Below are 57,671 nucleotides of genomic sequence, written 5' to 3' on the forward strand. Positions count from 1 at the left end.
CCATATATTGCTCAGTATTCGATTGCTATCTGGAAAGACCCGATTTTCTCAGTTACAATTGTTTGCGTCACAATCTTGTTATTTGATATACTATATGTAGAAACAGACAAAAAACAAAATATTATTAAGAAATATCTTATTACTAATTTCGGTATTGGCTATGATCTTTAGCCGGAATAATGGCTTTTATATTGCAATAGCGATAGTATGTTTGTCAGTGTTCTTGCTGTTTAGAAAAATGACCAGGCAAAAAGGCATACAGATATTGGTAATATGCTTGATAGTAATGATTGCTTCCAAGTTTATTACTGGACCGGTTTATGATGCATATGGTATTGTAAAGGATGATGAAAAAGCGGAAAGTTATGGAATCTTTCTGGCACAGATGGCACGCGTTGTTGTTGAGAACGGAGAACTTTCTGCAGAAGACAGTGATTATATGGGGCGTTTGTTACCTATGGAGGAATATCAGTCAGCTTATACACCATGTTTGGTAGATAATCTGAAGTGGAACCCCAATTTTCAAAAAGAAGTGCTGGAGGATGGATTTTTTCGTACATATCTATCCATTCTGAGAAAGAATCCGCGTATTTGTTTTGAAGCGTGGGAATTACAGACCTTTGGATTTTGGTCGGTGAATCAGAAGTGGGTCAATGGATTTACAGGAAATATCTTGAATGGTGTGCCAAGAAATATCTATCCTGAGTATGGAATGGGGGTAGAGGGAATTGAAACTAAATTGGTAGATAATAATTCATTCTTGACAAAAATGTTCCCATATACAGCACGATGTATACCAATTGGATATATTCATTGGTTATTGATTGGAGTGGCTCTTTTTGCCTTGTTGCGCTTGGATTTTCGCCGGCTTACTGTGCTTGCACCGGCGCTTGGACTTATGGCTACACTTATATTAGCTTCGCCAATATCTTACTGGCCGCGCTATGGACTTGCCCAACAATTACTGTTACCATTATTTATAGTAATGATATTTCTACGAGAAGGAGAACACCAAAATGGACAAAATTGCAGTTTTAATACCTTGCTACAATGAAAGCAAGACGATCGAAAAGGTTGTTACAGATTTTAAGAAAGCCTTACCGGAGGCAACCATTTATGTATTTGACAACAATTCCTCTGATGGTACGGATGAGATTGCCAGAAAGGCAGGGGCGGTTGTTAAGTATGAATACCAGCAGGGCAAAGGTAATGTTATCCGCCGTATGTTCCGCGAGATTGATGCAGAATGTTATGTGATGACCGATGGGGATGACACCTATCCGGCAGAGAGTGCCAGAGAGATGGTGGACTGTGTGTTAAATCATCATGCAGATATGGTGGTGGGAGACCGTCTTTCTTCCACATATTTTGAGGAAAATAAGAGACCTTTCCACAATTTTGGGAATTCCATTGTGCGATCTTCCATCAATAGCCTTTTCCACACCAATATCAAGGATATTATGACAGGCTATCGGGCATTCAGTTATCAATTTGTAAAGACCTTTCCGGTTCTCTCCCAGGGCTTTGAGATCGAGACGGAAATGAGCATTCATGCAGCAGATAAGAATATGTTTGTAGAGAATGTGATTATTGAATATCGAGACAGACCTGAAGGCAGTGAGTCAAAGCTAAATACATACAGTGACGGATTTAAAGTGCTTCGTACCATTGCAAGCCTGTTTCGTACGTATAAACCAATGGCATTCTTTGGCGTGATTGCATTGATTTTGGCGGTATTAGGCGTTGGGTTTATGATACCTGTTTTGGTTGAGTTCAATCATACAGGTCTGGTGGAACGTTTTCCGACTTTGATCGTATGCTGCTTTGTTATTTTAGCGGCGATGGTTTCCTTTTTTGCGGGACTGCAACTCCAGACGATCACGCGAAAGAACCGGCAGGATTTTGAGATGGAACTGCAACATGTGCATTATGAGTACGAACATTTGGAAAAGTAGACTAGACGAACGTTTTATGTGTCTGTATAATAGATAGCAGATAAGACTAAAATCACAGGAAGGTGTTAATCATGGGAAAAATAACAGTAACAGATGATTGCAATGGAATCAAAGGATTGAAGGTCATTGAACCGACCGTTTTCGGTGATGACAGAGGATATTTCATGGAGACTTACAACTACAATGATTTCGCAGCAGCAGGGATCGATTGTCAGTTTGTGCAGGATAATCAGTCAGCATCCAAAAAAGGCGTTCTTCGCGGACTTCATTTTCAGATCAATTATCCACAGGATAAGTTGGTGCGTGTGATCAGCGGAGAAGTATTTGATGTTGCAGTGGATCTCCGCGAGGGTTCCGAGACATTTGGCAAGTGGTTTGGCGTGACTTTGACAGCTGAGAACAAAAAGCAGTTCTTCATTCCCAAGGGATTTGCACATGGATTTATCGTTCTCTCCGATCACGCAGAGTTCTGCTACAAAGTAACCGATTTCTATCATCCAAATGATGAAGGTGGTCTGATGTGGAATGATCCGGATATTGGTGTAGAATGGCCGATGCCGGAAGGTATGACAGCAGATGATCTGATCCTGTCTGATAAGGATAAGGTAAATTCCTCATATAAGGATTATGTTGTAGGTAAATAAAAGCATCGTGAATATGATGAGATGATAAGCCAGCCCGATGGGGCTGGCTTTTTTGCGCGAAAAATTAAGGCATTGACGCGAAAAATCTGGGTAATGTAATAAGAAAAGTTATTGTCTTCTTGAATTTTTGAAAGGAGGACAGTGACTTATGGATTTTTTTGAGATGCTGGAACAGTGGATTAAAAATTTAGGACGTAAATAAAATAAGTACCCCTTTTTCCTAGTGCTTGGTATAATGAAAAAAAGGAAAAAGGGTGGAAGAATATGGGTATGTTTGTTTTATTGCTGAGTAATTTAGAATATATTGGTTTGATACTTGCTATTGTAACACTAATCTCCAGTGCAAAAATAAGTGTGCAAAGACGCAAATGGATTGAGGCATTTGGGCTTTTGGTTATACTGACAGTTCTACCAACCTATATATCAAATGTAAATCTTAGAATGATTCTGTTTATCATAGGGCTTCTGGCGTTGGTGAAAGTGGTATTAATCGGAGTGAACAGAAGAACCATCTTGGATGTCTTGATTGCGGTGATTCTGATTGGAATATCGACCCAGTTGGTCAAAATGCTGCTACAGATCATGTCACTTTCCCTGCAGATGAATCTGACCGATACGGCGGTTAAGTTACTCGCGCGCCTGATTTTGTGGATGTTTGTGCTTAGCGTTTATTTATATATAGCCTGTCATTATCCAGCAGAACTGAAAAACATACCTTTAAAATATATGATCATTTTCATGATTGTTCTGATGGCTGATTGTATCAGCATTACTTTCTTCGGAGAGTATGTTCTGGATGACATACGTTTAACGCATGGTTGGATAGCAGAACTCGCCTACGTCCTTATGGGACTTGGCGTCTTCGTCCAACTCGGACTTCTCATCGCTCTCTATTTTTCGCGCAATGCCTACCGTACCCAGCAGGCGCTGGCAACAAAGTATCTGGAAGAACAAGTGGCACACTACCAGTATCTGAGTGAGCGCGAGCAGAATACCAAGCGCTTCCGTCATGACTTCAAGTCGCATATGGCTATGGCGAAACAGTTATATGAGGAAGGCAAGCGGGAAGAGTTTGAAGCCTATTTCCACAAGATGACAGAGCAGATCGCCGCCATTGGCAATCGTGTGACCGTCAACAACGATATAGCGGACGCCATCATCAACCGCTACTATGATGAAGCGGCACTGGCAGGCATTACCATGGAGGTGGAAGGTCACTTCCCGGGAGAATGTTATGTGTCTGCTTACGATCTTTGTACCGTCTTATCCAATCTTTTGAGCAATGCTATAGATGCAGAGAAAGAAGCGGGCGGTAAGACCATATACTGCGGCGTACGTTATGATGAGACACAGATTTTAATTGTAGTGAAGAATGATTATGTCAATCCGATCAAAAGGACTGACAATCGGTTTGTATCAACGAAAGGAGATTTACGACATCAGGGGTTTGGGATTGCCAATATCAACGAGGTGGTCCGTAAGAATAACGGACACATCTTTTATGATACAGCAGATGCCCGATTCGTCGTTCGGTTAAGTTTATGCAATATGAAGCAGAATTCTTGAAGATTGCGGTAGTGGACGATGAACCACTATGGCAACAGAAGACAGTAGATGTGATCGAGAATAAATATGGTCTGGATGCACCACATATCGACCGCTATTCCAGCGGCAGGGAACTTTTAGACCGGAACACCTATTACGATATTCTGTTTATGGATATCGAAATGGAGGGGCTGGATGGTTTTGAGACAGCAAAACGTTATCAGAAGCAATACGAATATGCAAAGATAGCCATGCTGACCTCCCATACCGAGTTGAGCCGCAGAGGCTATGTGGTCAATGCTTTTCGATACATTGATAAAGCCTGCATGGAGGCGGAGATCACGGAGGCGCTGAGTGCAGTGCGCAAAGCCAAAGAAAAGGAGCGGTGTATTGAGGTTAATATCGTAGGACTCGGAACCATGCCGATTCTGATAAAGGACATTATCTATGTCAATATGAACCGCAGAAATATCCTGATCCACACGCGAAAGGGGGATTTCATCAGTTCTTGTACCATGCATGAGATGGAGGATCTGGTAAAGGGCTGCGGCTTTTACCGGAGTCACCGTTCCTATCTGATCAATTTAGATGAGACCATCAATTACGAGGGTATGAATATCATCATGAGTGATGGGACCAAGGCATATCTGAGCAAGGATAAACAATCCGAATTTAAAGAAAAACTGTTGGCACGCAAATTTGAAATGGCAAACGGATAAGATGTGATTGCAGAGATTGACGCAGAAAACGACAGGTTTCGCGCATGCAGACTGGAGGGAAACGAGAAAAAATGATAAGGTTTCCGTGGGTTATGAAGTTGATATAAGGAGACTGGGCGTTATGGACAAAATTACGATTGCTATCGCGGATGACCAAGAGATCACAGTGGAGATGCTATCCAATATCGTGGCATCGCAGGATGATTTCGTTTTGGCAGGAACTGCCGGAAATGGAGAGGAAGCATTGGACTTGGTGCGCCGGTGCAAACCGCAGATCTTATTGCTAGATATGATCATGCCGCTGGTGGACGGAAAAGAAGTAATGCGGCAATTGCAATCGGATGAAACTATATCACCAGACACCAAAGTGATCGTCGTTACCGCGGCAGACAGGCGGGCATTAGCAGAAGAAATGTTTGCGCTGGGGGCTCTTTATTATATTATCAAGCCTTTTGATTCGGAGACGATCATTCAAAGCATTCGTGCGGCATTGGGGCAGGAATCGATCTGGGAGAGTTCGGAAAATGCAGGCACGAAAGAAAACACACCGGGCAAGCCCTTGGAGCATCGCATTACGGAATTGATGCTCCTCTTGGGGGTGCCGGCGCATTTGCGTGGATACCAATATTTACGAGAGGCCATCTTTATGGTGGCGACCAGACCGGATACCAGGCATCAGATGGCAAAGATCGTCTATGGACAGATAGCAAAAAAGCATGACGTGTCGAACTACACAGTAGAACGGGCGATACGTCATGCTATTGAGATAGCCTGGAGCAGGGGGGATATGGATACCATGGATCGGATCTTCGGCTATACCGTACAGGCATCCAAAGGAAGACCGACCAATACGGAGTACATTGCTGCCGTTGCGGATTATCTGATCTTGGCAACCACATAACCGAATTTGACCCACTGGTACATATCATTGTAATCATAACTGTCGACTGTGATCGTCTCACCATACGCGGTGATCGGTTCCAGACGGCAGGGTTCTGTTTGACGAAATCGCCGGATATACAAACGGCGATTTTTCTTGTTGAGAAAAAGTCCGGTGTCACCATCTCTTGGAGGACGCTGGCAGACCAACAAAATATCGCCTGCATGATATGCAGGATGCAAATGGTTGGTCGTGACGCGCACACCACAGGTAATCTCATCCCCATAAAAGGCGCGGTAAGGTGCTACATTAAAATATTCCACATTGGAGGTATCGTAATACATGCCATCTTCCATATTGCCAAGGATGGTGTAAAGAGGCAGGAGTTCCTCCGGCGTGTCCTTTGCTTGGGCGATGGCCTCTGGTGACTGGGCAGCGATCGCGCGTTCCATTGCAATAGAGGTACGAATCGCCTGCTGACGCTCTTTGGACAGTTGACGGTAATCCATGAGAAGACTCATCTCGGGTACAATGTCGCCACAGAGTTCAAAGAAAAATTTCCCTGTCGTCTGATAGACCAGATAGGCAACATAAATAGGGATTTTGGCAGATTTGCCGGATATCATATACTTATAAGAAGAAAGGGACATCTGTAACTTTTCCGCCATCTGTGCTTGTGTCCATCCGAGTTCTTCTCTTGCTTTTTCCAGATTTTCGATAAAATTTTGTGTAATTTCAATATTTGTCATCGACTTTTATCTCCCCGAAGTCTAAAATTTCTACTTACGTTACCATTATAATTGAGTAAAGTACAAAAATCTAGGTGAGATTTTCGACTTTTGGGTCTGATATAATACACAGATGTGAAAAAGTCCATAGGGAAGATGGAATCATGGAATGTTACTTGAGTCAGTATGGATAGGGTGTTAAAATGGTAGCACGAAAAGACGAGGTGGCATAAATGATAAAAAATAATGCAAAAACGATTGCAATCTTAATGGCAACCTACAATGGTGAAAAATATGTAGAAGAGATGCTACGGTCGCTGGAAAAACAGACAGAAGACGATTTTTTCTGCTATATCCATGACGACGGTTCGACAGACCAGACGATGCATATTCTCAAAAAGTGGGTGGAAGATCATCCGTATCACTTTATGATCCTTGAGGGTCAAGCACAGGGATCTGCAAAGGATAATTTTTTTTGGATGCTTGCGCAGGTGGAATCCGACTACTATATGTTTGCTGATCAGGATGATGTATGGATGCCGGACAAGGTCGAGAAAAGTTTCAGAAAGATGAAACAGACGGAGACGCTTTGTCAGGATAAATACCAGGCATTTTGTGTTTTCACGGATATGCAGGTGGTCGATGAGAATTTGCAGGAGATTGCCCCGTCTTTCATCCGCTATATCGGACGGGATCCTTACCGTACGTCTATGGCAGAGATCATCATGGATAACCCGGCGGCAGGATGTACCATGCTGTTTAACCGCCCGCTGCGTGATGCGGCGCTAGAGTTGCGGGATCCGACCAAGATTGAGATGCATGATGTATGGATCTTGGCTTTGGCGGCGGCATATGGCACAGAACATGTCGGAGTAGTGGATGAGGCCTGTGCATATTACAGGCAGCATGCCAACAATGAGATGGGAGCCAGGACGGAGAGCAAGGCAGATAAGATTAAGCGCAATCTGATAGATTTATGCAGCGGTCGTTTTATGCAGCAGAAGCGGGCTTTTTTGCAAAAGGGAAGGAATCTGGCAGGGCAGATGTATTTGGTTGATGCCCTTCCGGAAAAACAAAAGAAAATATTGGAAGAATTTTCCGAGATCGGAAAATTGTCCAAATGGCAGCGTATAAAATTCTACAAAAAATATGGTTTTACGAGAAATCAGGGAACCGGATGGATGTATCTGTGGATATAGGTCTGCTTTTTCGTAAACGGTGGGAAAAAGGAGAACATGAAAAATGAAGAAGATCAGGGTTGGTATAGCAGATGATAACGAACTTTCGCGGCAGATGCTTCGTGCGATCGCAGAAATGGACACAGATCTGGAGATCGTTGGCGAAGCGATGAGCGGTGTGGAAGCCCTGGCTTTGGTAAAGAGCCAGAAGCCGGATGTCATGTTATTGGATGTTGTCATGCCCTTAGGGGATGGTTTAGAGGTTTTGAGTCAGGTAAAAGAGGAGGAAGATATTCCGACCAAGTTCATTATGGTCAGCGCACTTGGGGACGAGCGTGTGGCGGCTGATGCTTTTGCTAAAGGGGCAGAATATTATATTGTCAAACCCTTCCACGCGGATCTGATTCTGCGCGAGATCAAGCGGAGTGTCGAAGACCGGATGCAGGGGCAAAAACAGAATGTCTTAACGCGTGTCTACAGTAATCCGCAGACGGATGAGGCGGCATGTATCCGCAGGGAGATCACCAGACTCCTGCTGGCAGTCGGTGTTCCGGCACAGTTGAATGGTTATCAGTATCTGCGCGAAGCCATTTTTATGACTTTGCAGAGTGTTGAGTATATATCATCTGTCACAAAGCGCTTGTATCCGAGCCTGGCAGACCAGTTCGGTGTGACGGCTGCTAGCGTCGAGCGTGCGATCCGTCATGCGATCGAGACATCCTGGGCGCGCGGAAGTGTGGAGATGATCGATTACATTTTCGGTTATACGGTGGATGACTGCAAGGGGAAACCAACCAATTCGGAGTTTATTGCCATGCTGGCGGATCACATCCGCATGGGCTATTGCAAGTCGGCATAAGAGGTCAGGCAAGGTTTTTGACACTCTCTTACAAAAGTGGTAAAATGCATTCATTCTGTAGATAAATACTCCCTGTAGGAGGGAATGGATGAGAAAAGAAGATATATTTGATCGGGTTGTATCCGTATCATGGCTTGGCTGGTTTCGTCCGATTTATTACAAATATCGGGAGATGTGGCTTTATGCCTTATTTGGATTAGGTACAGTACTCATCAATTTATTTGTATATTCCTTATTTACTGAGACGATAGATCTTGGTGTATTAGTGGCAAATGCGATCGCTTGGATCTTTGCCACTTTGTTTGCGTTTTATACGAACCGCCGCTGGGTATTTATTTTTCACCCCAAGGGCGTGTATGCCTTTTTTGTGCAGTTGGGCGGATTTTGCTTAGGACGTCTGCTGACACTTGGCATCGAGGAGATGATGCTATATTTCTGCATCGAGGTTTATCATTTGCCAAACATGTTGATCAAGATGTTGGCGCAGATCATTGTGATCGCACTCAATTATGTGTTCAGCAAGTTGATCGTATTCCGTGGGAAAAAGTAGGAGAGTCAGATATGACATTGATACACAAAAAGGAGAACCGCTTTGTATGGGCGGTCTTTTGGATCAGCGTGATCGTTCGAACGGTGCTGGGATGTTACTATCCCCGTACCGTTAATTGTTATCCGGACGAGGCTTTATATTTGTCGGCAGCAGCCAGTCTGTGGAACCAGCACAAGGTTTTGGCATTCAATCTGCCGACAGACTTTGGAAAGATCGGTTATTCGCTTCTGATCGCACCGGCATTTGCCTTTTCAAATCTCAGGGTGCGGACTATGGTCATAGGCTTTATCAGTGCGCTGGTCATGTCCTTGGGACTTTTTCCGGTTAATGCTCTGGCAAAGAAACTTCTGAAAGAGGAAAGATTTCGCAGATGGAGTCTGCTTTTTTATGCCCTGTCTGCGACCATGACCTATTCTATGACCTATGCCAGTGAAGTCCTCTTTATACCGGTCATGGTACTTTTGATCTATTTGATCTATCAGTTGCTGACAGATGCCTGGCATGGGAAAAAGAAGATACTCATGCTGGTTGTGACGGTGCTGGTCTGGCTGCTGGCATATCTGGTCAAGGAACTGGTACTTGTGATACCGGTGGCATTGGTCTTATATTTTGTGACAGACCGCCTGCTGGGCTGGAGACAACGGAAAGGGATGGAAAAGGACGACGTGGCACCGGGCAAAAAGCAGACCTGGAAATTTCTTCTGGCACTGCTTTTGATGGCGGTCGCCTGTATCGGGATCTACCTGTTTTCCAATGCGGGAACACAGTATTATCAACTGGGATTTGATCTGACGCTTTTACAGGAACGATTCTGGTATCTTTTATACGGAACCCTCTTTTTTATCGTGAGCACACTGATCGCCTTTTTGTTCTTGCCGGTACTTTATCCGGTCATCTTTGGCAGAACGATGGAGAAAAATGCCAGAAAGTTATGTCTCTTTCTGGTCTATGTGATCGTGGTTACAGCGGCAGTTGTGTCCTATACGATCTATATCTATGAGGATTATCCAAGCCTGACCCCACGTGCGCATATCCGCTATGTGGAGTATCTTTTTGTGCCGTTTTTGATCCTTCTTTTTCATCTGCTGGAACAAAAAAGACCGGTCTTTGCTTTTCGCCATGTTTTGGCGTTAGCGGCAGCTCTTGGCCTATGCTTGGTCTTCTTTGTCGGCTTTAACGGACAGACGATCGACCATACCATGCTCTTTTTCGTTCAGGTATTTTCGCAGAACGGACATACTTTTTTGCCATACAAGGCAAGGCTTTGCGTGCTGCTTTTGATAGTAATAGTGGCAATTTTTACCTATCTGTTTTATAATAAGAGCAAGTTTTTTATCACATTATTATTGTCGGGAATTTTGATCGTATCACTTGGCAATAATATATTATCCACATATGTCCAATATAAAACACATACGCATACGCAGGCGGAAACGACCGAGGCGGAGCAGGTATGTGATTTTGTGCGGGAACATGCGGATGTCGGTATTGGGGTCATAGAGCCGGTTACCCATGAAGAATTGCTCGACACATTTCTGATCGATTGTGATAATGTGCGCAATATCGGTATTGCCGGGGGCTGGTATTTTGCCTTGACGCAGGGGAATATCAAAAAGTATGGTTTGTGGAGTGAGGGCGAAGTAGCAAAGTATGCCGGCTACGAGGCCCCGCAGACGCTGGACTATATTTTGGTGTCAAATGATGCCTATACCATAGAGGAAACCGATGCTATGACGCAGGTGGCAGAGTATCCGAATCTGGGCTATACGCTCTACAAGTTAAAGGACCCTACGCATTTGCCGGTCATGTATGACAGGTCGGTAGAATAGATACGATCTATACCAGATATGAGATAGGAGAGGTATCGTAATGACAAGAAATGAAGCAGAAGAGATTTTAAAAGAACATGGACAAGAACATGTCCTCAGACATTTTGATGACTTATCCGCGGAGGCACAGGAGGGACTTCTGACCCAGATCTCCGAGGTGAATTGGGACGATCTGGCACTGGCAGGTGTGCAGGAAAAGGTGCCGGTAGGAGAGATTTCTCCGCTCAGTGCCGTGGATATTGATGAGATCAATGCGCGCCGTGCAGAGTTCGAGGAAGCAGGTTATGAGGCAATCCGGGCAGGCAAGGTTGCAGCGCTTTTACTGGCAGGCGGTATGGGAACGCGTCTGGGGCTGGACAAGCCAAAGGGCGAGTTAAATGTGGGCATCAACCGTACTTTGTACTTATTTGAAAGCCTCATCCACAATCTGATGGATGTGACAAGTGTTGCCGGTAAGAGTATTCCGCTTTACATCATGACCAGTGAGAAGAACAATGACGAGACGATCCGCTTTTTCGAGGAACACGACTATTTCGGTTATCCGAAAGAGGATGTCGCCTTCTTCGTACAGGAGATGGCAGCGGCTGTCGACTATGATGGCAAGTTGTTATTAGAGGAGCCGGGACGTCTGGCAACATCACCAAACGGTAATGGCGGCTGGTTCTCATCTTTGAAAAAGGCTGGATTGCTGGAAGATGTACATAAGCGTGGGGTAGAATGGATCAACATTTTCGCGGTAGATAATGTCTTACAGCGCATCTGTGATCCTGCTTTTGTCGGAGCAACCATTCTCAGCGGCAAGGTCAGCGGCAGTAAGGTGGTGCGCAAGGTAGACGCTTATGAGAAGATGGGAGTTCTCTGTTTGGAGGATGGAAAGCCATCTGTTGTGGAATACTATGAAATGAGCAAGGAAATGGCAGAGAGCACCGATGAAAAGGGAGATCTGCTCTATGCTTTTGGAGTGATCTTAAATTACATTTTCCGTGTAGATAAGTTGGAAGAGATCGTGGGACGCCATCTTCCGGTACATGTGGTGGAGAAAAAGATCCCATATATTGACGAGGCGGGGAATCTGATCAAACCGGAGTCACCAAATGGTTACAAGTTTGAAACACTGGTTGTAGATATGATCCGTATGATGGATGATAATCTGCCTTATGAGGTCGTCAGAGAAAAGGAATTCGCACCGATCAAGAATTTACATGGTGTGGACTCCCTGGATTCAGCAAGAGAATTATTGGAGAGGAATGGAGTAGAGTTATGATGAAAGTTTTCATCTGTCCGGAATGTGGATGGATTCGCACAGTATCACGCAGAAAAGAAGTTGAATGTCACAAATGCAGTGGCGTGCAGATGCTGCCATCCCGTCTGACCTTTGTAGAATACTCACAGATGAGCGACGAACAGCGCGAAGATTACGCGCAGTCTTGGTTGTTTATCCACGGCAAGGCAAAGGCATAAGAGATTTTTACACGACAGAGAAAACACGCAGGGAGCATGAAAGCATCCTTGTAGGGAGTTATGGGCGTACAGGAGGCATGAATGTACCGAGACGAAAAACGTAGTTGGATGAAGCATCTGGATTTTACGATCTTAGATATGCTCATGATGGAGTTGGCGCTCATTTTGGCGTATGGCTGGCGCTTTGAGCATGCATGGCTTTTTAATCACGAATTATATGTGCGTATTGCGGTGATCGCGCTTTTGATCGATGTGTGTGTGGTCTTTTTTTCAGAGGCATACACGGGTATCCTGCGGCGAAACAAGTATCAGGAATTACGCTCGACTGTGACGCATTGCGCCGTGGTCTGGGGCGGTGTTCTGGTATATATGTATGCGACAAAGACCTCTGTGGAGTATTCCAGACAGATGCTCTTTGTCTTTTTGGGACTTTTTATCATCCTGTCCTATTTTAGCAGGGTGGTCTTAAAAAGAGTCATCCGCAAGCGCAAGTTGGAAGATCAGAATAAGGCATGGATGCTGGTTGTGGCAGATATGCATACGGTAGAACAGTGCTTAAATGAGATCGCACACGACAAGTACACGGATTTTAAGGTGTCAGGTGTCGTTGTTATTGATAAAGATATGCGGGGGCAGACGATACAGGGGATCCCGGTCGTTGCCAGTGCGGATACTTTTATGGAGTATCTGCGGACCAATGTGGTGGACGAGGTCTTTATCAACGGCAATACCAGATCTTCGTCTGAGGCACTTGCGGCAGAGATGGTGGAACTTGGCATCACGGCACACATCAGCCTGATCAATACCAAGCAGATGGTTCCAAACCGTCGTATTGAAAATTATGGAAGCTTCATTGTCCTGACATCCAGCATGCACATTGCCAATGCCAGACAATTATTTGTAAAACGCCTGATGGATATTGCAGGCGGTATTGTGGGTCTGGCACTGACGGCGATCGCTTTTGTTATCTTTGCACCTATTATCAAGATCCAGTCACCGGGACCGGTCTTTTTCAAACAGGTGAGGATCGGCAAGAATGGCAGACGCTTCAATTTCTACAAGTTCCGTTCCATGTATGTAGATGCAGAGGAGCGCAAGGCAGAATTGATGAAAGATAACGAGATGAGCGGCAATATGTTCAAGATGGAAAATGATCCGCGTATCATACCGATCGGTCATTTTATGCGAAAGTATTCCATTGACGAACTGCCGCAGTTCTGGAATGTCCTAAAAGGCGATATGAGTCTGGTGGGTACGCGTCCGCCGACAGAAGATGAATTTTTAAACTATGAATATCACCACAAGGCAAGACTGGGGATCAAACCGGGGCTGACTGGTATGTGGCAGGTCAGCGGACGAAGCGACATTACGGATTTTGAAGATGTGGTCGCATTAGACACCCAGTATATTTCCAACTGGTCCTTGGGACTGGATATCATGTTGTTATTTAAGACCATTGGTGTTGTACTTACGGGAAAGGGATCAAAATAATGGAGATGCCGGGAATTTCAGTCATTGTTTGGCTGCATGAAACGAAAGAAGCATATTTTCGTGATCTGCTGGAATCACTGGTTTCCCAGACTTATGACAGATGGGAACTTTATGTGTTGGATCAGAATCCGGCCTATGGTTTTTCTTCCATGGTAGCCGAATTTTTCCCAGAAGATGACCGGGCACATTACAGACAATTAAAGAATTCTAAGGGGAGAGCCTATGCGTATAACATAGGCTCTCATTATGTGATGGCAGACTTTGGCAAAAAAGGACGTGACCTGGAAGGTAACTACATTTTCTTTGTAGGACAGCACGATAGACTACAGCCGGATGCCCTTTTGCAGATCGCCGGCGCGTACAACCGCTTTATGCAAAAGCAGGAGAAAGCACCGGAGCTGATCTATATGGATCACGATATGCTGGTAGGACAGGATCGCATGGAACCGCATTTTAAACCGGAACTGAACATGGAACTTTTGCGGCATTGCAATTATATTGGGCAGCATTTCCTGGTTTCCTGTTCGGCGGCATATGCCTTGGGCGAGTTTCGCCAGCAATTGTCCTATGCCTGTGTCTACGAATATCTGCTCCGGCTGGTGGAAATGGGGGGAGCAAGTCTTCGGATTCCTATGCTTTTATATCATGAGAGAATGCGGGAAAAACTACTGCGGAAAGAGGAAAAAGTCTGGCAGAAACGTTTTGCGGCAGAACACATCCTTGCGGTAGAAGCATCTTTGCGACGGCAGGGTATCCTGCTGGACGGTTCGATCACGCCGGCAGCCGGTGGAGCATGGTGGCAGATTCCTTACGATGGCAAGGGTGTGGCGACACAGCAGCGGGACTATATGTTTTTGCATGAGCCATCGGTGCGTGCTCTGACACGGTCGAATTTGCAGAAAATGTACGGGCATTTGTGCCGGAAGGATGTTGCTGTTGTGGGAGTACGCTTTTTAAAAGGCGGATTTGCCATGGAAAACTGTGGCTTTTTATTTGATGCGCAGGGAGATATCTACCCGGCATTTTACGATATGAAGATCTATCAGACGACATACGATAATCTGGCAGGCATTCCGCGGGAGGTCAGTATGGTCGATTTCCGCTATTGCATGATCGATGCCAAGGTTTATCGAAAACTGGGAGGACTGGATCCAAAACTTTCCGGCAGAGACCAGATGCTGGATTTCTGCCTGCGTGCAAAAAAAGCAGGCTATCGTACGATCGTAGATCCGGGGATCATTGTCAAAAGTCCCGGCAAACAGGATGAGAGCAGTCGGGTTTCGCATGAAGCAATGCTGGAAAAATGGGCAGATCTGCTGGCAGAGGGAGATCCTTACTATAATCCAAATCTGCCGATGGGATTACTCAATTATCGCCTGGATGCGATCGGATCCGAAGAGGAGAGACTGGCATAGCATCTGTGAATAATGTGTGGTATTTCTTGACGACAAACTTGTTATGGTATAAAATTCTAGTTTGATATGTGCAATTTTGTAAAGAGGGTTCCACAAGGGAGAATAAAATGGCAAAAAAAGAGATATACAATATAGAAATGCCGCAGGAGACATCCGACAGAAGGCGCAGTAGTGGCAGCCGTGGTGGCTCACGCCGCGACCATGAGGAAGAGGTGCGTGGCAAAGGCAAGAAGGGTAAAAAAATGACCCGCAGCCAGAAACGGAGAAAGAGAAGAAAGACAATCCTCATCATTGAGGTAATTGTTTTACTTTTGCTCTTGGCAGGTCTTTTCCTTTGGTTAAAGGTCGGTCTGATCAACTGGGATGATCTGAAGAACTTAAAGACAAATAATCTGGATGAAGAAACACAGGATCTTTTGGATGACTATACGACGATTGCCCTGTTTGGTGTGGACAACCGTTCGACCGGTAATTATGATTCCGGTAACAGTGACAGCATCATGATCTGCAGCATTAACAACAACACCAAGGAAGTAAAACTGGTATCTGTTTACCGTGATACCTGTCTGGATGTGGATGGTGATGAGACATTCCGTAAATGTAATTATGCATACAATCATGGCGGACCGCAGGAAGCCATTGAGATGCTCAACCGCAACTTGGATCTGAACATTCAAAAATATGTATCCGTTGACTTCTATGCACTAGCTGAGGCGGTAGATGCCTTGGGCGGCATTGAATTGGACATCACGGATGAAGAAGCATCTTATATGAATGGTGTCGGCGGCTACATCGCAATGACCGCTGAGAGCACCGGACGAAAGGGCGGCAATGTATCCGTTGGTCATCAGACGGTCAATGGTGTGCAGGCAGTTGCCTATTGCCGTATCCGTTATACCGCAGGCGGTGACTTCGGTCGTGCGGAGAGACAGAGAACCGTCTTAGAGCAGATGGTGGCAAAATTAGATGGCGCAAGCCTGAGTGAACTGAACGATCTGGTAGATGCCGTATTTGATGATATCGGCACCAACTTTACCATGACACAGATCATTTCCATGGCAACATCCATGAAAGATTATCAGTTGGCAGGAACCGCAGGATTCCCATTTGCTAAGCGAACAGGTAACTTTGGTTCGCAGGGAAGTCTGGTCGTACCGTGTACACTGGAATCCAATGTAAAATATCTGCATGCATATCTGTTTGGAAATGAGGATGCACAGTTGTCTGATGAACTGGTCAAGATCAGTGATGATATCGTAAACTTCACCGGTTACACGCAGGATGATGCGTTGGATTACGGCTTCTAAATCTATAGAAAAAAATCCGAGGGAATTGCCCTCGGATTTTTGCGTTCCTAAAGAATGCGGATTGGATGGGCGCGTGTACAGTTGGGGCTGAACCAAGGGGGAGGCAGGGGAGGATGTATTTGAGTAAAAATTCGTCGTATCTCTGAAAGAGACTGTTTGTTTGAAAATGAACTGTCTCTTGCACAGCTTCGACAGGCGCTGGGATGTGTCCGCCAGTGACAGATATTCAGGGGGGCGCCGCGCATAAGAGATGCTAAGGACTTGCGATCCAACCTATAGAAAATTGTGGTAACCGGAGCAAACGAACGTCCTGTTCGGTTGCTCCTTTCGGGTACGTCCATGTACCCTCATTACCTAGTGATATCAAGTCCTAAGCATCTCTAATACGCTTTGCATTCATATCTGCCACTGGCGAACACTATCCCGAAGCCTGTCTAACTTTGCAAAGACAGTTCTAAAAGATAAAAACAAATAGTCTCTTTCTAGAGATACAGAATTTTATGACACATCCTCCCCTGCCTCTCCCTTGGTTCAGCCCCAGCCGTACACGTGCCCATCCAATCCGCCGCTTCACAAGACTTCAAAAAATGTCCTATCTTTCATCACAAAGTTATCACATTTAACCCCTACACTAAGTGACATAAGCAAGGAACCGAAAGGAGACGATACAAATGAGCGAGTTCGATCAGAATACACAAGGCGAGAACACGCAGAATAATAATGGAGAACAGGCGAGTTCCGTTTATTCTTATAGTTACTCTGACATCAATCAGGGAGAAAATGCTACAGCAGATCAGCAGAACCGGCAGACCTATACGAGCGGTGCAGGGACCGGCTATGAGCAGAATGCTTATCAAGACCAGAATACCTATAATTACAATCCCTATGGCGGACAGAATGCAGGTGGTCATGAGAAGCATCATAGAAGTGGCAATGGCAAGATCAAACAATTCTTTTCCAAGGGCAACTTTGGCAATAAGTTGCTGAAGGTCGTTGCAATAGCCCTTGTCTTTGGTTTGGTAGCAGGCGGCACCTTTAGCGGTGTGACCTATGCAGTCAGCAAGAAGACTGGTGTAGATCTGACAGCGGCAACAGCAAAGACACTGACGACCAATGACAGTGTGGACAGTACCGCAGTTTCTACGGCAACGACGGTATCCGATGTTTCCGACATTGTAGAAAATGTTATGCCGGCGATTGTGGCAGTTACCAATATTTCCTATACGGAATATCGCAGCATGTTTGGGCAGACCAAGACCTACGAGAGTGAATCCGCAGGATCCGGTATCATTGTCAGTCAGGATAATGATTATCTTTACATTGCAACCAACAATCATGTAGTATCCGGTGCAGAATCACTGACGATCACCTTCAACGATGGCAGTGCAGCCCCGGCAACCATAAAGGGAACAGATTCTTCTGTAGACCTTGCAGTCGTAGCAGTTGCGCTTTCTGATGTGGAAGACAGCACTATGGATGCGATCAAGGTGGCAACACTTGGCGATTCCGATCAGGCACAGGTTGGTGAATCCTCTGTTGTTATCGGTAATGCACTTGGCTATGGACAGTCTGTTACTACCGGTGTTATCAGTGCACTCAGCCGTGAAGTTCAGTTAGAGGATGAGTCCGGCAACACGGTCACCAGTACCCTGATGCAGACCGATGCAGCCGTAAACCCTGGTAACAGTGGTGGAGCACTTCTGAATATGAAAGGCGAGGTCATCGGCATTGTTTCTGCAAAATATTCAGATACCAAGGTCGAGGGCATGGGCTATGCCATCCCAATCTCTACTGCAAAGGATATCATCGAGACCATCATCAACCAGGAAGTAGTTTCCGATGATGAAGCATCTTACTTTGGCATTTCAGGTGTGGACGTTGCCAGCGATGTATCAAAGCAGTATGATATGCCGACCGGTGTGTATGTCACAAAGGTAGCGGCCAACAGCGCAGCAAGCAAGGCTGGCATCCAGAAAGGCGACATCATCGTATCTTTCAATGGCAGAGAAGTAAGTTCTATGGATGAGATATCCAATGTGATGCAGTATTTGAAGGCAGGTACCAAGGTGGACGTTGTTGTGGCACAGGCATCCAACAACTATGAAGAAAAGACCATGGAAGTCACGCTTACCAAGAAAAAATAAGGCAGGAAGAATATGGGAGGGGCGAAAATTTCTGATAAAGAGATTTTCGCTCTTTTTTTGCTTGTTGCAGGCAGGCTATTATGATAATATTTAACTTGGTAAAGAAGTGTTATTTTCTTTACGAACAGTAGGATGGAGGTCTAGCAGATGGAGAAGAAAAGAATCGTAATTGCATTAGGTCATGATGCTTTGGGGACAACACTTCCGGAGCAGCAGAAGGCATTGGTCAAGACTGCAAAGGCAGTGGCTGAATTTATCAAACAGGATTATCAGGTGGTTATCACCCATAGCAATGGCCCACAGGTCAGTATGATACATACGGCTATGTCTGAGTTTTGCAGATTATACCCGGAATACACCGCGACACCGATGTCGGTATGTTCTGCGATGAGTCAGGGATATATCGGATATGACTTACAGAATGCGATTCGTAGTGAACTTCTGACCCATGGAATATACAAGACGGTTTCTACCGTTCTGACGCAGGTCATGGTAGATCCTTATGATGAAGCTTTTTACAAACCGAGCAAGGTGATCGGGCGTGTGATGAGCGAGGCAGAGGCTGCGGAAGAAGAAAAGAAAGGCAACCATGTCGTTGCTGTTGAAGACGGCTATCGACGTATCGTGGCAACACCAAAGCCAATGGATATCGTGGAGATCGATGCGATCAAGGCACTTTGCGATGCAGGACAGGTCGTGATCGCCTGCGGTGGTGGCGGTATCCCGGTATTGCAGCAAGATAACCACTTAAAGGGCGCAAGCGCAGTCATTGAAAAAGATACAATTGCCGGACAACTGGCAGATCAGTTGGATGCTGATATGCTTGTTATCTTGACCGGTGTAGATAAGGTGTGTCTGGGCTTTGGCACAGATCATGAGAAACCTCTGGACTATATGAGCATTCAGGATGCGAAAAACTACATGGCAGCCGGTGAGTTTGAGGAAGGCACAATGCTTCCAAAGATCCAGGCGGCAGTAGATTACATTGGAGATTCTGCGATCCGCAAGGTGCTGATCACAAAACTCTCCGCAGAAGATGCTGCGATTGGTGGCGAGAATGGCACCATGATCGGCAAATAAGAATTGAGAATAGGGATAGGAAAAGGAAATGGAACAGGTCAGAAAGACAAAGATTATTTGTACAATGGGTCCTTCCACAGAAAAGGAAGGCGTACTGGAAAAGTTGATGTTGGCAGGTATGAACGTTGCCCGTTTTAACTTTTCACACGGAGATCACGAGGAACAGATGGGACGTTTGACCAAACTGCGTGCAACACGAGAGAAATTAGGCTTGCCGGTAGCGGCACTTTTGGATACCAAGGGACCGGAGATCCGTCTCCGCGAGTTCGCAGAAGGCAAGGTTATGTTAGAGGCAGGACAGACCTTTACGCTGACGACAGATGAGATCATGGGTGATGAGAACCGTGTCTCTGTCAGTTACAAAGATCTGCCAAAGGATGTAGCACCGGGGACACATATTTTGATCGATGATGGTTTGATCGAAATGACAGTTACGGATGTTACCGATACCGATATTATCTGTAAGGTCATCAACGGTGGTAAGGTGTCCAATAAAAAGGGTGTCAATGTACCAAATGTGGAACTGTCTATGGATTATGTCAGCCCGAAGGACTACAAGGATATCGTATTTGCAGTAAAGGAAGACTTTGATTTTATCGCTGCTTCCTTTGTTAGAACCGCAGCAGATGTCAAGGAATTACGTGATATTTTACATGAGCATGGCGGCGACGACATCAAGATCATTGCCAAGATCGAGAACCATCAGGGAATCCAGAATATCGACGAGATCATTGAAGCAGCCGATGGTATCATGGTTGCCCGTGGTGACATGGGTGTTGAGATTCCGATTGAGGAAGTGCCGATCATCCAGAAGATGATCATTAAAAAGGCATATCATGCCGGTAAAGTGGTTGTTACAGCGACCCAGATGCTTGACTCTATGATGAGCCATCCAAGACCAACCAGAGCAGAGGCGACCGATGTTGCCAATGCGATCTATGACGGTACAAGTGCCATCATGCTTTCCGGTGAGACTGCTGCCGGTGATTATCCGGTGGAGGCAGTCGAGACTATGGTGCGTATCGCACTGCGTACAGAGGCGGACATCAATTATATTTCAAGACTGCGTGCCCGCAAGACCAATGAAAAGCCAAGCATTACCGATGCGATCTCGCATACTGCTTGTCTGATGGCTGGCGACTTGAATGCGACCAGTATCGTGACGGTCACCAAGTCCGGACGAACTGCCCGCATGATCTCCAAGTATCGTCCGCAGAGCCCGATCATCGGTGGCTGTATGTCAGATAAGGTCTGCCGCCAGTTAAATCTTTCCTGGGGCGTCATTCCTCTGAAAGTCGAAGAAAAGCAGGATGCAGATGAACTTTTCGATCATGCACTTGAGCGCTCTAAGGAAGCTGGTTTAATCCAGGAAGGAGATACCGTGGTTCTTACCGCTGGTGTGCCACTGGGAATCGCAGGCACGACCAACCTGTTAAAGGCACATATTGTGTAACTAATATAAAATGTGCAGTTGGCATAGACTAGCATCTTGTGCAACTGCACATATTTTTGTACCTAAACTATATTTATCAGGAGGAACAAAATTATGCCTTGTACTACAATTTTAGTTGGAAAAAATGCATCATATGATGGCTCGACCATGATCGCCCGCAACGACGATTCCGGTTCCGGTCATTTTACTCCAAAGAAATTTATTGCCATGGATCCGGCAAAACAGCCAAAGGTATATACTTCGGAACTTTCCCATGTAAAGATTCAACTTCCGGAAGATCCGATGCGCTATACTGCCGTACCAAATGCCTTGAAGGGCGAGGGTATCTGGGCAGCCTGCGGTGTCAATGAGGCACATGTTGCCATGACGGCAACAGAGACGATCACTTCCAACCCGCGTGTCCTGGGAGCAGATCCTCTGGTCGTTTATCAGGAAAAGACTGAGGATACCGAGGAGATTGTCGGAGGTATCGGCGAAGAAGATATCGTCTACATTGTACTTCCTTATATCCGTAGTGCCAGAGAAGGTGTCAAACGTCTTGGCTCTTTGCTGGAGCAGTACGGCACCTATGAGATGAACGGTATCGCTTTCCAGGATCTGGATGAGATCTGGTGGCTGGAGACGATCGGCGGACATCATTGGATCGCCAGACGTGTGCCGGATGATGCTTATGTCGTTATGCCAAATCAGTTAGGCATTGACTATTTTGATATTGAGGATGGTTTGGGTCAGCAGAAAGATTTTATGTGTTCTGCGGATCTGGCAGAATTTATCGAGAAAAATCATCTGGATCTTTCTCTGGACGGCGATTTTAATCCAAGAGATGCTTTTGGCAGCCATGATGATTCTGACCATGTGTATAATACGCCTCGTGCATGGTATATGGAGCGTTATCTGAATCCGAATTCTGCCAAGTGGGATGGACCGGATGCAGACTTTACACCGTTTTCAGATGATATCCCATGGTGCGTGGTACCGGAGAAAAAGGTCACGGTAGAGGATGTCAAATATGTGCTTTCTGCGCATTTCCAGGGGACACCTTATGATCCTTATGCAGCCTACGGCGACAAATCCCTGGCTGGTGCGTATCGTTCTATCGGCATTAACCGCAATGACTTTTTATCTGTCGTACAGATGCGCCCATATGCGACGGAAGATCAGTGCGTCATCCAGTGGATCGCCTTTGCTTCCAATGCCTTTAATGTACTGGTGCCGTTCTACGCAGATGTGACAGAAACACCGGCATATATGTCCAATACGACCAAGGAGGTTTCGACCGACAACTTCTATTGGAACAGCCGCATGATCGCAGCCATGGCAGATGCTTCTTATGGCAAGTCTATTTTCCATATCGAAAGATATCAGGAAAAAATGGCAGCAAAGGGACATGAGTTGATCGGCAGATACGATGCCTTGATCGAAAAAGAGCAGGATGCGGCAAAACGTCGTCAGTTGCGCCATGAAGCAAATCAGGCGATCGCGGATATGCTGCAGAAAGAAACGGCAGACACACTGGATAAGGTTCTTTATGAACTGAGCAATCAGATGAAAAATGCCTATTCCAGATCGGATGCATAAAAGCAAAAGTCAGGTCATAGGATAAACCAAGTGAGATCTTGGGGAAACATATGGCTGATTATCAAAAACATAAAAACAATAAAATCAGAGCAGGCCTGGTCGTACTGGGGCTGCTCTGTCTTAGTATAGGGCTGATCGGACAATATCAGACCAATGCGCTGACAACATCGGCGAGCGTTGGCGGCAGGGAACTGCCCATCTACTGTGTCGATACGGACGAAAAGAAGGTGGCATTATCCTTTGATGCGGCATGGGGAAATGAGGATACGGCGCGGATACTAGAGATTTTGAAAAAGAATGATGTGCATGTGACCTTTTTTATGACCGGAGACTGGGTCGAGTCCTACCCGGATGATGTAAAAGCCATTTATGAAGCGGGGCATGATCTGGGAAACCATAGCGAAAATCATAAGAATATGTCACAACTGTCTGTGGAAGAATGTAAATCGGAATTGCAGCAGGTGCATGACAAGGTCAAAGAGATCACCGGCTATGATATGTTTTTGTTCCGCCCGCCTTATGGCGACTATGACAATGAGGTCATCACGACGGCGCGTGAGATGGGCTATTACCCCATCCAATGGGATGTTGACAGTCTGGATTGGAAAAATTACGGGGTATCTTCCATCGTGCAGACAGTCACAGAGCACAAGCATCTGGGAAATGGATCTATTATCCTGATGCACAATGGTGCGACCTATACGGCAGATGCCCTAGAAACGGTCATCAATTCCTTGCGCGACCAGGGCTATGAGATCGTGCCGATCTCGGAACTCATCCACCGCGACAATTACCATATGGATCACGAGGGAAGGCAGATTAGCGAGCAGACGGAAAAATAAAACAGTTTTGTTAAAAAATATTTTTATTTGCTTTGGCTTGAAAGAGCATAAGTTGATACATTTCTTCCGGTGTCTCCGGACATCCGTCTTCCAGCCACATGCGGATCATGGCAGTTAGCCCGGTGTAGTAAAAGGTAGCACAATAATTCGCCTGACGCGCAGAGGTGATACCATGGCGGACGGCGTATTGGTGAATGCCATCTGTATGTTCGAAGGTGGCAACAACAGACAGAAATGGTAACTGTGATACCCGTGTGATATAGACCTGATAAAAGGAGCGGTACTTCAAAATATGTTCAAAGAGCGATAGTATGGAAGCATGGTGGAGTTCGCCCTGTGAGTCCATCTTTCGAAAGTTTGCACAGTCCTCATCCCGCAATTCGAGAAAAAGCCGTTGGGCTACAGCATCAAAAAAATGATTCATATCGCCAAAATGAGAATAAAAAGTGGCGCGTGTAATGCCGGCTTTCTGACAGAGCAGGGAAATGGAGATGTTGTCAAAATCATGCGTATCTAACAAGTCTAAAAAAGTAGCGCAGATGTGAGCATCTGTTTCCTGAAATTTTCTGTTGTTTTTCGTGTTCATCTATAATCCTCTTATCTTAAATTTGATCAATCTGCTATCTCGCAAGGAGATAGCCATAAACTTATGATGACATCATAGCACGGATTTTGCAAAAATGGCATTAAATTTCGGAAAGTGTGCGAAGTTTTTTGTAGTGATGCAAGGCGAAAATCAGCGCCAGCCCAAGGGCAATAAAGGTCGCAAGCGGCTGCGCCCACACGATACCATGGAATCCGTAAAGGGAATCCAGAAGGTAAAGTGCCGGGATAAAGATCACGCCCTGCCGCAGAAGAGATACAAAAAGCGCATAGGATGGCTTCTCGGTTGATTGCAAAAAGGTGGTACAAAGTTGGTAGAGACCGATAAAAGGTCCGGAAAGTGTGCCAATGCTGATCACGTAGACACCAAGCGGAATGATCGTCGTATCATCCAAAAATGCCTTGACAAGAGTAGTGGAAAAACCACGGCACAAAAGCGTGAGCGCAAGACCGAGAATAACGGTTACAAGGGAGGTTTTTAAGATCGTCTCGCGCATACGTTTCCAATTTCTTGCACCGTAACTGTAGGCGATGATCGGCTGGACACCCATAGCAACGCCGATTTGCAGCATGCCAATGATCATGGTGGCACGTCCGGCAACGGATAAGGCGGCTACATAATGATCGCCGTGTGCGACCAGAAGATTGTTTTCAAAAATGCCGGAGATACTGTTGAGCAGCGTACTGACACCGGAGGGAAGACCGATGGCAAGCACACCGGTCGCAACGCCTTGCCCCAGTGTAAAATCGTGCAGATGAATGGTTACGTGTTTACATTTTCTTATGATGAAAACGATATAGTAAATACTACTGCTGGCGGTGCCGATCAAGGTTGCGATGGCAGCACCCGGAACTCCCATGCCAAGCACAAGAATAAAGATAGGATCCAAAATGATGTTTAATATGGTTCCCAAAAGGTTTCCGACCATAGCAGATACAGAGGCACCTTCACAACGGATGATCTGACCGGTCGCAGTATTTAGCATGGTAAGCGGTGCACCCAGCATGATCAGACTAAGGTAGGAGGCTGCGTAGCCTCTGGTATTAGCACTGGTGCCGATCAGATCCAGAATGGGGGTCTGGAATATGAGAACGATGGCGGTAAAAACAGCGCCGCTGAAGATGGAAAAATAAAAAGAAAAACTGGAGTAGTGTGCTACCTTGGAGTCATCTCCGCGTCCCATGGCAACGGAAATGCAGGAAGAAGCACCGGTGCCGATCATACTGCCCAGTGCAGATAAGAGTGTGGTGATCGGCATGCAAAGGGAAAGCCCTGTGACCTTGTAGGGGTCCTTTAACTGTCCGATAAAGTAGATGTCTGCCATGTTATAGATGACCATGATCAGAATGGTGATAACCGCTGGCAGACACATTTTGACCATGAGTTTCCAGATAGATTCCTTTGCAAAAATGTCCGGATTGAGTCTTTGTTCTTTCTTCATGTAAAAACCTCCTATTAGTTAAACAACTGTATAAATAATTATAAGCATTTTTCCAAGAAGTGCAATAGAAAATGGAAAAATCATACAGGAAACCGCTTACTGGACCGGAAAATTTATGAAATTTTCTAAAGTGAGGCGATTGACACTGTAGTTAGATTGTGCTAACATATCAATGTAGTTAGAAAGTGCTAACCATTGTTGCTCACATGGAACAGGCATTTTCTTTTTTGACCGTGAGTTAGCGGATACTAACAAAAGTTTTATTTGTGCACAAAATGAGGAAGGTGAGTAAGATGATGCCTTTGGCTATGGCAAACAACGGAGAAGAGCAACTGATCAAAAAGGTCGGTGGCAAAGAAGAAACGAGATTGTTTCTGGAAAAATTAGGATTTGTGCCGGGATCCAAAGTCAGCGTCGTTTCGGAGGCAGATGGCAATGTGATCATCAATGTTAAAGATTCGCGTGTGGCGATCGGAAAAGAAATGGCACTTAAGATCATGGTTTAAATGGTACGCGTAAGACGTGCTTTTTAAATAAAGGAAAAAGAATGGCAAAGGAAAGGAAGTCACAAGATGAAAACATTACGTGATGTGAAGGTAGGCCAGTCTGCAGTCGTTACAAAATTAAACGGAGAGGGCGCTACCAAGAGAAGAATTATGGATATGGGTATCACAAAGGGCGTAGAAGTATATGTGCGCAAGGTCGCACCACTTGGTGATCCGATTGAAGTTACTGTAAGAGGATATGAGTTGTCTCTTCGCAAAGAAGATGCAGCTATGATTGATGTGAAGGAGGACTAAAAGGTGGGAGTACGTATTGCATTAGCAGGTAATCCGAACTGTGGTAAGACCACATTGTTCAATGCCCTGACCGGAGCCAACCAGTTTGTAGGAAACTGGCCGGGCGTTACGGTAGAAAAGAAAGAAGGAAAATACAAAGGAGATAAGGAAGTTACCATCACTGACTTACCGGGTATTTATTCTTTGTCCCCTTATACATTGGAGGAAGTCGTTGCAAGAAATTATCTGATCGACGAGCATCCGGATGCCATTTTAAATATCGTTGATGGTACCAACTTGGAAAGAAACCTCTACCTGACAACACAGTTGGTAGAACTTGGAATCCCGGTTGTTGTTGCGATCAACATGATCGACGTTGTTGCCAAGAATGGCGACCAGATCAATTCCAAGAGACTTGCCGAAGAACTGGGTGTTGAGGTTGTAGAGATCTCCGCATTAAAGGGTACCGGTGTAGAGGATGCAGCAGCAAGAGCCATCGCCGCTACTTCTAAGAAGTCTCAGAAGGCTAAGCATTCTTTCAATGGTTCTGTAGAGCATGCATTTGCTCATATCGAAGAACTTTGCTTACATAACATTGATGATGAGAATCTGCAGCGTTGGTATGCGATCAAGTTATTTGAGCGTGATACCAAGGTACAGGAAAAGTTAGGATTATCACAGGATATCATCGCACATATCGAAAAAGATATTGTTTCCTGTGAAGAAGAACTGGATGATGATGCAGAATCCATCATCACAGGTGAGAGATACAACTACATTGGAAGCATTATCAATGATTGTATCAAGAAGGCACATGCGGGCGCCCTTACCACTTCAGATAAGATCGACCGTATCGTGACCAACCGTATTCTTGGTCTGCCGATCTTTGCAGCAGTTATGTGGCTTGTCTATTATGTATCTATCACAACCGTTGGTGGATTCCTGACTGACTGGACCAATGATGTACTCTTTGGCGAGATCATTCCTCCGGCAATTGAGAACTTCTTAGTTTCTATCAATTGTGCTGACTGGTTGCAGGGATTGATCTTGGACGGTATTGTTGCCGGTGTTGGTGCAGTTCTTGGATTCGTTCCGCAGATGTTAGTTCTCTTCATCTTCCTGGGATTCCTGGAGGGATGTGGATACATGGCGCGTGTTGCTTTCGTTATGGACAGAATCTTCCGTAAGTTTGGTCTCTCCGGAAAGTCCTTCATTCCGATGCTGATCGGTACCGGATGTGGTGTTCCTGGAATCATGGCTAGTAGAACGATCGAAAATGACCGTGACCGTAAGATGACTATCATGACAACAACCTTTATCCCATGTGGAGCAAAGTTGCCGATCATCGCTTTGATCGCAGGTGCTTTCTTCGATAACGCAGGATGGGTTTCATGGAGTGCATATTTCGTAGGTATGGCAGCAATTATTTGTTCCGGTATCATCTTGAAGAAGACAAAGATGTTCTCCGGCGATCCTGCTCCATTCGTTATGGAACTTCCTGCTTACCACTGGCCAACCGTTGGCAGTGTACTTCGTAGTATGTGGGAGCGTGGCTGGTCCTTCATCAAGAAGGCTGGTACCATCATCCTCTTATCCACCATCGTACTCTGGTTCCTGATGAGTTTCGGATGGGCAAATGGTTCCTTCGGAATGCTCGAGGCAGAGCAGTTGGATGCAAGTATTCTTGCTAAGATCGGCACTGCGATCGCATGGATCTTTGCACCGCTTGGATGGACACAGGCAGGTCAGGGCTGGAAGATGGCAGTTGCAGCCGTATCTGGTTTGATCGCAAAAGAAAACGTTGTTGCTACCTTTGGTATGCTTTATGGATTTGCGGAAGTTGCAGAAGATGGTTCCGAAGTATGGGGCAATCTGGCGCAGGTGATGACACCAATCGCCGCTTACGGCTATCTGGTATTCAACCTTCTCTGTGCACCATGTTTCGCAGCAATGGGTGCTATCAAGAGAGAGATGAACAATCCAAAGTGGTTCTGGTTTGCAATCGGATATCAGTGTATACTTGCTTACATTGTAGCAATGTGCATCTACCAGATCGGAACACTCTTTACCGCAGGTGTCTTTGGATTTGGAACCGTTGTAGCATTTATCTTTGTGATCGGCTTTATCTATCTGCTCTTCCGCAAGGATAAATATGCAGCAATCAATAAATAAAAATGTGGCTCTTTTGAGCCGGTTTCGAGGTGAATGATATGGGAACAATCATTGTATTACTTGTATTGATCGCTATTGTTTCAGCAATCTTACACAGTTTGATCAAAAAGAAAAAATCCGGGAAAGGCTTATGCTCCGGTGACTGTGGATCGTGCGGCGGTTGTAGTTCTTGTGCTCCACCGGAAAAGAAATATAAATAAAATGTGTGAAAATGCCAGAGGGTTTTGCCTGCTGGCATTTTTCGTTGTTGGAAATAGGGTCGAGCCGGAAGCAAGCAGAAGTGGGCAGGACCGAAGGGGCGGGGAAGCATGTATTGGAGTGTAAATTCGTCGTATCTCTGAAAGAGGCTGCTTGTTTGAAATTGAACTGTCTTTGCACAGCTTCGACAGGCGGCGGGATATGTCCGTCAGTGGCAGATATTCAGGGGCACCTCTAATACGCTTTGCATTCATATCTGCCACAGACGAACACTATCCCAGAGCCTGTTTAACTTTGCAAAGACAGTTCTTATAAATAAAAACAAACAGCCTCTTTCTAGAGATACAGAATTTCACGACGCGTTCTTCCCCGCCCCTTCGGTCCTGCCCACTTCTACCTGCTTCCGGCTCGCCCCAGTACATAACGGAAAGAAAGCAGTAGACGAAAGCGCATCCTATGCATTATGATAAGAAGTAGCAAAGATAAGGAGCAAAAAGATGACAGGACAGATCAAATTTTCCGTGGTGATCTCGGCATACAATGTAGAAGAATATCTGCCGGGATTGTTGCAGGATCTTTTGGAACAGACCTATAACAACTTTGAGGTGATCCTGGTAGATGACTGTGCTACAGATCAGACGGGAGCGGTCGCGGAATCTTATTTACAGGCATTTCGCGGCAAGCAGGCAGACTATGTCGTGATCCATAAGCCGGAGAACGAGGGGCTTAGTATGGCGCGCAATACCGGGATCTCTCATGCCGCCGGAGACTATATCCTGTTTCTGGATGCGGATGATGGCGTGGAAAAGACCCTTTTGGAAAGGCTCTATCATGCTTTGGACGAGCAGCCGGCGGATATGGTCGTCTTTGGCTACACCGAGGACTACTATCAAAAAAATGCCTTGTCCTATCAGGTGCAGAAGACGCCGGAATTATATTATTTTTCAGATCATATCCATGATGGCGCACAGGGGTGGAAAAGACCGCTTGCCTATGCCTATCCTTATATCATAGAACTGGAGCATGAGACTATGTTTGGCTATGCATGGAATAAGGCATACCGGCTTTCTTTCTTACAGGAACAGAAGTTGCAGTTTCAGAATATCGTCCATATTGAGGACATTTTATTTAATGTGCAGGCAGCAGGAGCATTGCAAAGTCTTTTGACGTTGCCGGATGTCTTGTACCATTATGCCAATCGCGGACAGAGCCGCCTGACGGACAAGTATCTGCCGGAATATTTTGCCCTGCAAAAGACCAGAGTACAGGCATTCCTTAATATGCAGATGCGAAAGATCCAGACGGTGACCGAGGGCATGACCAAAGGAGAGACAGGCGGTTTGGAAAATCTGGACGTTGGAGCATGGCGCATGCGCCTGCATGAAGTCATGGCTGGGGTATATTTCCGGTCTTTCCAGTCATCCATGGTCAGAGGCATACAGCACGGCGACAGCAAGCGCGAGGTCATGGCAAGGGCAAGGGCTGAACTGGAAGGTCCTTTGTATGGCAGACTGCGCCGCCACTTATCGGAGGATGGGCGCGTGGCAAAGATCCTCTATGCCCCATTGGTGCGGGGAGATATCAGCGGAGCCTATCGCAGAGCCAAGGAGATCGCCTGGGCAAAAGAACATATGGCGGGAGCCTATGTAAAGTTAAAACAGAATCGGTAAAAAGAAAGAAACTGACGCGGAATACTTACTTTCCGGTCAGTTTCTTTTTGTAAGGAGTATGAAAAAAAGTTGCGTTATATTTTGCCACGCATCAGATAATCCATGATGCGCTTGGAGTCATCTGCTTCATGGGCGATGATCTCCATTTCCGGGATAGCGGAACTGGAAGAAAAAATGGTCGTCAGGGAAATAAGTTGACACAATTTTGACTTTAAGTTCAAACGGTCGCCATCAGCGGTGACGAGTTCTACCTGTCCTTCACAGGCATCAATGACTTTTAAAAATTCTTCCGGGTTTTCAATATTCATTACTTTCATAAACAGCGGCTCCTTTTGTCTGTATTTGCCAAAGGATGTGTACTTTGGCAGGCTTTCTGGCATCATCATACAACTTGCAAAAAAGCAGTGTCAACGAAATTGAAAATATTACCCTATCTTCATAAAAAAATGAAAAGACAGGATCTGGACTTTGACATAAGATAATCAGTAAGAGAGTAATGATTACGCTAAAATAGCGAGATATAGGAAAGGAGCAGACATGTTAGAAAAGAAGAATTATCAGTTTTGGTTTTGCACCGGATCACAGGATCTGTACGGAGAGGAGTGCCTGGCACATGTGGCAGAACATTCAAAGATCATCGTTGAGGCTTTGAACAGATCCGGCAACCTGCCATACGAGGTCATCTGGAAGCCGACCATGATCACAAATGAAGTGATCCGCAGAACTTTTAACGAAGCAAATACGGATGCGAATTGCGCAGGTATCATTACCTGGATGCATACGTTTTCTCCGGCAAAATCATGGATCCTGGGCTTACAGGAATTGCGCAAACCACTTTTGCATTTACATACCCAGTTCAACCGGGAGATTCCATATGACACCATCGATATGGACTTTATGAATGAGAACCAATCCGCGCACGGTGATCGTGAATATGGTCATATCTTCAGCCGTCTTGGCATGGAGCGCAAGGTCATCGCCGGCTATTGGGAAGATGCGGATGTCCAGAAGGAGATCGGCGCATGGATGTGTACGGCAGTGGGCGTGATCGAGAGCAGCCATGTCCGCGTGATGCGTGTGGCTGATAATATGCGAAATGTTGCTGTTACCGAGGGCGACAAGGTCGAGGCACAGATCAAGTTCGGCTGGGAAGTAGATGCCTATCCGGTCAATGAGATCGTAGAAGCCGTGAATGCCGTATCACAGGCAGATATTGATACTTTGGTAGAGGAATATTACAGCAAGTATGACATCCTGCTTGAGGGCAGAGACGAAAAAGAATTCCGTCAGCATGTAGCAGTGCAGGCGGGTATAGAGATCGGTTTTGAGCGTTTTCTGGAAGAGAGAAATTATCAGGCGATCGTTACACACTTCGGAGATCTGGGCGGACTCAAACAGTTGCCGGGACTTGCCATCCAGCGTCTGATGGAAAAAGGCTATGGATTTGGTGCTGAGGGTGACTGGAAGACCGCGGCTATGGTGCGTGTCATGAAGATCATGACCCAGGGAGTCAAAGATGCCAAGGGAACATCTTTTATGGAGGACTACACATACAATCTGGTACCGGGTAAGGAAGGCGTTCTGGAAGCACATATGCTGGAGGTTTGTCCGACGATCGCGGACGGCAGGATCGCAATCAAGGAGCAGCCACTGAGTATGGGCGAGCGTGAGGATCCGGCAAGACTGGTATTTACATCAAAGACCGGACCTGCTATTGCAACATCACTGGTTGATCTTGGCGACCGCTTCCGTCTGATCATCAACGATGTGGATTGCAAAAAGACAGAAAAACCAATGCCAAAACTTCCGGTTGCAACTGCATTCTGGACACCGCAGCCAAATCTCAAAGTTGGCACCGAGGCCTGGATTCTGGCAGGAGGTGCACATCATACTGCCTTCTCCTATGATCTGAGCGCAGAGCAGATGGGGGATTGGGCTGCCAATATGGGCATTGAGGCAGTTTATATTGATAAGGACACCAACATCCGTCAGTTTAAGAATGAAATGAACTGGAATTCTATTTATTACAGAAAATAAAACAAACATGTGTAATTTCCATCCCGGTGTGTTATACTGTGCTTAGTTGTTTTTGGAGGTAGGTAAAATGACAGAGATGGGGTTTTTGATTTTTTTTGCCATACTGATCTTGTTTGTTGTTATCGTTGCAGTGGTTGTGGTGGTATCGGCAGTGGCAGGCGCGAGCGCAGCGGTTGCCAATACGATCGCAGATGACGACGATGGCGATGCGTGATGGCATGAAGATCGGAAAAATTAAATAAGTGTTTTAGGAACAGCCGTCATTATTTGCAGTAATGACGGCTATTTTCATATCCCCTTGAACAATTCACCTGCATAGTATGCTATAATGTAAAAAACTATGATTTGGAGAAAATTATGCAAACAAAGATCATCATTGCCATGCATAAGCCATACAAGACACCGGCAGAATCCGTCTATCTGCCCCTACAAGTGGGCGCAGAGGGAAAGGACAGCATCCTAGGACTTGTGTGTGACAATACAGGCGAGAATATATCAGCAAAAAATCCAACTTACTGCGAACTGACCGGTCTCTACTGGGCTTGGAAAAATCTGGATGCAGATGCCATCGGTCTGGTACATTACCGTAGATACTTTACAGGAAAGAGCCGCTCTTATCGGAAGGCGCATGCAAACGACCTGATGGATTGCGTATTGACGACAGCAGAAGCCGGGGATCTTATGGAGGCTTATGACATCGTCGTGCCGACAAAACGTAAGTATTATATTGAATCCCTGTATTCACACTATGCACACACGCTGGATGCCAAGCACCTGGATCTGGCACAGGAGATCATTCACAGCAAATGCCCGGAATATGACGCAGCATGCAAAAAGGTCTACGCATCAACCTGGGGATATATGTTTAATATGTGCATTATGCGGCGGACCTATCTGGATGCCTACTGCAAATGGCTTTTCCCGATCCTGGCAGACTTAGAGGATGCCATGCAGGATGATCTGAAAAGCATGAGCGCCTTTGAGGCGAGACTCTTTGGACGTGTCAGTGAGATCCTTTTTAATGTCTGGTTGTTAAAAGAGCAAGAGAGCAAAGATGCACCGCGCGTCAAGGAAGTGGCGACCATGCACATGGAACCGGTCAACTGGCTGAAAAAGGGCGGCGCTTTTCTCAAAGCAAAGTTCTTTGGCAGAAAATATGGAGCAAGTTTTTGATGAAAGTAAGTATTATCACTGCCTTTTATAAGGGGAATGCTTATATGGCAGATTACAAAAAAATGATCCGCGCAAACCAGAAAAATCTGGAGAGTGCGGATGAATTGGAAGCCGTGATCATAAATGACAGTCCGGAGGAGAGCGTTGTCCTGCCGGAAGACGGTGGCGATTGCAATATCTGGATCTACGACCAGAAGCAAAACGGCGGGATCCATGCGGCGCGCGTACGCGGGCTTTCTCTCTGCACCGGTGACTATGTGATCTTTCTGGATCAGGACGACCGCTTGCGGGAGGATGCAGTCGCTACCTTTATTGCGACTATGAAAAAATACCAGACGGAGGCAGATAAGGTGCATGCGACGCTGGGGCAGGAATTTTCCCGGACAAAGATCGCGCAGATCATGCGTTATCCGGTACTGGTCTCAAATGCTCTTATGGAGCAAAAGGACGGAGAGGTCTTATGGTATCGCACGGATTACCATAAAAAGTTGGTCGGTGATTACAAGACCTATCTTCGCATTGGCAACCAGATCGTTTCACCGGGACAGTGCCTGATTCCAAAGGCTATGATCCCTGCTGTCTGGACACAGCATATAGGAAAAAAGAACGGATCGGACGATTATTTCCTCTGGTTGCTTCTGCTTTGCCAGCGGACACCGTTTTCTTTTGTAGACCAGCCGCTTTATGTGCATGGTTATACGGCACAGAATTTGTCTGCGGACGCCAAGAAGATGGATGACTCCACCTATGAGTTTATTCATGTTCTGGAAGAAGAAAAGGTCATGGATCCCAAAGATATCCGACTTTTGCGGCGGACGATCTCCTATAAAGATAAGTTTCGAGGTGGCAGTGCCGGGACAAAGGCGTTTTCTACCCTGCGCAATCTGGATATTTTCCTGCCAAATCTGATTTTTAAATGGCGGAGCAAAACACCCTATGGATTTAACCGGGAATGAGAAAAAGGCAGTTGATTTTTCCCCTGTTTCCTTATAAGATAATATAGATAAGATGGTAACATAGGCAAGGAGTAGATCCGCCTATGCGGAAAGGAATAATAGATAAAATGAGTAAAGAATTAGCAAAGACGTATGACCCGAGTGGGTTGGAAGACAGACTTTACAAAAAATGGGAGGATAATGGCTATTTTCACGCTGAGGTAGACCGCAGCAAGAAACCATTTACCATCGTGATGCCACCTCCAAATATCACAGGTCAGCTCCACATGGGACATGCTTTAGATAATACCATGCAGGACATTTTGATCCGTTACAAGAGAATGCAGGGATACAATGCCCTCTGGCAGCCGGGGACAGACCATGCAGCCATCGCTACAGAGGTCAAGGTCATCGAGCATCTGAAAAAGCAGGGCATCAACAAGGATGACCTGGGACGTGACGGATTTTTAGACGAATGTTGGAAGTGGCGCGAGGAGTACGGCGGACGTATCATCCGTCAGCTCAAGCGTATGGGATCTTCTGCTGACTGGCAGAGAGAACGTTTTACCATGGATGAAGGCTGTTCTAAGGCAGTCGAGGAAGTCTTTGTTAAATTATATAATGAGGGCTATATCTATAAGGGCAACCGTATCATCAACTGGTGTCCGGTCTGCCAGACCTCTATTTCTGATGCAGAGGTAGAGCACGTAGAGCAGGCAGGACATTTCTGGCATATGAAATACGAGATCGTTGGAGAGCCGGGCAGATATGTAGAATTTGCTACGACCCGTCCGGAGACCATGCTGGGAGATACCGCAGTGGCTGTCAATCCGGCAGATGATCGTTACAAGGATATCGTCGGCAAGACCGTTATGCTTCCGTTTATGAACCGTGAGATCCCGGTTATTGCAGACGAGTATGTAGATATGGAATTTGGAACCGGTGTCGTTAAGATCACACCGGCACACGACCCGAATGACTTTGAGGTTGGCAAGCGTCATGATCTTCCGGTCATCAATATCTTAAATGATGATGCGACCATCAATAGCAATGGTGGCGAATTTGAAGGCATGGATCGCTATGAGGCACGTAAAGTCATCGTTCAGAAGATGGACGAGATGGGACTGCTGGTTGGTATTGAAGATCATGTCCACAATGTCGGTACCCATGACAGATGTAAGACGACGGTTGAGCCTATGGTAAAGCCGCAGTGGTTCGTTGCCATGGAAGAATTGGCAAAGCCGGCGGTTGAGGCGATCAAGACAGGCGAATTGCAGTTCGTGCCAAAGAATTATGATAAGACTTATTTGCACTGGTTGGAGAATATCCGCGACTGGTGTATTTCCAGACAGTTGTGGTGGGGACATCGTATCCCGGCATACTACTGCCAGGATTGTGGAGAGACTGTGGTTGCACGCGCATCCGAATCACCGACCAAGTGTCCGAAGTGTGGCGGCGTACACATGAAACAGGACGAAGACACGCTGGATACCTGGTTCTCATCTGCTCTATGGCCATTTTCAACTCTGGGCTGGCCGGATAAGACCGAAGATCTGGATTATTTCTATCCGACCGATGTACTTGTGACCGGATATGACATTATCTTCTTCTGGGTTGTCCGCATGGTATTTTCCGGTTACGCACACACAGGCAAGTCACCTTTCCATACGGTATTGATCCATGGACTCGTGCGCGACTCACAGGGACGCAAGATGAGCAAGTCTTTGGGCAATGGTATCGATCCACTGGAAGTCATTGATAAATACGGCGCAGACGCCCTGCGTCTGACCTTGATCACCGGTAATGCACCGGGCAATGATATGCGTTTCTATTGGGAGCGTGTAGAGCAGAGCCGCAATTTTGCAAATAAGGTATGGAATGCATCACGTTTCATCCTGATGAACTTAGAAGGTGTAGAACTGACCCAGCCAGAGGAAGCAGATCTTGCCGTTGCAGATAAGTGGATCCTTTCACAGGTCAATACACTGGCAAAAGATGTGACCGAGAATATGGACAAGTACGAACTTGGTATTGCGGTACAAAAGGTCTACAACTTTATCTGGGATGAGTTCTGTGACTGGTACATTGAGATCGTTAAGCCTCGTATGTATCGCAAGGATCAGGATATGGTATCTGCAAATGCTGCACTTTGGACTTTAAAGACCGTCCTTACCGATGCTCTGAAACTTTTGCATCCGTTCATGCCGTTTATCACAGAAGAGATCTTCTGCACCTTGCATCCGGAGGAGGAGACCATTATGCTGACCGACTGGCCGGTATATGATGAGAACCGTCATTATCCAAAGGAAGAGGCTATGATCGACAGAGCCAAAGATGTCGTTCGTGGTATGCGAAATCTCCGTACCGATATGGAGGTACCGCCAAGTCGCAAGGCAAAGATCATCATCACATCGGATGATGCGGCAGTGCGGGGGATCTTTACCGAGATCACAGAGTCTTATCAGACACTTGCCGGTGCCAGTGAGGTATGCGTACAGGCAGGTACAGAGGGCGTACCGGAAGATGCCGTTTCGGTTGTTATCCCGGATGCGGTCATGTATATTCCACTCGAGGATTTGGTAGATTTTGAGAAGGAAAAGGAAAGACTGACCAAGGAAAAAGAAAAACTGGAAAAGGAACTTGCGCGAAGCAAGGGCATGCTTTCCAATGAGAAGTTCCTGAATAAGGCTCCGGCAGAAAAGGTGGCTGAGGAGCGCGCGAAGATGGATAAATACCAGCAGATGATGGATGATGTGCTCGCACGTCTGGCACAGATGAAGTAAGGCACATTATTTTAAGGAGGATATGCAATGGATGCAGCACAAGTAAAGCAGATTCTTACAAAGGTAGATCACACATTACTGCGTGTAGACAGTAGGTGGGAGGAGATACAAGAGGTTTTGGATGATGCAATGCGTTATGAGACTGCTTCCGCCTGCATACCTCCTTCTTTTGTAGAAAGAGCAGCAGCCTATGTGGATGGCAGACTTCCAATCTGTACGGTCATAGGATTTCCAAATGGCTACGCTACAACGGCTACCAAGTGCTTTGAGGCATCCGATGCTGTGGCAAAGGGCGCAAGCGAGATTGATATGGTCGTCAATGTCGGTTGGGTCAAGGAAGGACGTTTTGATGACATCTTAGATGAGATCGATCAGGTCAAGGCAGCGTGCCAGGGAAGACTCTTAAAGGTCATCATCGAGACCTGCCTCTTGACAGACCAGGAGATCATTTCCATGTGTCAGGTGGTGTCCGAGTCCAAGGCAGAATATATCAAGACCTCTACCGGCTTTTCAAAAGCAGGAGCAACAAGAGAAACTGTATCTCTGATGGCATCGCATGTAACAGATGGCACACTGGTTAAGGCGGCAGGTGGTATCGCATCCTTGGAGGATGCAGCAGATTTTATTGCACTGGGAGCAAGCAGACTTGGTACCAGCCGCGTGGTAGCGGCGGTCAAAGAAGGGAGTCGTAAATGACAACTCCGATGAATCCATATGCCAAGAAACCGATCATTCGTGTTGACAATAAGGCTATGTTTGCGACGATCCGTTTTCCGGCTCCGGCTGAGGGGGAAAGTGCGCCTCAGTATGATGTGGATACACTGGAGAACATGCTTGCACAAGAGGGGATAGTCTATGGAATTGATAGGAATATGCTTTCCTCTTTGTGCCAGGAGATCCTTTTTGATACTGAACTCATCGTTGCTGTGGGAAAAGAGCCCATGGAAGGGATCAATGGCTACTACGAATATCATTTTAGTCAGGATTTCTCCAAGAAGCCGACCATCCGACCGGATGGATCTGCGGATTTCCTTAGTATCAAGGTGATCGAGGTCGTGCATGAGGGTGACCTGATCGCCACTTACCATCCTGCGGTCATGGGTATGCCGGGCATGAATGTGCGTGGCAAAGAGATCGAGCCGCGCATGATGCGTGATATGCCACCGATCGGTGGACGTGGTTTTCATCGTTCGGATGACAATCTGTACTATTACGCGGATATGGATGGTAAGATCGTCCTAAAGAACAATCGGATCAATATTTCTCCTGTCTATGAGATCGACCAGGATGCGGATATGAGCATTGGCAACATTGATTTCAAGGGCGATGTGGTGATTCATGGCGGTGTCAAAAACGGCATCCGTATTCATGCGACAGGATCGATCACGGTGGATGGTCTGGTGGAATTGTGCGACCTGCGCGCCGGAAAAGATATTTATCTTTTGAGCGGTGTCAAGGGTGGAGAACGTACCACGATCCATGCAGAGGGTGCGATTACGGCAGAGTTTATTGAGTATGCCATTGTCTCCTGTAAGGGAATGTTGCACGCGGATGTGCTTTTTAACTGTCTGGTGAATTGTGATTCCAGGGTCATCACGACCGCAGGCAAGCGTTCTGCTATCATCGGCGGCTATGTGACGGCGGTGCAGGGCGCATCTTCCCTGGTGATCGGCAATAAGTTTGGAACCGTGACCCATGTTATGGTTGGGATTGACGAGGAGCGCATCAAGGAAATGTCAGATCTTGCAGACAAGATCCGGTCTTTGGATGCCAATCTTGCCAAGATCAAACAGGGGATCGAGGATTTTGAACTTCTGGCACAAAAGAAGGGAATTTCCTACAAGGAAGATCCGAGGCGTATGCAGTTGCTGCGTATCCGTATCCGCGATGAAGCGGTGGTTGCGGAAGCCCGCGTGCGTTTTGATGAACTGAAAGCCTTGATGGAGGCAGGACGAGGAGCAACGGTGCGTGCCTATGATACCGTATATTCCGGCGTGACGGTGCGGATCATGGATCAGTATGCACAACTGACGGATTTTCAGAAGCGCGTGGAATTTGTCAAGACCATGACCGGTATCCGTATGGATCCGCTCTTGGATCCGGTTCCGGATGAATAGAGCATCTGCTGACAGATTTTGACGGAATGTTCACAAAGAATCATTATGATAGATAGAAGAAAGCAGTAGTTTGGAGGCTGAAATGATAGATTTTGAAGAAGAACTGAAAAAGTTTGAGCCAAGTATGGAAGTAGAAGAAGCGGAAGAAGAGATCCAGAAGCGAGATCTGACGGATCTGACGGATATCCTTCGGCAGATGACAGAGCAAAAGAGAGGGAGATAGAAGCAGACATGAAATGTTATATGTGTGGCACCCTTGTGGATCATGAAAACGTATGCCCTCATTGTGGCAGTGATTTGAAGATCTATCGCACCATTCTGGCATCGTCCAATACCTTGTATAATACCGGTCTGGAGCAGGCGCAGGTACGCGATCTGTCCGGTGCGATCGTTTCTTTGAAAAAGAGTTTAAAATACAACAAATACAATACCCAGGCGAGAAATCTCCTGGGACTGGTATATTTTGAGTTGGGCGAGACTGTCATGGCGCTGAGCGAGTGGGTCATCAGTAAGAACTTAGAGCCGGACAATCCATTGGCAGACCGCTATCTCGACGAGATCCAGAATACACCTGGCATGCTTGATAAGTTAAACCAGACAACCAAGAAATACAATCAGGCACTTTTGTATTGCAGACAGGGCAGCCGCGATCTGGCGACTATCCAGTTGCGCAAGGTATTGAACCTAAATCCTAAATTTGTTGCCGGACATCAGTTGCTGGCTCTTTTGTATATTCAGGATGGCAAGTATAATGAGGCGCGCAAGGAGTTAAATGCAACTAACAAGATCGATGTGCGAAATACCATCACACTGCGTTATTCCAGAGAGGTGCGCGAGAAATTAAAAGAACTCAACCAGAACAAAAAGAAGCGTAAGAAGGATGATCTGGTTTCTTTTCAGGATGGCAATGATACCATCGTTATGCCGAGCAATTCCTTCCGGGATATGATCGACAGCACCAGAGCCAGTGTGGTCAATATTCTGGTAGGACTGGTTATAGGACTTTTGATCTGTTTCTTTTTGGTCATCCCGACCATTCGCCAGCGGGCTTCTGAGAATGCGGCGGCATCTTTGGTCGATACCAATGAACAGTTGACCAATAGTGCATCCAATGTCAGCAGCCTGAAAAAGCAGGTGGAAGACCTCAACAAAGAACTGGAACAATATACCGGAAAGTCAGATGCGGTAGGCTCCTATGAAAAACTCATGGAGGCAAAGGAGGCTTACGACGCATCCAATCTGGATCAGGCAGGGGAGGCACTTTCTTCCGTCAATCGGGATCTGCTTGAAGAAAAAGGGCAGGCTATGTATGATCTGATCCATACGGCAGTCTATGCCAAGGTTTTGGAAGATGCCTATAATACGGCTTATCAGGCATACCAGAGACAGGATTATCAGACTGCCAAGGATAGTTTCGGTCAGGTGGTATTTATCGACCAGACCTATCATAACGGTGATGCGCTTTTTTATCTGGCAGAGTGTCAGTGGAATACCTGGGAGTTTGACAGTGCCATAGAAAATTACCAGAAGGTCATTGAGCAATACCCGGATACATCCCATGCAAGAACGGCGCAGGAACGCATAGATTCCTATGCACAATCTAATGGCGGGGATGATAATACTACCAATAACTAAGAGAGAATTTCATATAAGAAAGCATACAAAAGACGTAAGGAAAATATTTCCCTACGTCTTTTTCTATTTCATAAACAGGAAAAATAGGAGGACAAGCAGATGGAATACAAATTTGAAATGGGGCAGGGAAAATTGCGTGTGGTCGTGCCAAAGGAACTTGACCATCATCTGGCAACCCAACTCAAAGAGGAGGCGGACCTTTTGATCGAGACTTATCATGTGAAGACCCTGATCTTTGATTTTACCAATACGGAGTTTATGGACAGTTCCGGGATTGGCGTTTTGATCGGCAGGAGCCGGAATTTGAGTTTTTCCGGTGGACAGGTGGTGGCGACCAATTTGAGCCCGCGTGTGGAGCAGATCTTTCGCATTTCCGGTCTGCAACGGCTGATCACTGTTGTGCCGTCAGATCAGGAAAATCAAAAAAGTGAGGTGTAGGCATGGAAAATCATATGACAGTAACCTTTGATGCAATCTCAGAAAATGAGGCGTTCGCACGCATGGTAGTTTCTGCTTTTATGGTGGGGGCAAATCCGACTGTGGGGGAGATGGATGATGTAAAGACAGCGGTATCCGAGGCGGTGACGAATGCCGTGATCCATGGCTATGACAAGAAAACAGGTAATGTCATGATGCGTTGTAGCATGAAGGAAAATCTGCTGACCATCTGTGTGCAGGATTTTGGTAAGGGGATCTTGGATATCAAAAAGGCAAGGGAACCCTTTTATACGACCAAACCGGAACTGGAGCGGTCAGGCATGGGTTTTGCTTTCATGGAAACCTTTATGGATAGTGTGGATGTGATGTCGGTTCTGGGAGTTGGTACGACGGTTACGATGACGAAATGCTTGCAGGATCAGGTCTAGTATGGATGGAATCACGGAAAGAATCGAACGTGCGCAAAGAGGAGATAAGGGAGAAAGAGACAGGCTGGTTGTGGATAATATGCCCCTGGTATGGAGCATGGTGGGGCGCTTTTCATCTTCCGGTAAGGATAAGGAGGAATTGTTTCAAATTGGCATGATCGGACTCATGCAGGCGATCGATCGTTTTGACACTACATATGACGTACGCTTTTCCACCTATGCGGTTCCCCTGATCTTAGGGGAAATCCGTCGTTTTTTGCGGGATGACAACCCCATCAAGGTGTCTCGGACTATCGCAGAACACAGAAAGCAGATCCAGACCCTGCAGCAGGGGCAGGAAGATATTTCTGTGGATCAGATCGTAGAAAAAACGGGATTGACCAGAGAAGATGTTGTCCTTGCCATGGCAAGTGCCAGACCGGTCACTTCCATCTATGAGACTGCCTATGATTCTGGGGAAAGTCAGGTGCTTGTGGTGGATCAGTTGGAGGGAAAGGAAAAGCCGATGGAGGAGGAAGTCGTGGAAGAACAGATCCTTGCTTTGGCCATGCAGGCATTATCGGCGGAGGAAAAGCGTCTGATACAAATGCGCTTTTTTGAGAATATGACACAGACAGAGATCGCAGGCAGACTAGGCATGACCCAGGTACAGGTTTCCCGCAGGGAAAAGAAGATCTTACAGAAAATGCGTGAGTTTATACTTTTTTAATAAAAATTTTCCGATTGCCTTCTTGAATATTCCAGTTTGAACCTATAGAATTGAGCATATGCAAAATCGTTTGATTATGGAAGTTTTTTACATAGGAAAAGAGGGAGAAAGAAAAAGATGAAATGGATCAAGGAGCATAAGAAAGTATGCATCATAATCGCGATTGTGGCGGTCGTTGTCATCGCGATCATCATCGGCGTTGTTTCCGGTGGTAAGAAGCAGACGGATAGCAATGAGGAGACGGCGACTGTCGAGAAGCGTACACTGATGGAAAGTGTTTCGGCGACAGGTACTTTTGTGGCGGCAGATGAGGAAAAGATCACTTCCGATACGACCGGCGTGGAGGTTTTAGCCGTCAATGTCGAGGTGGGAGATAGGGTTAGCGCCGGAGATGTCATAGCCGTTCTTGACAGTGCAGACCTTCAGGACAATCTCGCTGATGCCAAGGAGAGTTTGGCGGATACCAATGAGCAGACGCAGCGCACCAAGGATAGTGCTAAACGCAATCTGGAACAGGCAGGAAAGACCAGGGATGAGGATCTGGCAGATGTTGATACCAATATCCAGGATGCCTATGATGAGTGGCAGAGTGCGGAAAACAATTACAATGAATCGGTAGCAGCCTACAATGAGGCGGTGGCGATGGCAAACAGCATTATGGATAAGACAAGCACTGCATATACCAATGCCAATTCACAGGTCAATACTTTAAAGCGTCAGATGGATACGGACCGCAGGACGGCAGACAGCAGAAAGTCCTCCTACGATCGTCTGGTCTCTCAACGTGAGGATACGATCAAGCGGATCAACGACACCTATCAGGATCAGGTGGATACTTACAACAATACCATGGATTCTACCGAGGATTCCGGCAAGACCCAGCAGGAACGTATTGATGACTTACAGGAGCAGATTGACGGAACTGTAGTAAAAGCAACGGCAAGTGGACTGGTAACGGCGGTCAATGTGGAGGTGGGCGACACCTATAATGGCAGTGTGATCGCAGTGATCGACAATGTGGATTCCTTTGATATCACGACCGAGATCGATGAGTACGACATTAACAGCATTGCGGTAGGGCAGGAAGTCGTCATCAAGACCAATGCAACCGGAGACGAAGAACTTTCCGGTACGGTCAAAAAGGTATCACCAATCGCAACCGGAAGTTCCAGTGGCGATCTTTCCGGCAGTCTTGGAGGACTCGATTTAGGAAGTATCATGGGCGGTAGTGGCTCGTCATCTTTTAGCACAGGAAGCAACAATGATGACGTTACCTTTACGGTTACCATAGCTTTAAACACACCGAGTGATAAACTCCGTATTGGTATGACCGCAAAATTGAACATCGTTTTACAGAAAAATGCAGATGTTCTTTCTGTACCATATAATGCAGTGCAGACAGATGATGAGGGAACTAGTTATTATGTGCAAAAAGTAACAGGTACAAACGAAGACGGCACTTACAAGACCAAGAAGATCAAGGTAGACAAGGGAATCGAGAGTGACTATTATACGGAGATCATCAATTCCGGTTTAGAAGAAGGGGATCAAGTGATCGTTCCGGCAGCAGAGAAGCAGAATAGTTTAGAGGATATGATCAACCAGTCAAGTTCTATGGGAGGTGTATAATGAGCCGCACGATCATAGAACTGGAAGATATCTTTAAGCGTTTTTATATCGGAACACCAAATGAACTCGAGGTCTTGCACGGCATATCTTTAAAGGTTATGGAAGGTGAATTCGTTGCCATCGTGGGTGCATCCGGCTCCGGAAAGTCAACACTGATGAACATTATCGGTGCGCTAGACCGACCGACAGAAGGCAAATACATTTTGGATGGTGTGGACATGATTGCGGCAAAGGATGCAGAACTTTCCAAGATCCGCAACCGCAAGATCGGTTTTGTTTTCCAGACATACAATCTGATCTCTAAAACCAATGCGATCAAAAACGTGGAGATGCCTATGTTATATGCGGGGATTCCCGGCAAACAGCGCATTGCCCGTGCCAAGGAATTGCTGGAACTGGTCGGTATGGAGGAACGTATGAAACATTTGCCGGAGGAATTATCCGGCGGACAAAAGCAGCGTGTCGCCATAGCCCGTGCCATGGCAAATGATCCGGCGATCATTCTGGCGGATGAGCCGACCGGTGCCTTGGATTCTACGACGGGACGTATGGTCATGGATCTTTTTCACAAACTGCATGAGGAGGAGGGCAAGACCATCGTGCTCATTACCCATTCACCGGAACTGGCAGAGGAGACCGAGCGTATCATTACGATCAAGGATGGAAATGTCCTTGGAGAGAGGAAGGGTACGGCAAGATGATGATGATTTACGAAAATATCCGTCTGGCGCTTTTTAGCCTCAAAGCCAATAAGATGCGGGCGCTTCTGACTATGTTAGGCATCATTATTGGTATTGGTTCTGTTATTGCCATTATGACGGTAGGAGACTCCGTTACCAGTACAGTCGCAGATTCCATGAGTTCGCTGGGGGCTAACAATATCACTGTAACACTGGAAGAGCGAAAAGATGATGAAGAGGCATCCGATGCTATGTTTGGCATGAACTGGGGATCTTCGCAGGATGACAATGCCAAGCAGCCGACACAAAAGGATTATATAACGACGGATATGCTTCGCCAGATGAAGGAAGCCTTTGGAGATTCTATCACTGCCTATTCCATCACGGAACAGGTGGGAAGCGGTTCTATCCAGCAGAATGCAGAGAGTGGAAAAGCCAATGTATCCGTTATGGGAACAAGTCTTGGCTATTTTCTGGCGAATGATGTGCAGTTGGTACAGGGATCTTATTTTAGCGAGGAAGAGTTGGAAAATGGTGCTATGGTAGCCCTGCTTTCGGAAGAGGCGCTGGATGATCTTTTCCATGGAGATGCGGATGCGGCTGTCGGCTCTACCATGACAGTTTCTGTCAACGATAAGTATTACAATCTCATCATAGAGGGCGTTTATGCCAAGGACGAAGATGAGACTATGAGCATGTATTCCATGTTTATGAACAGTGATGCAACCAATCTCTATATTCCGCTAAAGACGGCACAGGATATCAATCATGCCAGTGGTTATCAGACGCTGACCGTGGTTGTAGATCCAAATCAGAATCCGGATCAACTGGCGGCAGATATTGAGTCCTATTTTGACAACCTCTACCGTAATAACCGCGATTTTATCGTGTCGGCGACCAGTATGGCATCTATGGTATCTATCATGGAAACCATGATGAGTACGATCACAACGGCGATTGCTTTGATTGGTGGTATTGCTCTTGTCGTGGGCGGTATCGGGGTCATGAATATCATGCTGGTATCCATTACGGAGCGAACGAGGGAAATTGGTACCCGAAAAGCACTCGGCGCACCGAACTCCTCCATCCGCCTGCAGTTTATCATCGAGTCCATTGTGATCTGCCTGATCGGGGGCGCGATCGGTATTGTAGTCGGTTGCGTTGGCGGTATTGCAGCCGCTAATTATATCGGAGCCAGTGCGGTACCGTCTGTCAAGAGTATCCTGATCTCGCTTGGATTTTCCATGGCAATCGGTGTCTTTTTCGGTTATTATCCGGCAAATAAGGCAGCCAAACTCAACCCGATCGACGCACTTAGATATGAGTAAGGATAATGATTGTAAAAACATTGGTTTCCGAATTTGTCTATGCTACAATAAGGTGTAACACAGGATAAAAGAAGTGAGGTATTAGAAGATGTATCGTGAGATTTCAAAATTGATCATGTATGGTGACATGGATAAGGACTGTATTTTATACCAGTTCGGTGAGATCTTCCGTCACTATGAAAATAAGACAAAGGATCAGGCGCAGTTGATCCAGGACATTTACACGCAGGTCAAGAGACTTCTGGTGGTTGCGACAGATTATGGATTTGACCATAACCTTTGGCACAATTATCTGGCATTTTATCTGGTGACCAATGAAAACCCATTTTCCATCACTTGTGAAAAGGTGGGAGCCAACGATGGCAGTGTGAATCACTTTGCAAAGAACGATTTTACTGTGATTAAGAATCTCTTTGATTATGATTTTTCAAAAATTGAGGCAGACCTTGGCATTGACTGTTTTTCGCAGTTATCCGATTATCATGCCATCCAGAAAAAGGAACTCATGTATAATAAAAATGTGAGCGAAAAGATCATTGCACTTTCTGCCCAGTTGGAAGCCGCAGAGGATGTGGACGCTTTCTTTGCTGCCGTGACCGGATTTTATAAAGACTATGGTGTTGGCATGTTTGGACTGAATAAGGCCTTCCGTATCAAGGAAAAGGATGGAGGCGATGTTGAGTTTGTCGCCATCAACAACATGGATAAAGTTATGCTGGATGATCTGATCGGTTATGAGATCCAGAAAAAGAAATTAGTCGACAATACCAAGGCGTTCGTGGAAGGCAGAGCTGCCAACAATGTCCTGCTCTTTGGTGATAGTGGTACCGGAAAGTCGACGAGCATCAAGGCGATCGTCAACGAATTTTACCCGGATGGCTTGCGCATGATCGAGATATACAAGCATCAGTTCAAAGATCTGTCCAATGTCATTGCCAGCATCAAGAATCGCAATTACAAATTTATCATCTATATGGATGATCTTTCCTTTGAGGAATTTGAGATCGAGTATAAATTCTTAAAGGCTGTTATCGAGGGCGGTGTGGAGACAAGACCGGACAATATTCTGATCTATGCCACATCCAACCGCAGACACCTCATTAAGGAAACCTGGAATGACCGGAATGATGTGCAGACACAGAACGGTATGCATCACTCCGATACCATGGAAGAAAAACTGTCTCTGGTCAACCGCTTTGGTGTTACGATCAATTACTCCAAGCCGAGCCAGAAAGAGTACTTCCATATCGTTGTGGAATTGGCAAGAAAGAATGGTGTGACCGAGGAGCAGATGAGTGACGAGACACTGCGTGCAGAAGCAAATAAGTGGGAACTCAGCCATGGTGGTATCTCTGGAAGAACCGCCCAGCAGTTTATCAATTACATATTGGGAACCTTATAGGATGCTCCTGCGAGGAAAGGACGGATGCCAAGAACGGCATCCGTTTTTGTATAAAAGGTACATTCTTTCTGAGTTAAATAAACAATAAAATAATAATAAACACAATACCTTAAAGGATATGTCACTGGACGAAAAATTGGGGCAGATGATCTGCCCGGGAGAGTTTTTCTGTCTGGATGATCTGCTTAAAGGTCTTGCCGGTGTTTGCCGACCGGGGCAAAACGATCCTGCCTGGATGCCTGAATCGTGTTGGAAAATTTGGCAGAGATGTAAAGAAAGACGTAAAAATGAGATTTTATTTGTTGGAAAAAGTAAGTATAATACAGGTAAGATAAGCGAAGAACAAAAGGAGAAGATCAAGTATGGGAAAAGTAGTAGAACAGTTACTCACAGGACAAGTCACCAACCATATGCTCCCATTTTTCTGGCAGCATGGGGAAGATGAAGCCACCTTACGGGAATATGTAAACGCCATCCATGATGCAAACTGTATGGCATTTTGCGTGGAAAGCCGTCCGCACCCGGATTTCTGTGGACCAAAGTGGTGGCAGGATATGGATGTCATTTTAGATGAGGCAAAAAAATTGGGAATGAAAGTCTGGATACTAGATGACAGTCATTTCCCGACAGGTTTTGCTAACGGTGCCTTAAAGGATGCACCGCAGGAATTGTGCCGACAGAGCATTTTCTGTAAATTCCTTTCCTATGAAGGGGATGCCAGAGAGGTGACCTTCCGTACAGAGAAACTGGCAAAGCCACCAAAATATAAACTGAGCTTTATCCAGAAGATGATGATGTCAGGCTCTACCAAGGATGCCAGAAAATATGATGACGATCAGGTCTATAGCATTACCGCCTATGGACCAAAGGGTGAGGAGATCGATCTTTCCGGCAGTAACACATGGAAAAAGCCGGCAGGCACCTGGCAGGTGGCAGTCTGTGGTCTGTCGCGAAACTTAGGACCACATCGTGCTTATATCAATATGATGAATGAGGTCAGCTGTCATAAGTTGATCGAGGCAGTTTACGAACCGCACTTTGCACATTATGGAGATCTTTTTGGCAATACGATCTCGGGATTTTTCTCGGATGAGCCGGAACTGGGAAATGGTATTTTGTGTGCAAAGCACAATGTGCTGGGAACCGAGCAGGATCTGCCTTGGAGTAAGGAATTGGAGGAACGCCTGCAAAAAACCTTGGGCGTAGACTATCGCAAGAATTTACCGCTTCTTTGGAAAAATGATGGAGATCCGCTTCTTACGGCACAGGTGAGAAGAACTTATATGGATGCGGTATCTAATTTGGTGAAAAAGGATTTTTCGGAGCAGATCGGCGACTGGTGCCGGGAAAAGGGCGTCATGTATATCGGTCATTCCATCGAGGATGATGATACTCATGCCTGCACCGGAAGCGGTTTGGGACATTATTTCCGTGGACTTTACGGACAGGATATGGCAGGCATTGACGATATCGGTGGTCAGGTTATGCCGCAGGGCGAAGAAGAACCGACGACCGGTATGTTTGGACCGCGTAATGGTGCCTTTTATCATTATACTTTGGGAAAACTCGGTGTGTCTGCTGCCTATTTACAAGAAAGCAAGCAGGGACGTACCATGTGTGAGATATTTGGAAATTACGGTTGGAAGACAGGCGTTACCGATATGAAATATCTGGCAGATCATTTTCTGGTGCGTGGTGTCAACAATTTTGTGCCGCATGCTTTTTCACCGAAAGCATACCCGGACCCGGATTGTCCGCCACATTTCTATGCGCACGGACACAATCCGCAGTATCGCCATTTCGGTCACTTGTGCGCATATATGAACCGTGTGGCAAGCCTGATCAGTGGAGGAAAGATCGTACAAAAGGTGGCAGTTCTTTACAATGCCGAAGGCGAGTGGTCCGGTCAGTGTATGCGTCTGGATCAGGTGGCAAGACCTCTTTATGATGCACAGATCGATTTCTCTTTCCTACCTCTGGATCATCTGGATCAGGCAGACAAGTTTATCTATGTGATCGTGCCTTATGCAAAGTACCAGCCGATCGAGATCGCCGGTCTATCCAATGTCATCTATGTGGATGCCCTGCCGGATGCCTATACCATGGGAGAAGATGCCATGCAAAAAGAGGCAGAAAACAAGGCGAAAAAGGCGGATGATTTAGCCGGGGATGCCAAGGTGCTAGCCCTTGGTGATCTCGTGGCATATCTTGAAAAAGAGGATATCAAAGATGCTGTGATCGCACCGGAAAATCCATATATTCATATCATGCATTATCAGACCGACTGTCATATGTATATGCTGATCAATGAGTCGGCGCAGACCTATCGGGGAAAGGTAAGCCTTCCAATGAAAAAGAAAGGCTATGTTTATGATGCGTGGGATAATTCCATTGCAGATATAGATCAGCAGATGACGGATATCGGTTGTCAGGTGTCCTTTGTTTTGGAACCAAGAAAGAGTCTGATCATGGTATTTGATGAGGAAGCCGATACATCATCTTTGGAAGAAAAGACGGTTGGCAAGCGTTTGTCAGACTGCATGTATGAAAAGAAAGAAAAGCAGGAGCAACCGACAGAAATAAAGACATGGAAGCGCAGTATCTGCTCTGCCTTAGACCATCCAAAGTTTGCGGATGCAAAAGATGTCAGCCTGCCGGATCATCTGGAAGAAGAAAAGCCGAAATTCTGTGGTTTTGTGTGTTATGAGACCAAGATCACAAGCGATGGCGGTGATAAGATCTTAGAGATCACAGACGCCGCAGAAGGCCTGGAAGTCTTTGTGGACGGTCAGAGCCTTGGCTTGCAGATCGTACCGGAGTATCTGTATGACTTGAGTGGATATTTGAAAGCGGGTGAGCATGAGATCGTCATTGAGGTTGCCACAACGCTCTGGCGTGAGAATGCCAGTGGCATGCGTGCCAAGATGATGGGCGAGAGCAAGCCGACATCAAAGTCCGGTCTTTGCGGTAAGGTATATCTCTGGAATAAATAAGAAAAGTAAGACAAATGAAAAGACTACAGGGAATGTGGAAAATACATCCTCTGTAGTCTTTTCGCTTGCTTAGATTACAGAAATCTGTCGTAACTGGTTGTCTAAGGCTTTTAGTTCATCATCTGAAATCTTACCATAGGCAAGTAAGTCGCGCAGTTTCATATCGCTGACCATAGAAGTTCCGTTGCTGTCATCGAAAGCAGCACTCATACCTTTTGCCTGCTCGGATAGACCGGCAATCAAAGTATCAATCATTGGTGCTAAGAGTGTAGCAGCTTCTGGAATAGCCATCACGTGTGCAAAAGTACAGTCAACGGTCAGATAATCCAGGTAATTGTCATTGATATGGGCAGGGCAGAGTGGATCTGTCATGCCTTCGAGTGTGCATTCACCAAAAATGTCTTTTAACCAGCCAATACTGTCTTCCACCCAGTGTGGTACACGCGAGCAGATGGTTTGTGGACGCGTGTCCTGAATACTGCTTTCGCATGTGGAAAAACCATGTGGTCCATAAGCATAAATATGACTTTCAAAGGCAACGCCATTGTCTGATAAAGCGCGCATAAAATCAATGGAATTGTTGATTGGAACCATGCTGTCTGTACGTGTTGCAAAGACAAAGCAAGGTGGTGTTTTCCGGTCTACAGCGGAGATCGTCTCCGGTGCATTTGGATTGCAGGCCTGTACATGCTGACTGGTTACGGCATAGCCTAAAATAGCAGCATTTGGGCGGTTCTGTGCAAGTGTTGCGGCAGCGGTTGCCAGATGTCCACCGGCAGAAAATCCGATGACTGCAATTTTATCTTCGTAGATGTGCCATGTATCTGCATGGGAACGGATCAGTGTCATCGCCTGCTCGTAATCATTGAGTGGATTTGGCCATGTACAATCGTCCATAACAGAGTAGCGCAGAACGAAAGCGTGATATCCGGCTTTTGCAAAAGCAAAGGCAACAGGATCAGCTTCACGGTCCGAACACATCTGATAAGCTCCGCCTGGAAGAATCAGTACAGCTGGGCGCTTAGCAACACAGCCGAATCCTTCCCCGCAATCTTGTATGTAAGTTGTCAGTGTGACATTTCTTTCTTCATTTAAGGTCAATACTTCTGTATTCATGAAAAATCCTCCTTGTATCTATCAATCATTTACTAAGATACCATTATAAACGATTTTCTCTTTTTACACCAGATAATATATGAAGCGATGCCGGTGATGGCTTCCGCAATCGGAAATGCCATCCATACGCCTGTGGCACCAAAGATACGGCTGAGAACAAATGCAGCAGGCATGATAACAATAGAGTAGCGCAACAAGGAAATCATTAAGGATGGAAGTCCCATGCCTATACCTTCGAGCGCGCCGCAGGTGGTCACGGATATCGCAGAAATGATAAAGCCAATACTGATGATGTGTAGGGCTTCTACGCCAAGCGATAGCGTTGTGGCATTTGTGGTAAAAAGTCCAAATAAGCGCTCCGGCATAATCCAGGAGAGCGTTGTTCCTAATACCATGAGAAATACGGTAAGTACAAGACCGGTTGCATAGATTTTGCGTACACGTTTGCCTTCGCCTGCGCCGTAATTGTATCCGACGAGAGGACGAATACCCTGAACAATACCGGTGGCAGACAGATAGATAAATGTCTGTAATTTGTAATACACCCCAAGTACCATGACATACGTCTCTGAAAAACCGGCTAAAATAGCATTTAACACCGATATTAGGAAGGATGGCAGTGCCATGTTGAGTGTTGCCGGGATTCCCACGCCATAGAGTCTTTTCAGAATCGAGGCATTTGGTTTGCAGTCAGCAATAGTAATATGAACAACGCGAGGCTTGCGATAGTAAAAAATAAAATATGCAACCAGCGTCAGAACCTGACCGGATCCGGTTGCGAATGCAGCACCCCAGATGCCCCATTTTGGAAAAGGACCAATGCCAAAAATGAGAAGTGGATCCAAAATGATATTTGTTACAAAGCCTACCAACATGCAGACCATAGTTTCTTTCATCCAGCCGATTGCCTGGAAAATTTTTTCATAGGTAATCCCAACGGTGACGACAGGCGCAAACAAAAAGACCAGATTAGCATACGTCAAAGCGAGAGAGAGTACATTGGTATTGGTTGTGTACATGGACAAAAAACTCTTCATGCCAAGAAGCCCTAAAATGGTTAAAAGAACACCGTGGATGAGGTTGAAAAATACGCCCTGGCTTGCGGCGAGATCTGCTGTCTTTTGTTCCTTTGCACCGAGGAAAAAGGCAATGGCAGCATTGATACCGACACCAAAGCCAACGGCGACTGAGGTGATGATATTTTGTGCGGGAAATACAAGAGAGAGGGCTGTCATGGCATCCTCACTCAGTTTTGCGATGAAATAGCTGTCAATGATGTTGTAGAGCGAATTGACTGCCATGGAAACGACCATGGGAAGTGCCATGGAAAGTACTAAGGGAAGTATTTTCTTTTCTTTCATAAACGTTTGATTCATTTTCGCGCATCCTTTCAAAAATAAATATTTTAAAGCATAAAAAATCGCCACAAGTAAAATGCAATGCACATTCTACTGTGGCGAAAAAAGACTATGCCTGAAAAGTCCACATCCTACAAAGAGTATGTAGGTTTTAGGAGTTTATTATAAGGGGAGAAGTTGACAGTGTCAATGATTTAGACTATATTCTTATTAATCTTAGGGGGAATACCATGATAGGGAAAAAAGAAATATATATTGGCTTGAAAAATGAAAGATATGATAGCATCTTACGGATATTGGATGAGAAGAAAATTAAATATGAGGTAAGAGCAATGGAAGAACATCATGTTCTGGATATAAATCGTGGTGGAGCGGTAGGACGTTTTGGCGAAAATAATGAAAGCAATAAGTGCGTAAGAATACTTATATCCAGAAAGGATTACAAAAGGGTAGGGGAGTTATCACAGTAATTTGCAACACAGGACACTTTTTCTAGTTAAAAGGTGTCCTTTTTTTGTGCCCTGACAGACAGTAGAATACAAGTAGAAATCAAAAATGGGGGTAGCAAATGAAGTATTATTTAGCGATTGATATTGGCGCATCCAGTGGACGCCATATGTTAAGTTGGATAGAAGACGGCAAGATGCGCTTGCAGGAAGTCTACCGTTTTTATAATGGCATGGATCAGGTGGACGGACATCTTTGCTGGGATGTGGGACGTCTTTTTGCCGAGATTGTCGCCGGTATGAAAGAGTGTAAAAAGATCGGCAAGATCCCGACCTCTATGGGGATCGATACCTGGGCAGTTGACTATGTGCTTTTGGATGACAAGGATCAGGTACTGGGAAATACCTATGCCTACCGCGACAGTCGGACGGATGGCATGGATGCCCTAGTCTATGAAAAGATCCCGCAGGAAGATCTGTATGCCAGGACCGGTATCCAGAAGCAGATCTTTAATTCCATCTATCAGTTGATGGCACACAAGACACAGGAGGCAGAACTGCTTGGAAAAGCCAAGACTTTCCTTATGATCCCGGATTATTTCCACTTCCTGCTCACAGGTGTAAAGAAGCAGGAATATACCAATGCATCCACGACTCAACTGGTCAATGCCAAGACCAATGATTGGGACTATGATCTGATCGCAAAACTGGGTTATCCGAGAGACATCTTTTTGCCGATCGAAATGCCGGGTACAGAGGTCGGACATTTGAGCCAGACGATACAGGATCAAGTGGGCTTTGATTGCAGCGTGGTACTTCCGGCAACACATGATACGGGGGCGGCGGTCATGGCAGTGCCGAGCCTGTCGGACGATACGCTCTATATCAGTTCCGGCACATGGTCTTTGATGGGAACGGAATTAAAGACAGCAAATTGCAGCCCGGACAGTATGGCATGCAATTTTACAAACGAGGGTGGCTATGACCATCGCTATCGTTATCTGAAAAATATCATGGGACTTTGGATGATCCAGTCGGTACGCAAGGAGTTATCCCCGGACGAGGGATTCGGTTCTATCTGCGAACATGCGGCAACTGAGACAATCACATCGATTGTGGATGCCAATGACGACCGTTTTTTGGCACCGCAGAATATGACAGCAGAAGTACAGGCGGCTTGCAGGGAGTCCGGCCAGAAAGTACCGGAGGGCATCTATCAGGTGGCAGCCGTGATCTACAACAGTCTTGCCAAATGTTATGCCGATACGGTTAGGGAAATCGAGAAGATCGAGCATGTGACCTATCCTAGCATCAACATTGTAGGTGGTGGTGTCAATGCTGCTTATCTGAATGAACTTACGGCAAAGGCTACCGGAAAAACGGTCTATGCCGGTCCAACGGAGGCGACAGCCATCGGCAATATCATGGCGCAGATGATCGCCGCAGGCGAACTGCAGGACTTGGCAGAAGCAAGAAAATGTGTATTCCATTCATTTGAAATAAAGGAGGAAAAAGGATGTTAGTTGAAACAAAAGCAAGAGTTGGTGTATTTGCCATCGCATTGGGAGCCTATTTGCCACAGTTCCCATCACTGGTTCCTGAATTTGAAGGACAGTTTGCAGATTTTAAAAAGACCATACCGGACAGTGTCGAACTGGTAGACGGCGGCATTGTCACAACAAAAGAGGCAGCCATGGCAGCCGGAGACAAGTTCCGCGCAGCAGATGTTGATCTTGTTCTCTTACAGATGCTTACCTATGCGACCAGTTACAATATGCTTCCGGCGATTCGTGATCTGAATGTGCCGGTCGTACTGGTCAATGTGCAGAAGAAAAAAGCACCGGACTATGCCAATACAGATACAGCCACCTGGCTGGGCGAACTTTACGCCTGCGGCGCTGTTGGTGAAATGGTTGCAGACTTGGAGCGTGCAGGAAAGAGACATGCCGTTATCACAGGTGTTGTTGAGGGCGGCGATCCTGAGGTGGAAAAGCAGATTGCTGAGTGGTGTACCGCAGCACAGGTAAGACGTAGATTTCGTGATACCAATATCGCTCAGATCGGTCGTCCGTATCCGGGCATGATGGATCTTTATATCGATGAGACCAATCTTTACAACCGCATGGGCTTATATACCAAGCAGTTTGACTGGGAAAAAATGTGGTCGATCGCCGACGACATCACAGATGAAGATGCCATCCGTGCCAAGGCAGAAGACATCTTAGATACCTTTGACATCGAAGGCGGTGCGACAGTTGAGACGGTCTGGGAAATGGCAAAATATGTAGTGGCTTTTGAAAAATGGGTCAAGGACGAGCAGTTAGCACTGGTTGCTTCCCATTATGACGGTTTTGCACAGGGCGTTGCCGGAAAACTGGACTCTATGCTGATACCTGCATTTTCTATGCTGATCAAGCAGGGGACGGCATGTGCTGTAGAAGGTGACATCAAGGTTGCTATGGCGATGAGCATCTTAAAGACCATTGCCGGAACCGGTCAGTTGTCCGAGATGTACTCTATCGACTTTAACGAGGACATCTGCATTATCGGACATTCGGGCTCAGGCGATGCCGATATTTCCGTAGACAGTAAGCCGACCATGAAGATCGTACCGGTATTCCATGGCAAGACCGGCGGCGGTTATCTGACCCAGTTCTATCCACCGGCAGGCGATGTCACTTATCTTGCAATCACACAGGATAAGGACGGACATTTCAAGTTTGTTGTGGCAGAGGGTGTCAATGAGAAAGGACCGATCTTTACGTTTGGAGATACCAATATGAGAACCCGCTTCTCTATTGGTGCCAGAGAGTTCTGCAATCGCTGGAGCGAGGCTGGTCCGACACATCATATGGCAGCAGCCATTGGCAGACATATCGATGTCATTGAAAAGGTTGGAAAGATCTTAGACATTCCGGTAGAAGTTGTTTGTAGATAAAATATATTTATGAAGAGAGAGGAAATAAAAATGAAATTTTTAGACGCAGAATTTGTACAGGGATTTATCCGTATGGCCAACGATGGCTGGGAACAGGGCTGGCATGAGAGAAATGGCGGTAACCTTTCTTACCGTGTAAAGCCGGAAGAAGTAGAGTCTGTCAAAGAGAACTTTGAGCCAAAGGAGTGGCAGCCGATCGGCACAAGTGTGCCAAACCTTGCAGGAGAGTATTTCCTTGTAACAGGCAGCGGCAAATATTTCCGCAATGTCATCATTAAGCCGGAAGATTCCATCTGCATGATCGAGTTGGACGAGGCAGGTGAGAATTACCGTATCGTCTGGGGGCTTGTCAATGGCGGCAGACCAACCTCTGAACTTCCAAGCCATTTGATGAACCTGGAAGTAAAGAAGTTACAGGATCCGAAGTATCGTGTTGTTTATCATGCACATACGACCAATATCATTGCCCTTACCTTTGTTCTTCCATTGGAGGACAAGGTCTTTACAAGAGAGTTGTGGGAAATGGCAACCGAGTGTCCGGTCGTATTTCCGGATGGTATCGGCGTTGTACCTTGGATGGTTCCGGGCGGCAGGGAGATCGCTGTGGCGACCAGTGAACTGATGAAGAAATATGATCTTGCCATCTGGGCACATCATGGTACTTTTGCAGCAGGCGAAGACTATGATCTGACCTTTGGCCTTATGCATACGGCTGAAAAGTCTGCTGAGATCTTAGTCAAGATGCTGTCTATGCAGCCTAACAAACGTCAGACTATCACACCGGATGATTTCCGTCATCTGGCAAAAGATTTCGGGGTAACCCTCCCGGAAGAATTCTTATATGAAAAATAAGATCGTATATAAGATAGGTAGAGTATAGAAGAAAAAAAGAAGTCCGAAAATGCTAGTCATGTTCGGACTTCTTTGTTATAATGGATGGGCTTTATATAGAACAGAGGAGGATAGAAGGAGTTAAAGTGCAAAAGACAGTAGGCAAAAACAGC

The 57,671-nt window shown here is 46.1% G+C and carries 51 protein-coding genes and 1 pseudogene (1 of these 52 only partly in view); 46 read left to right on the forward strand and 6 right to left on the reverse strand.

The features are described 5' to 3' along the window. From DW183_RS12670 to spo0A (DW183_RS08690), 6 genes and pseudogenes are all read left to right on the forward strand, one after another. Nucleotides 1–1,054: pseudogene (locus tag DW183_RS12670) on the forward strand (DUF6020 family protein); it begins 315 nt to the left of the window's first position. Further along, nucleotides 1,017–1,955, forward strand: a complete 939-nt coding sequence (locus tag DW183_RS08670; RefSeq protein ID WP_118281600.1) for a glycosyltransferase family 2 protein — start codon at nt 1,017–1,019, stop codon at nt 1,953–1,955. The pseudogene DW183_RS12670 and the gene DW183_RS08670 overlap by 38 nt, the downstream one beginning before the upstream one ends. A 71-nt stretch (nt 1,956–2,026) precedes the next feature. Then, nucleotides 2,027–2,599, forward strand: coding sequence for a dTDP-4-dehydrorhamnose 3,5-epimerase (gene rfbC, locus DW183_RS08675; RefSeq protein WP_118281601.1), 573 nt, complete (start codon nt 2,027–2,029; stop codon nt 2,597–2,599). A 264-nt stretch (nt 2,600–2,863) separates the two neighbouring features. Continuing rightward, nucleotides 2,864–4,165 (forward strand): sensor histidine kinase, encoded by a 1,302-nt coding sequence (locus DW183_RS08680; protein ID WP_118281602.1) that lies wholly within the window; start codon nt 2,864–2,866, stop codon nt 4,163–4,165. Continuing rightward, nucleotides 4,162–4,863, forward strand: a complete 702-nt coding sequence (locus DW183_RS08685; RefSeq protein ID WP_158573051.1) for a LytR/AlgR family response regulator transcription factor — start codon at nt 4,162–4,164, stop codon at nt 4,861–4,863. The genes DW183_RS08680 and DW183_RS08685 overlap by 4 nt, the downstream gene beginning before the upstream one ends. 121 nt (nt 4,864–4,984) lie before the next feature. Next, nucleotides 4,985–5,764, forward strand: a complete 780-nt coding sequence (spo0A, locus tag DW183_RS08690) for a sporulation transcription factor Spo0A (protein ID WP_118281604.1) — start codon at nt 4,985–4,987, stop codon at nt 5,762–5,764. Here spo0A (DW183_RS08690) and DW183_RS08695 read toward each other — a convergent pair. Continuing rightward, complete coding sequence (locus DW183_RS08695) at nt 5,740–6,492, reverse strand: helix-turn-helix domain-containing protein (RefSeq protein ID WP_118281605.1); 753 nt, start codon at nt 6,490–6,492, stop codon at nt 5,740–5,742. The two genes, spo0A (DW183_RS08690) and DW183_RS08695, sit on opposite strands and share 25 nt — an antisense overlap. Before the next feature lie 212 nt (nt 6,493–6,704). Here DW183_RS08695 and DW183_RS08700 point away from each other — a divergent pair, with 212 nt between their 5' ends. The 14 genes from DW183_RS08700 to DW183_RS08765 all read left to right on the forward strand — a co-directional run bounded on the left by DW183_RS08700 (nt 6,705) and on the right by DW183_RS08765 (nt 23,658). Next, entirely contained in the window at nt 6,705–7,670 is a 966-nt protein-coding gene (locus tag DW183_RS08700) for a glycosyltransferase family 2 protein (protein ID WP_118281606.1), read from the forward strand. Between the two features lie 43 nt (nt 7,671–7,713). Beyond that, nucleotides 7,714–8,508: a sporulation transcription factor Spo0A gene (gene spo0A, locus DW183_RS08705; RefSeq protein ID WP_118281607.1), complete on the forward strand. Its 795-nt coding sequence runs from the start codon at nt 7,714–7,716 to the stop codon at nt 8,506–8,508. 88 nt (nt 8,509–8,596) lie between these two features. Beyond that, a complete protein-coding gene (locus DW183_RS08710; RefSeq protein WP_118281608.1) occupies nt 8,597–9,058 on the forward strand; it encodes a GtrA family protein in 462 nt (153 codons plus the stop codon). A gap of 11 nt (nt 9,059–9,069) precedes the next feature. Then, nucleotides 9,070–10,887 carry a glycosyltransferase family 39 protein gene (locus tag DW183_RS08715; RefSeq protein WP_118281609.1) on the forward strand — a complete coding sequence of 606 codons (1,818 nt, stop codon included), beginning with the start codon at nt 9,070–9,072 and terminating at the stop codon, nt 10,885–10,887. Nucleotides 10,888–10,927: 40 nt separating this feature from the next. Next, nucleotides 10,928–12,151, forward strand: a complete 1,224-nt coding sequence (locus DW183_RS08720) for a UTP--glucose-1-phosphate uridylyltransferase (RefSeq protein ID WP_118281610.1) — start codon at nt 10,928–10,930, stop codon at nt 12,149–12,151. Continuing rightward, nucleotides 12,148–12,348: a DNA-directed RNA polymerase subunit M gene (locus tag DW183_RS08725; RefSeq protein ID WP_118281611.1), complete on the forward strand. Its 201-nt coding sequence runs from the start codon at nt 12,148–12,150 to the stop codon at nt 12,346–12,348. Before DW183_RS08720 ends, DW183_RS08725 begins: the two co-directional genes overlap by 4 nt. Before the next feature lie 81 nt (nt 12,349–12,429). After that, a complete protein-coding gene (locus DW183_RS08730; protein ID WP_118281612.1) occupies nt 12,430–13,839 on the forward strand; it encodes a sugar transferase in 1,410 nt (469 codons plus the stop codon). Continuing rightward, nucleotides 13,839–15,254 carry a glycosyltransferase family 2 protein gene (locus DW183_RS08735; RefSeq protein ID WP_118281613.1) on the forward strand — a complete coding sequence of 472 codons (1,416 nt, stop codon included), beginning with the start codon at nt 13,839–13,841 and terminating at the stop codon, nt 15,252–15,254. The genes DW183_RS08730 and DW183_RS08735 overlap by 1 nt, the downstream gene beginning before the upstream one ends. A gap of 107 nt (nt 15,255–15,361) precedes the next feature. Continuing rightward, nucleotides 15,362–16,561, forward strand: a complete 1,200-nt coding sequence (locus tag DW183_RS08740) for an LCP family protein (RefSeq protein ID WP_243069550.1) — start codon at nt 15,362–15,364, stop codon at nt 16,559–16,561. Nucleotides 16,562–17,232: 671 nt separating this feature from the next. Next, nucleotides 17,233–18,705 (forward strand): S1C family serine protease, encoded by a 1,473-nt coding sequence (locus tag DW183_RS08745; RefSeq protein ID WP_118281614.1) that lies wholly within the window; start codon nt 17,233–17,235, stop codon nt 18,703–18,705. 147 nt (nt 18,706–18,852) lie between these two features. Then, nucleotides 18,853–19,785: a carbamate kinase gene (arcC, locus tag DW183_RS08750; RefSeq protein WP_118281615.1), complete on the forward strand. Its 933-nt coding sequence runs from the start codon at nt 18,853–18,855 to the stop codon at nt 19,783–19,785. Nucleotides 19,786–19,813: 28 nt separating this feature from the next. Beyond that, nucleotides 19,814–21,238 carry a pyruvate kinase gene (pyk, locus tag DW183_RS08755; RefSeq protein ID WP_118281616.1) on the forward strand — a complete coding sequence of 475 codons (1,425 nt, stop codon included), beginning with the start codon at nt 19,814–19,816 and terminating at the stop codon, nt 21,236–21,238. A 93-nt stretch (nt 21,239–21,331) separates the two neighbouring features. Next, entirely contained in the window at nt 21,332–22,816 is a 1,485-nt protein-coding gene (locus tag DW183_RS08760) for a C69 family dipeptidase (protein ID WP_118281617.1), read from the forward strand. Nucleotides 22,817–22,866: 50 nt separating this feature from the next. Next, nucleotides 22,867–23,658: a polysaccharide deacetylase family protein gene (locus DW183_RS08765; RefSeq protein ID WP_118281618.1), complete on the forward strand. Its 792-nt coding sequence runs from the start codon at nt 22,867–22,869 to the stop codon at nt 23,656–23,658. 10 nt (nt 23,659–23,668) lie between these two features. Here the strand turns inward: DW183_RS08765 and DW183_RS08770 are convergent, their stop codons facing one another. After that, entirely contained in the window at nt 23,669–24,244 is a 576-nt protein-coding gene (locus DW183_RS08770; RefSeq protein ID WP_118281619.1) for a TetR/AcrR family transcriptional regulator, read from the reverse strand. 100 nt (nt 24,245–24,344) lie between these two features. Further along, nucleotides 24,345–25,703, reverse strand: coding sequence for an MATE family efflux transporter (locus tag DW183_RS08775; protein WP_118281620.1), 1,359 nt, complete (start codon nt 25,701–25,703; stop codon nt 24,345–24,347). Nucleotides 25,704–25,996: 293 nt separating this feature from the next. Between DW183_RS08775 and DW183_RS08780 the strand changes: the two genes are divergently transcribed. From DW183_RS08780 to DW183_RS08800, 5 genes are all read left to right on the forward strand, one after another. After that, a complete protein-coding gene (locus DW183_RS08780; RefSeq protein ID WP_118281621.1) occupies nt 25,997–26,209 on the forward strand; it encodes a FeoA family protein in 213 nt (70 codons plus the stop codon). A 66-nt stretch (nt 26,210–26,275) separates the two neighbouring features. Continuing rightward, nucleotides 26,276–26,503 (forward strand): FeoA family protein, encoded by a 228-nt coding sequence (locus tag DW183_RS08785; RefSeq protein WP_118281622.1) that lies wholly within the window; start codon nt 26,276–26,278, stop codon nt 26,501–26,503. Nucleotides 26,504–26,506: 3 nt separating this feature from the next. After that, on the forward strand, nt 26,507–28,654 hold the full coding sequence (gene feoB / locus DW183_RS08790; RefSeq protein ID WP_118281623.1) for a ferrous iron transport protein B: 2,148 nt from the start codon (nt 26,507–26,509) through the stop codon (nt 28,652–28,654). 38 nt (nt 28,655–28,692) lie between these two features. Next, nucleotides 28,693–28,854, forward strand: a complete 162-nt coding sequence (locus DW183_RS08795; RefSeq protein ID WP_118281624.1) for a FeoB-associated Cys-rich membrane protein — start codon at nt 28,693–28,695, stop codon at nt 28,852–28,854. 495 nt (nt 28,855–29,349) lie between these two features. After that, nucleotides 29,350–30,522, forward strand: coding sequence for a glycosyltransferase family 2 protein (locus DW183_RS08800; protein WP_118281625.1), 1,173 nt, complete (start codon nt 29,350–29,352; stop codon nt 30,520–30,522). 74 nt (nt 30,523–30,596) lie between these two features. Here the strand turns inward: DW183_RS08800 and DW183_RS08805 are convergent, their stop codons facing one another. Further along, entirely contained in the window at nt 30,597–30,839 is a 243-nt protein-coding gene (locus tag DW183_RS08805; RefSeq protein ID WP_118281626.1) for a polya polymerase, read from the reverse strand. A gap of 220 nt (nt 30,840–31,059) precedes the next feature. On the opposite strand from DW183_RS08805, the gene araA reads away from it, so the two are divergent. From araA to DW183_RS08880, 17 genes are all read left to right on the forward strand, one after another. After that, a complete protein-coding gene (araA, locus tag DW183_RS08810; RefSeq protein WP_118281627.1) occupies nt 31,060–32,559 on the forward strand; it encodes an L-arabinose isomerase in 1,500 nt (499 codons plus the stop codon). Nucleotides 32,560–32,626: 67 nt separating this feature from the next. Next, nucleotides 32,627–32,773 (forward strand): hypothetical protein, encoded by a 147-nt coding sequence (locus DW183_RS12535; RefSeq protein ID WP_178011194.1) that lies wholly within the window; start codon nt 32,627–32,629, stop codon nt 32,771–32,773. 143 nt (nt 32,774–32,916) lie between these two features. Beyond that, nucleotides 32,917–33,732, forward strand: a complete 816-nt coding sequence (locus tag DW183_RS08815) for a DUF4422 domain-containing protein (RefSeq protein WP_118281628.1) — start codon at nt 32,917–32,919, stop codon at nt 33,730–33,732. Beyond that, nucleotides 33,732–34,688: a glycosyltransferase family 2 protein gene (locus tag DW183_RS08820; RefSeq protein WP_118281629.1), complete on the forward strand. Its 957-nt coding sequence runs from the start codon at nt 33,732–33,734 to the stop codon at nt 34,686–34,688. The genes DW183_RS08815 and DW183_RS08820 overlap by 1 nt, the downstream gene beginning before the upstream one ends. Nucleotides 34,689–34,795: 107 nt before the next feature. Continuing rightward, nucleotides 34,796–37,450 (forward strand): valine--tRNA ligase, encoded by a 2,655-nt coding sequence (locus DW183_RS08825; RefSeq protein ID WP_118281630.1) that lies wholly within the window; start codon nt 34,796–34,798, stop codon nt 37,448–37,450. Between the two features lie 27 nt (nt 37,451–37,477). Further along, a complete protein-coding gene (deoC, locus tag DW183_RS08830; protein WP_118281631.1) occupies nt 37,478–38,146 on the forward strand; it encodes a deoxyribose-phosphate aldolase in 669 nt (222 codons plus the stop codon). Beyond that, nucleotides 38,143–39,567 (forward strand): DUF342 domain-containing protein, encoded by a 1,425-nt coding sequence (locus tag DW183_RS08835; RefSeq protein WP_118281632.1) that lies wholly within the window; start codon nt 38,143–38,145, stop codon nt 39,565–39,567. The genes deoC and DW183_RS08835 overlap by 4 nt, the downstream gene beginning before the upstream one ends. 82 nt (nt 39,568–39,649) lie before the next feature. Continuing rightward, nucleotides 39,650–39,790, forward strand: coding sequence for a hypothetical protein (locus tag DW183_RS12540; RefSeq protein ID WP_199649422.1), 141 nt, complete (start codon nt 39,650–39,652; stop codon nt 39,788–39,790). Nucleotides 39,791–39,798: 8 nt separating this feature from the next. Continuing rightward, nucleotides 39,799–41,202 carry a tetratricopeptide repeat protein gene (locus tag DW183_RS08840; RefSeq protein WP_118281633.1) on the forward strand — a complete coding sequence of 468 codons (1,404 nt, stop codon included), beginning with the start codon at nt 39,799–39,801 and terminating at the stop codon, nt 41,200–41,202. 99 nt (nt 41,203–41,301) lie between these two features. Next, nucleotides 41,302–41,640, forward strand: coding sequence for an STAS domain-containing protein (locus DW183_RS08845; RefSeq protein ID WP_118281634.1), 339 nt, complete (start codon nt 41,302–41,304; stop codon nt 41,638–41,640). 2 nt (nt 41,641–41,642) lie between these two features. Further along, on the forward strand, nt 41,643–42,068 hold the full coding sequence (gene spoIIAB, locus DW183_RS08850; RefSeq protein ID WP_118281635.1) for an anti-sigma F factor: 426 nt from the start codon (nt 41,643–41,645) through the stop codon (nt 42,066–42,068). A gap of 1 nt (nt 42,069) precedes the next feature. After that, nucleotides 42,070–42,777 (forward strand): sigma-70 family RNA polymerase sigma factor, encoded by a 708-nt coding sequence (locus DW183_RS08855; RefSeq protein ID WP_118281636.1) that lies wholly within the window; start codon nt 42,070–42,072, stop codon nt 42,775–42,777. Between the two features lie 117 nt (nt 42,778–42,894). Further along, nucleotides 42,895–44,406 carry an efflux RND transporter periplasmic adaptor subunit gene (locus DW183_RS08860; RefSeq protein WP_118281637.1) on the forward strand — a complete coding sequence of 504 codons (1,512 nt, stop codon included), beginning with the start codon at nt 42,895–42,897 and terminating at the stop codon, nt 44,404–44,406. After that, a complete protein-coding gene (locus DW183_RS08865; protein WP_118281638.1) occupies nt 44,406–45,107 on the forward strand; it encodes an ABC transporter ATP-binding protein in 702 nt (233 codons plus the stop codon). The genes DW183_RS08860 and DW183_RS08865 overlap by 1 nt, the downstream gene beginning before the upstream one ends. Continuing rightward, complete coding sequence (locus tag DW183_RS08870; protein WP_243069551.1) at nt 45,104–46,414, forward strand: ABC transporter permease; 1,311 nt, start codon at nt 45,104–45,106, stop codon at nt 46,412–46,414. The genes DW183_RS08865 and DW183_RS08870 overlap by 4 nt, the downstream gene beginning before the upstream one ends. An 88-nt stretch (nt 46,415–46,502) precedes the next feature. Then, on the forward strand, nt 46,503–47,816 hold the full coding sequence (locus tag DW183_RS08875) for an ATP-binding protein (RefSeq protein ID WP_118281639.1): 1,314 nt from the start codon (nt 46,503–46,505) through the stop codon (nt 47,814–47,816). Nucleotides 47,817–48,178: 362 nt separating this feature from the next. Beyond that, nucleotides 48,179–50,809, forward strand: coding sequence for a hypothetical protein (locus DW183_RS08880; protein WP_118281640.1), 2,631 nt, complete (start codon nt 48,179–48,181; stop codon nt 50,807–50,809). Nucleotides 50,810–50,878: 69 nt separating this feature from the next. Here the strand turns inward: DW183_RS08880 and DW183_RS08885 are convergent, their stop codons facing one another. Beyond that, the gene (locus DW183_RS08885) at nt 50,879–51,925 is read right to left on the reverse strand and encodes an alpha/beta hydrolase (RefSeq protein ID WP_118281641.1); all 1,047 of its coding nucleotides are present in this window, start codon (nt 51,923–51,925) and stop codon (nt 50,879–50,881) included. Between the two features lie 32 nt (nt 51,926–51,957). Beyond that, entirely contained in the window at nt 51,958–53,301 is a 1,344-nt protein-coding gene (locus tag DW183_RS08890) for an MATE family efflux transporter (RefSeq protein ID WP_118281642.1), read from the reverse strand. A gap of 212 nt (nt 53,302–53,513) precedes the next feature. On the opposite strand from DW183_RS08890, the gene DW183_RS08895 reads away from it, so the two are divergent. The 4 genes from DW183_RS08895 to rhaD all read left to right on the forward strand — a co-directional run bounded on the left by DW183_RS08895 (nt 53,514) and on the right by rhaD (nt 57,519). Further along, on the forward strand, nt 53,514–53,753 hold the full coding sequence (locus DW183_RS08895; protein ID WP_118281643.1) for a hypothetical protein: 240 nt from the start codon (nt 53,514–53,516) through the stop codon (nt 53,751–53,753). A gap of 98 nt (nt 53,754–53,851) precedes the next feature. After that, nucleotides 53,852–55,252, forward strand: coding sequence for a rhamnulokinase (rhaB, locus tag DW183_RS08900; RefSeq protein WP_118281644.1), 1,401 nt, complete (start codon nt 53,852–53,854; stop codon nt 55,250–55,252). Continuing rightward, complete coding sequence (locus DW183_RS08905) at nt 55,246–56,667, forward strand: arabinose isomerase (RefSeq protein ID WP_118281645.1); 1,422 nt, start codon at nt 55,246–55,248, stop codon at nt 56,665–56,667. The genes rhaB and DW183_RS08905 overlap by 7 nt, the downstream gene beginning before the upstream one ends. Nucleotides 56,668–56,697: 30 nt before the next feature. Further along, on the forward strand, nt 56,698–57,519 hold the full coding sequence (gene rhaD / locus DW183_RS08910; protein ID WP_118281646.1) for a rhamnulose-1-phosphate aldolase: 822 nt from the start codon (nt 56,698–56,700) through the stop codon (nt 57,517–57,519). Nucleotides 57,520–57,671 lie beyond the last annotated feature (152 nt).

Source organism: Roseburia sp. AM16-25, from assembly GCF_003473825.1.
In the GTDB taxonomy this organism is placed as follows: domain Bacteria; phylum Bacillota; class Clostridia; order Lachnospirales; family Lachnospiraceae; genus Pararoseburia; species Pararoseburia lenta.

Excerpts from the sequence above, each read along its gene's own strand:
- DW183_RS08670 (WP_118281600.1), top strand. The coding sequence starts at position 1,017 with ATGGACAAAATTGCAGTTTTAATACCTTGCTACAATGAAAGCAAGACG.
- rfbC (WP_118281601.1), top strand. The coding sequence starts at position 2,027 with ATGGGAAAAATAACAGTAACAGATGATTGCAATGGAATCAAAGGATTG.
- DW183_RS08680 (WP_118281602.1), top strand. The coding sequence starts at position 2,864 with ATGGGTATGTTTGTTTTATTGCTGAGTAATTTAGAATATATTGGTTTG.
- spo0A (WP_118281604.1), top strand. The coding sequence starts at position 4,985 with ATGGACAAAATTACGATTGCTATCGCGGATGACCAAGAGATCACAGTG.
- DW183_RS08695 (WP_118281605.1), bottom strand. The coding sequence starts at position 6,492 with ATGACAAATATTGAAATTACACAAAATTTTATCGAAAATCTGGAAAAA.
- DW183_RS08700 (WP_118281606.1), top strand. The coding sequence starts at position 6,705 with ATGATAAAAAATAATGCAAAAACGATTGCAATCTTAATGGCAACCTAC.
- spo0A (WP_118281607.1), top strand. The coding sequence starts at position 7,714 with ATGAAGAAGATCAGGGTTGGTATAGCAGATGATAACGAACTTTCGCGG.
- DW183_RS08710 (WP_118281608.1), top strand. The coding sequence starts at position 8,597 with ATGAGAAAAGAAGATATATTTGATCGGGTTGTATCCGTATCATGGCTT.
- DW183_RS08715 (WP_118281609.1), top strand. The coding sequence starts at position 9,070 with ATGACATTGATACACAAAAAGGAGAACCGCTTTGTATGGGCGGTCTTT.
- DW183_RS08720 (WP_118281610.1), top strand. The coding sequence starts at position 10,928 with ATGACAAGAAATGAAGCAGAAGAGATTTTAAAAGAACATGGACAAGAA.
- DW183_RS08725 (WP_118281611.1), top strand. The coding sequence starts at position 12,148 with ATGATGAAAGTTTTCATCTGTCCGGAATGTGGATGGATTCGCACAGTA.
- DW183_RS08730 (WP_118281612.1), top strand. The coding sequence starts at position 12,430 with ATGTACCGAGACGAAAAACGTAGTTGGATGAAGCATCTGGATTTTACG.
- DW183_RS08735 (WP_118281613.1), top strand. The coding sequence starts at position 13,839 with ATGGAGATGCCGGGAATTTCAGTCATTGTTTGGCTGCATGAAACGAAA.
- DW183_RS08740 (WP_243069550.1), top strand. The coding sequence starts at position 15,362 with ATGGCAAAAAAAGAGATATACAATATAGAAATGCCGCAGGAGACATCC.
- DW183_RS08745 (WP_118281614.1), top strand. The coding sequence starts at position 17,233 with ATGAGCGAGTTCGATCAGAATACACAAGGCGAGAACACGCAGAATAAT.
- arcC (WP_118281615.1), top strand. The coding sequence starts at position 18,853 with ATGGAGAAGAAAAGAATCGTAATTGCATTAGGTCATGATGCTTTGGGG.
- pyk (WP_118281616.1), top strand. The coding sequence starts at position 19,814 with ATGGAACAGGTCAGAAAGACAAAGATTATTTGTACAATGGGTCCTTCC.
- DW183_RS08760 (WP_118281617.1), top strand. The coding sequence starts at position 21,332 with ATGCCTTGTACTACAATTTTAGTTGGAAAAAATGCATCATATGATGGC.
- DW183_RS08765 (WP_118281618.1), top strand. The coding sequence starts at position 22,867 with ATGGCTGATTATCAAAAACATAAAAACAATAAAATCAGAGCAGGCCTG.
- DW183_RS08770 (WP_118281619.1), bottom strand. The coding sequence starts at position 24,244 with ATGAACACGAAAAACAACAGAAAATTTCAGGAAACAGATGCTCACATC.
- DW183_RS08775 (WP_118281620.1), bottom strand. The coding sequence starts at position 25,703 with ATGAAGAAAGAACAAAGACTCAATCCGGACATTTTTGCAAAGGAATCT.
- DW183_RS08780 (WP_118281621.1), top strand. The coding sequence starts at position 25,997 with ATGATGCCTTTGGCTATGGCAAACAACGGAGAAGAGCAACTGATCAAA.
- DW183_RS08785 (WP_118281622.1), top strand. The coding sequence starts at position 26,276 with ATGAAAACATTACGTGATGTGAAGGTAGGCCAGTCTGCAGTCGTTACA.
- DW183_RS08795 (WP_118281624.1), top strand. The coding sequence starts at position 28,693 with ATGGGAACAATCATTGTATTACTTGTATTGATCGCTATTGTTTCAGCA.
- DW183_RS08800 (WP_118281625.1), top strand. The coding sequence starts at position 29,350 with ATGACAGGACAGATCAAATTTTCCGTGGTGATCTCGGCATACAATGTA.
- DW183_RS08805 (WP_118281626.1), bottom strand. The coding sequence starts at position 30,839 with ATGAAAGTAATGAATATTGAAAACCCGGAAGAATTTTTAAAAGTCATT.
- araA (WP_118281627.1), top strand. The coding sequence starts at position 31,060 with ATGTTAGAAAAGAAGAATTATCAGTTTTGGTTTTGCACCGGATCACAG.
- DW183_RS12535 (WP_178011194.1), top strand. The coding sequence starts at position 32,627 with ATGACAGAGATGGGGTTTTTGATTTTTTTTGCCATACTGATCTTGTTT.
- DW183_RS08815 (WP_118281628.1), top strand. The coding sequence starts at position 32,917 with ATGCAAACAAAGATCATCATTGCCATGCATAAGCCATACAAGACACCG.
- DW183_RS08820 (WP_118281629.1), top strand. The coding sequence starts at position 33,732 with ATGAAAGTAAGTATTATCACTGCCTTTTATAAGGGGAATGCTTATATG.
- DW183_RS08825 (WP_118281630.1), top strand. The coding sequence starts at position 34,796 with ATGAGTAAAGAATTAGCAAAGACGTATGACCCGAGTGGGTTGGAAGAC.
- deoC (WP_118281631.1), top strand. The coding sequence starts at position 37,478 with ATGGATGCAGCACAAGTAAAGCAGATTCTTACAAAGGTAGATCACACA.
- DW183_RS08835 (WP_118281632.1), top strand. The coding sequence starts at position 38,143 with ATGACAACTCCGATGAATCCATATGCCAAGAAACCGATCATTCGTGTT.
- DW183_RS12540 (WP_199649422.1), top strand. The coding sequence starts at position 39,650 with ATGATAGATTTTGAAGAAGAACTGAAAAAGTTTGAGCCAAGTATGGAA.
- DW183_RS08840 (WP_118281633.1), top strand. The coding sequence starts at position 39,799 with ATGAAATGTTATATGTGTGGCACCCTTGTGGATCATGAAAACGTATGC.
- DW183_RS08845 (WP_118281634.1), top strand. The coding sequence starts at position 41,302 with ATGGAATACAAATTTGAAATGGGGCAGGGAAAATTGCGTGTGGTCGTG.
- spoIIAB (WP_118281635.1), top strand. The coding sequence starts at position 41,643 with ATGGAAAATCATATGACAGTAACCTTTGATGCAATCTCAGAAAATGAG.
- DW183_RS08855 (WP_118281636.1), top strand. The coding sequence starts at position 42,070 with ATGGATGGAATCACGGAAAGAATCGAACGTGCGCAAAGAGGAGATAAG.
- DW183_RS08860 (WP_118281637.1), top strand. The coding sequence starts at position 42,895 with ATGAAATGGATCAAGGAGCATAAGAAAGTATGCATCATAATCGCGATT.
- DW183_RS08865 (WP_118281638.1), top strand. The coding sequence starts at position 44,406 with ATGAGCCGCACGATCATAGAACTGGAAGATATCTTTAAGCGTTTTTAT.
- DW183_RS08870 (WP_243069551.1), top strand. The coding sequence starts at position 45,104 with ATGATGATGATTTACGAAAATATCCGTCTGGCGCTTTTTAGCCTCAAA.
- DW183_RS08875 (WP_118281639.1), top strand. The coding sequence starts at position 46,503 with ATGTATCGTGAGATTTCAAAATTGATCATGTATGGTGACATGGATAAG.
- DW183_RS08880 (WP_118281640.1), top strand. The coding sequence starts at position 48,179 with ATGGGAAAAGTAGTAGAACAGTTACTCACAGGACAAGTCACCAACCAT.
- DW183_RS08885 (WP_118281641.1), bottom strand. The coding sequence starts at position 51,925 with ATGAATACAGAAGTATTGACCTTAAATGAAGAAAGAAATGTCACACTG.
- DW183_RS08890 (WP_118281642.1), bottom strand. The coding sequence starts at position 53,301 with ATGAATCAAACGTTTATGAAAGAAAAGAAAATACTTCCCTTAGTACTT.
- DW183_RS08895 (WP_118281643.1), top strand. The coding sequence starts at position 53,514 with ATGATAGGGAAAAAAGAAATATATATTGGCTTGAAAAATGAAAGATAT.
- rhaB (WP_118281644.1), top strand. The coding sequence starts at position 53,852 with ATGAAGTATTATTTAGCGATTGATATTGGCGCATCCAGTGGACGCCAT.
- DW183_RS08905 (WP_118281645.1), top strand. The coding sequence starts at position 55,246 with ATGTTAGTTGAAACAAAAGCAAGAGTTGGTGTATTTGCCATCGCATTG.
- rhaD (WP_118281646.1), top strand. The coding sequence starts at position 56,698 with ATGAAATTTTTAGACGCAGAATTTGTACAGGGATTTATCCGTATGGCC.